This window comes from Veillonella intestinalis (assembly GCF_943192895.1).
Taxonomy (GTDB): Bacteria; Bacillota; Negativicutes; order Veillonellales; family Veillonellaceae; genus Veillonella_A; species Veillonella_A intestinalis.
Genome location: NZ_CALPCB010000003.1, coordinates 1 through 57,671 on the forward strand (window position 1 = coordinate 1; position 57,671 = coordinate 57,671).

Annotated in this window: 44 protein-coding genes and 1 tRNA gene (1 of these 45 running past the window's edge); 2 read left to right on the forward strand and 43 right to left on the reverse strand. The window is 37.3% G+C overall.

What is annotated here, in order from left to right; all coding sequences use genetic code 11:
* Positions 1 to 338 precede the first annotated feature (338 nt).
* From NFR27_RS02790 to NFR27_RS02970, 37 genes are all read right to left on the reverse strand, one after another.
* The gene (locus NFR27_RS02790; RefSeq protein WP_251440252.1) at positions 339 to 992 is read right to left on the reverse strand and encodes a potassium channel family protein; all 654 of its coding nucleotides are present in this window, start codon (positions 990 to 992) and stop codon (positions 339 to 341) included.
* Positions 993 to 1,010: 18 nt separating this feature from the next.
* Entirely contained in the window at positions 1,011 to 2,318 is a 1,308-nt protein-coding gene (locus tag NFR27_RS02795; protein WP_251440249.1) for a TrkH family potassium uptake protein, read from the reverse strand.
* A 241-nt stretch (positions 2,319 to 2,559) separates the two neighbouring features.
* The gene (locus tag NFR27_RS02800; RefSeq protein ID WP_251440246.1) at positions 2,560 to 3,159 is read right to left on the reverse strand and encodes an NAD(P)/FAD-dependent oxidoreductase; all 600 of its coding nucleotides are present in this window, start codon (positions 3,157 to 3,159) and stop codon (positions 2,560 to 2,562) included.
* A 138-nt stretch (positions 3,160 to 3,297) separates the two neighbouring features.
* Positions 3,298 to 3,822 carry a hypothetical protein gene (locus NFR27_RS02805; protein ID WP_251440245.1) on the reverse strand — a complete coding sequence of 175 codons (525 nt, stop codon included), beginning with the start codon at positions 3,820 to 3,822 and terminating at the stop codon, positions 3,298 to 3,300.
* Positions 3,823 to 3,952: 130 nt separating this feature from the next.
* Positions 3,953 to 4,177, reverse strand: a complete 225-nt coding sequence (gene relB / locus NFR27_RS02810) for a type II toxin-antitoxin system RelB family antitoxin (RefSeq protein WP_251440242.1) — start codon at positions 4,175 to 4,177, stop codon at positions 3,953 to 3,955.
* 234 nt (positions 4,178 to 4,411) lie between these two features.
* Positions 4,412 to 4,993 (reverse strand): hypothetical protein, encoded by a 582-nt coding sequence (locus NFR27_RS02815; protein WP_251440239.1) that lies wholly within the window; start codon positions 4,991 to 4,993, stop codon positions 4,412 to 4,414.
* A gap of 252 nt (positions 4,994 to 5,245) precedes the next feature.
* Positions 5,246 to 5,321 (reverse strand) — tRNA-Ala (locus tag NFR27_RS02820).
* 158 nt (positions 5,322 to 5,479) lie between these two features.
* A complete protein-coding gene (hemW, locus tag NFR27_RS02825) occupies positions 5,480 to 6,664 on the reverse strand; it encodes a radical SAM family heme chaperone HemW (protein WP_251440237.1) in 1,185 nt (394 codons plus the stop codon).
* Positions 6,665 to 6,723: 59 nt separating this feature from the next.
* Positions 6,724 to 8,526 (reverse strand): translation elongation factor 4, encoded by a 1,803-nt coding sequence (lepA, locus tag NFR27_RS02830; protein WP_251440235.1) that lies wholly within the window; start codon positions 8,524 to 8,526, stop codon positions 6,724 to 6,726.
* A gap of 14 nt (positions 8,527 to 8,540) precedes the next feature.
* On the reverse strand, positions 8,541 to 9,602 hold the full coding sequence (gene mnmA / locus NFR27_RS02835) for a tRNA 2-thiouridine(34) synthase MnmA (RefSeq protein ID WP_251440233.1): 1,062 nt from the start codon (positions 9,600 to 9,602) through the stop codon (positions 8,541 to 8,543).
* A gap of 196 nt (positions 9,603 to 9,798) precedes the next feature.
* On the reverse strand, positions 9,799 to 11,040 hold the full coding sequence (locus tag NFR27_RS02840; RefSeq protein WP_251453945.1) for a methionine gamma-lyase family protein: 1,242 nt from the start codon (positions 11,038 to 11,040) through the stop codon (positions 9,799 to 9,801).
* A gap of 114 nt (positions 11,041 to 11,154) precedes the next feature.
* Positions 11,155 to 12,084 (reverse strand): tRNA (adenosine(37)-N6)-dimethylallyltransferase MiaA, encoded by a 930-nt coding sequence (miaA, locus tag NFR27_RS02845; protein ID WP_251453947.1) that lies wholly within the window; start codon positions 12,082 to 12,084, stop codon positions 11,155 to 11,157.
* 15 nt (positions 12,085 to 12,099) lie between these two features.
* The gene (locus NFR27_RS02850; RefSeq protein WP_251453949.1) at positions 12,100 to 12,879 is read right to left on the reverse strand and encodes a class I SAM-dependent methyltransferase; all 780 of its coding nucleotides are present in this window, start codon (positions 12,877 to 12,879) and stop codon (positions 12,100 to 12,102) included.
* A gap of 2 nt (positions 12,880 to 12,881) precedes the next feature.
* Positions 12,882 to 14,891, reverse strand: a complete 2,010-nt coding sequence (gene mutL / locus NFR27_RS02855; RefSeq protein ID WP_251453951.1) for a DNA mismatch repair endonuclease MutL — start codon at positions 14,889 to 14,891, stop codon at positions 12,882 to 12,884.
* Positions 14,891 to 17,554 (reverse strand): DNA mismatch repair protein MutS, encoded by a 2,664-nt coding sequence (gene mutS, locus NFR27_RS02860; RefSeq protein WP_251453953.1) that lies wholly within the window; start codon positions 17,552 to 17,554, stop codon positions 14,891 to 14,893. The genes mutL and mutS overlap by 1 nt, the downstream gene beginning before the upstream one ends.
* A gap of 25 nt (positions 17,555 to 17,579) precedes the next feature.
* Positions 17,580 to 18,890: a tRNA (N6-isopentenyl adenosine(37)-C2)-methylthiotransferase MiaB gene (gene miaB, locus NFR27_RS02865; RefSeq protein WP_251453956.1), complete on the reverse strand. Its 1,311-nt coding sequence runs from the start codon at positions 18,888 to 18,890 to the stop codon at positions 17,580 to 17,582.
* Between the two features lie 19 nt (positions 18,891 to 18,909).
* On the reverse strand, positions 18,910 to 19,755 hold the full coding sequence (locus NFR27_RS02870) for an Asp23/Gls24 family envelope stress response protein (protein ID WP_251453959.1): 846 nt from the start codon (positions 19,753 to 19,755) through the stop codon (positions 18,910 to 18,912).
* Between the two features lie 61 nt (positions 19,756 to 19,816).
* On the reverse strand, positions 19,817 to 20,635 hold the full coding sequence (locus NFR27_RS02875) for a PHP domain-containing protein (protein ID WP_251453962.1): 819 nt from the start codon (positions 20,633 to 20,635) through the stop codon (positions 19,817 to 19,819).
* Between the two features lie 202 nt (positions 20,636 to 20,837).
* Positions 20,838 to 22,556 carry a proline--tRNA ligase gene (locus tag NFR27_RS02880; RefSeq protein WP_251453965.1) on the reverse strand — a complete coding sequence of 573 codons (1,719 nt, stop codon included), beginning with the start codon at positions 22,554 to 22,556 and terminating at the stop codon, positions 20,838 to 20,840.
* Between the two features lie 8 nt (positions 22,557 to 22,564).
* Positions 22,565 to 23,641, reverse strand: coding sequence for a flavodoxin-dependent (E)-4-hydroxy-3-methylbut-2-enyl-diphosphate synthase (gene ispG, locus NFR27_RS02885; RefSeq protein WP_251453967.1), 1,077 nt, complete (start codon positions 23,639 to 23,641; stop codon positions 22,565 to 22,567).
* A gap of 14 nt (positions 23,642 to 23,655) precedes the next feature.
* Positions 23,656 to 24,675 (reverse strand): RIP metalloprotease RseP, encoded by a 1,020-nt coding sequence (gene rseP / locus NFR27_RS02890; protein ID WP_251440786.1) that lies wholly within the window; start codon positions 24,673 to 24,675, stop codon positions 23,656 to 23,658.
* An 11-nt stretch (positions 24,676 to 24,686) separates the two neighbouring features.
* Complete coding sequence (locus NFR27_RS02895) at positions 24,687 to 25,832, reverse strand: 1-deoxy-D-xylulose-5-phosphate reductoisomerase (protein ID WP_251453970.1); 1,146 nt, start codon at positions 25,830 to 25,832, stop codon at positions 24,687 to 24,689.
* A gap of 180 nt (positions 25,833 to 26,012) precedes the next feature.
* Positions 26,013 to 26,825, reverse strand: coding sequence for a phosphatidate cytidylyltransferase (locus NFR27_RS02900; protein ID WP_251453973.1), 813 nt, complete (start codon positions 26,823 to 26,825; stop codon positions 26,013 to 26,015).
* A 1-nt stretch (position 26,826) separates the two neighbouring features.
* Positions 26,827 to 27,603 carry an isoprenyl transferase gene (locus tag NFR27_RS02905; protein ID WP_251453976.1) on the reverse strand — a complete coding sequence of 259 codons (777 nt, stop codon included), beginning with the start codon at positions 27,601 to 27,603 and terminating at the stop codon, positions 26,827 to 26,829.
* Positions 27,581 to 27,841, reverse strand: coding sequence for a hypothetical protein (locus tag NFR27_RS02910; protein WP_251453979.1), 261 nt, complete (start codon positions 27,839 to 27,841; stop codon positions 27,581 to 27,583). Before NFR27_RS02910 ends, NFR27_RS02905 begins: the two co-directional genes overlap by 23 nt.
* Positions 27,841 to 28,401, reverse strand: a complete 561-nt coding sequence (frr, locus tag NFR27_RS02915) for a ribosome recycling factor (RefSeq protein WP_251440212.1) — start codon at positions 28,399 to 28,401, stop codon at positions 27,841 to 27,843. The genes NFR27_RS02910 and frr overlap by 1 nt, the downstream gene beginning before the upstream one ends.
* Complete coding sequence (pyrH, locus tag NFR27_RS02920; RefSeq protein WP_251440211.1) at positions 28,401 to 29,129, reverse strand: UMP kinase; 729 nt, start codon at positions 29,127 to 29,129, stop codon at positions 28,401 to 28,403. Before pyrH ends, frr begins: the two co-directional genes overlap by 1 nt.
* Before the next feature lie 65 nt (positions 29,130 to 29,194).
* Complete coding sequence (gene tsf / locus NFR27_RS02925; protein ID WP_251440209.1) at positions 29,195 to 29,875, reverse strand: translation elongation factor Ts; 681 nt, start codon at positions 29,873 to 29,875, stop codon at positions 29,195 to 29,197.
* Between the two features lie 138 nt (positions 29,876 to 30,013).
* Complete coding sequence (gene rpsB, locus NFR27_RS02930) at positions 30,014 to 30,796, reverse strand: 30S ribosomal protein S2 (RefSeq protein WP_251440207.1); 783 nt, start codon at positions 30,794 to 30,796, stop codon at positions 30,014 to 30,016.
* A 334-nt stretch (positions 30,797 to 31,130) separates the two neighbouring features.
* On the reverse strand, positions 31,131 to 33,743 hold the full coding sequence (locus tag NFR27_RS02935; RefSeq protein WP_251440205.1) for an S-layer homology domain-containing protein: 2,613 nt from the start codon (positions 33,741 to 33,743) through the stop codon (positions 31,131 to 31,133).
* A 565-nt stretch (positions 33,744 to 34,308) separates the two neighbouring features.
* A complete protein-coding gene (locus tag NFR27_RS02940) occupies positions 34,309 to 35,628 on the reverse strand; it encodes a gluconate:H+ symporter (protein ID WP_251440203.1) in 1,320 nt (439 codons plus the stop codon).
* Positions 35,629 to 35,780: 152 nt separating this feature from the next.
* Entirely contained in the window at positions 35,781 to 37,337 is a 1,557-nt protein-coding gene (locus NFR27_RS02945) for a gluconokinase (RefSeq protein ID WP_251453982.1), read from the reverse strand.
* Between the two features lie 101 nt (positions 37,338 to 37,438).
* Complete coding sequence (locus tag NFR27_RS02950; protein WP_251453985.1) at positions 37,439 to 41,182, reverse strand: PolC-type DNA polymerase III; 3,744 nt, start codon at positions 41,180 to 41,182, stop codon at positions 37,439 to 37,441.
* A gap of 26 nt (positions 41,183 to 41,208) precedes the next feature.
* On the reverse strand, positions 41,209 to 42,645 hold the full coding sequence (locus tag NFR27_RS02955; RefSeq protein ID WP_251440197.1) for a VanW family protein: 1,437 nt from the start codon (positions 42,643 to 42,645) through the stop codon (positions 41,209 to 41,211).
* Positions 42,646 to 42,660: 15 nt separating this feature from the next.
* Complete coding sequence (gene holA / locus NFR27_RS02960; protein ID WP_251440194.1) at positions 42,661 to 43,632, reverse strand: DNA polymerase III subunit delta; 972 nt, start codon at positions 43,630 to 43,632, stop codon at positions 42,661 to 42,663.
* 8 nt (positions 43,633 to 43,640) lie between these two features.
* The gene (locus tag NFR27_RS02965) at positions 43,641 to 46,031 is read right to left on the reverse strand and encodes a ComEC/Rec2 family competence protein (RefSeq protein WP_251440191.1); all 2,391 of its coding nucleotides are present in this window, start codon (positions 46,029 to 46,031) and stop codon (positions 43,641 to 43,643) included.
* A 128-nt stretch (positions 46,032 to 46,159) separates the two neighbouring features.
* Positions 46,160 to 46,747: a ComEA family DNA-binding protein gene (locus tag NFR27_RS02970; RefSeq protein WP_251440188.1), complete on the reverse strand. Its 588-nt coding sequence runs from the start codon at positions 46,745 to 46,747 to the stop codon at positions 46,160 to 46,162.
* Between the two features lie 169 nt (positions 46,748 to 46,916).
* Between NFR27_RS02970 and NFR27_RS02975 the strand changes: the two genes are divergently transcribed.
* Positions 46,917 to 48,146 carry an aminopeptidase gene (locus NFR27_RS02975; RefSeq protein WP_251453988.1) on the forward strand — a complete coding sequence of 410 codons (1,230 nt, stop codon included), beginning with the start codon at positions 46,917 to 46,919 and terminating at the stop codon, positions 48,144 to 48,146.
* A 262-nt stretch (positions 48,147 to 48,408) separates the two neighbouring features.
* Here NFR27_RS02975 and NFR27_RS02980 read toward each other — a convergent pair whose 3' ends face one another.
* From NFR27_RS02980 to pheA, 4 genes are all read right to left on the reverse strand, one after another.
* The gene (locus NFR27_RS02980; protein WP_251440183.1) at positions 48,409 to 48,888 is read right to left on the reverse strand and encodes a deoxycytidylate deaminase; all 480 of its coding nucleotides are present in this window, start codon (positions 48,886 to 48,888) and stop codon (positions 48,409 to 48,411) included.
* 171 nt (positions 48,889 to 49,059) lie between these two features.
* Positions 49,060 to 51,528, reverse strand: coding sequence for a leucine--tRNA ligase (gene leuS, locus NFR27_RS02985; protein WP_251453991.1), 2,469 nt, complete (start codon positions 51,526 to 51,528; stop codon positions 49,060 to 49,062).
* Between the two features lie 147 nt (positions 51,529 to 51,675).
* Positions 51,676 to 53,436, reverse strand: coding sequence for a glycosyl hydrolase family 18 protein (locus NFR27_RS02990; protein ID WP_251453993.1), 1,761 nt, complete (start codon positions 53,434 to 53,436; stop codon positions 51,676 to 51,678).
* A gap of 74 nt (positions 53,437 to 53,510) precedes the next feature.
* Positions 53,511 to 54,368: a prephenate dehydratase gene (gene pheA, locus NFR27_RS02995; RefSeq protein ID WP_251453996.1), complete on the reverse strand. Its 858-nt coding sequence runs from the start codon at positions 54,366 to 54,368 to the stop codon at positions 53,511 to 53,513.
* Positions 54,369 to 54,504: 136 nt separating this feature from the next.
* Between pheA and lgt the strand changes: the two genes are divergently transcribed.
* Positions 54,505 to 55,431, forward strand: coding sequence for a prolipoprotein diacylglyceryl transferase (gene lgt / locus NFR27_RS03000; RefSeq protein ID WP_251453998.1), 927 nt, complete (start codon positions 54,505 to 54,507; stop codon positions 55,429 to 55,431).
* 318 nt (positions 55,432 to 55,749) lie between these two features.
* On the opposite strand, the gene NFR27_RS03005 is transcribed toward lgt, so the two are convergent.
* Together NFR27_RS03005 and hslU are read right to left on the reverse strand one after the other, a co-directional pair.
* Positions 55,750 to 56,307 (reverse strand): ferric reductase-like transmembrane domain-containing protein, encoded by a 558-nt coding sequence (locus tag NFR27_RS03005; protein WP_251454000.1) that lies wholly within the window; start codon positions 56,305 to 56,307, stop codon positions 55,750 to 55,752.
* Between the two features lie 304 nt (positions 56,308 to 56,611).
* Positions 56,612 to 57,671: the 3' portion of an ATP-dependent protease ATPase subunit HslU gene (hslU, locus tag NFR27_RS03010; RefSeq protein WP_251454002.1), read on the reverse strand. The gene runs 344 nt beyond the window's last position; only the last 1,060 of its 1,404 coding nucleotides appear in the window; its start codon lies off the right edge, out of view — the gene reads right to left on this strand; it ends in the stop codon at positions 56,612 to 56,614.

Consider the following 57,671-nt stretch of genomic DNA (forward strand, 5'->3'; position numbering starts at 1 on the left):
TAACAGTTTGTAGGGGAGTTCTGATACTCCCCTATAAAAATGGCTATTTATCAACTGTTTGTTGTGACATAGCCAAATATAAAAAATAATACCAGAAAAACATACTTCCTAATGTTCACTGCTCCGCTTGCACCATTAATACCGCTACATTTTTATCAACAACTTCCTCCTCTCAAAGAAATATTGACAATGTACAAAAATCCCGCTAACACGCACAAAAGAGAGGGTTTTCATGCTGCCATGAATAGCCCTCTCTTTTATCTAACTTGATTATATGTTGTATTATTATTAATGTCAATTACTAGTGTACAGTTGATAACTAATCGGCATATTGCCCCTTAAAGTCGACTCATTTTTGTGATATCTTCATTGCGACCAATGAGAATTAATAAATCATCCTTTTTTAACGGTTCCTTTGGTTCTGGTGGTGCTAAGACTTCTTTATCCCTTTTTATAGCTACCACGTTTATTCCATATCGGCTTCGTAGTGAAAGCTCAACCAAAGATTGGCCTACCATAAATTCAGGTGTATTCATTTCGACAAGACCAATATCTTGCGATAGTTGAAAATAATCAACAATATATTCACGAGTCAACATCTGTGCCAAACGATCTGCCATATTCATTTCAGGAAAAATGACTAAGTCTACGCCTACTCGTTCCAATAACTTGCTTTCCATATCACTCGAAGCTTTGGCTACTACATAGGGTGCTTTCAATTCTTTTAAAACCATAGCGCTCAATAATTTGGCCTTTAAATCATCGCCAATAGCAATTACTACTACATCAAACTCTTGTAAATGCAAACTACGAATAGTCTCTTCATCACTAAAATCAGCTACCATGCTATGTGTAAGAAAAGGTGCCACTTTCTGAACTACTTTTTCATCAATATCAATACCACATACTTCATGACCTAAGGCTGCTACCTGCTTTGCTAAGGTGCCACCAAAACGCCCTAACCCAATTATACCTATTGTTTTACGCTTCATATAAAACTCCTAAAATTACTATAACAATACATTGTCTTCTGGATAATACGCTGTTGTTGTACGTCGCCGTTTCAAGAAAAAGGCTCCAATTAATGTAAGCACCCCTATACGACCTGTATACATAACCACAATAAGGGTTAATTTGCTCACGGTCGATAATTCAGGTGTAATACCAATCGTAAGACCGACAGTAGCAAATGCTGAGGTTACTTCAAATAGCAAATCAAGAAATGGAAATTCTTCAATACCCGCCAGTATAAATGTTGCTAGCACTACAAGAATGGACGAAAAAAATACAATGCCACAGGCCTTATAAATAACAGCTTGACTTAAACTACGTTCAAATAACTCAACACGTCGTTTATTGCTAAATAAAGACCATGAGGTAGCCCATAAAACGGCCATTGTACTAATTTTAATACCACCGCCCGTAGAGTTTGGGCCAGCGCCAATAAACATAAAAACAACGGTAATAAAAACCGTAATAGGATGTAAATCCCCATAATTTAATGTCGGAATACCGGCTGTTCTAGGTGTTACAGCTTGAAACAATGCACCTTGTAACTTCGTAAGTGCAGGTAAGGGCTGCAACGTATTATTCCACTCAAGTCCTAAAATGGCAAGCGTACCAACAATCACTAAGATAGCTTCGCCAACAAGCATAACTTTAGTATGTAAAGCAAAACTACGAAAACCTCGTTTATAATTCTTAAAAATATCAAAGGTCGCCATATAGCCAAAGCCACCAATAAGAATTAAACTACAAGTCGTTATGGTGAATCCCCAATTTCCTACTAAATCATAGGGCAGATTGTTATCAAAGAATACAAAACCAGCATTACAAAATGTGGAAATAGCTTGATAGAAACCATAGTAAATAGCACTACTACCTAAGTAAGGCCATAAATCGATGGTATAAGCAATGCCACCTATGAATTCAACACCAAAAGTCAACAACGCAATCTTTTTAAGCACTGTATGTACAGAAATATTGTCTTCCCCAATATCTTCTTGTAATAATAATTTATTTTCTAACCCTACTTTTCTGCGAAGAATTAAAAATATAAAAGTAGTAAACGTCATAGTGCCTAAACCACCAATTTGTATCAAGAAAATCATGATCGTTTGTCCCAATACATTCCAGTGGTGAAATGTATCAACCGTGGTTAAGCCTGTTACAGATACACAAGATACAGCTACAAATAAGGCATCTACCCAATGAGTACTAGTACCATCAATCGTAACCATTGGCAAGGTCAGCAAAGCCCCTCCCAATAACATTAAAATCGCAAAACTAAGTGCTAACATGCGCTGTGGATTATTCATAAGTGATTCGCGCCATATTCGTCGCCACGACTTTGGCTGATTGTGTAAATTAGGTTTTAAAAGCATAGTGAAACCTCTATTTATTATGATAGTAATATATTTGTATTATACCTCTTTTTAAAATTTTGCCAATAAAAAACTATTGATACTAAAAAAGGATATGCGACGTAATTATCGCATACCCTTTCTAAACATATCTATCATTTCAGCACTCTTAACCACTCGTCAAAAGTTGCTATGATTATTCAGTTACTGCAAAAGGGTTTCCTAAACGACTTAAGCAATGATCAAACTTTTCCTTTGGCATAGCATTATCTTTATACCATTGTAATAAAAACTCAATTTTTGCTTGTGCTTCTTCTGCCGTTAAACCTTTTGCTAGTGTTTCACCACCTTTAGGGCGATTGCCACTTTTACCTCCAGCAACTAATACAAAGCCATCAGGCATACCATAGACACCAATATCTTTAATCATTGATTCTGCACAACAACGGGGACAACCACTAATACCAATTCGTACTTTATTTGGCATTGTTTCACCAAAATAGGTTTCATCAATATATTTAGCTACGGGAATAGTCTGCATAAAAGCATGAGAGCAACCATCCGTACCTCGACACGCAACCACTGAGTTGACAGCCGCATGTTTTACTGGTTGCACACCTTCTGGTAATCGTTCTAGAATCGCCGCTTTAGCTTCTTTGGTAATGTCATAAATCTGAATCCCAGTTACTACCACTCGAAAATTGCCGTTAAATTCATCGGCTAAGTCCATAATAGCATGTAATTGTTCACGGGAAAATTCACTAAATAAAGAATGTAGAATAATAGATGTTTTCATGAAAGCTCCTTAGTTAACTGATTAATGAGATTACTTATATCTGTAAATAAATCTTAACTATATGTATTTGTATCACATTACTATTCTACAAAACTGTGACAAATATCACCAAATAACTAAAAGTTATGACTAAAAAGGCTATAGCATCGTAGAAATTGTTTCATCATCAAGACTTTCTAACTTATGTTGTAAATATTTACGCCATACATATTCTGCACTAGCCGTTGCATACAGAAGAAAATAAAAATAAGCGGCACTCGATAGAGCCATGAAGATTAATGAAAATCTTGAAATAACTTCATTATCACTAATTTGTCCCGCTTGTAATTCAGTCATAAAAAGGGCTACACAAGCTATATATAGTAAAGCTAACACAATAGCTAATATAAGGGCAATAGCATATAAAATAAATAAAAAAGCACTGCGGGAAATATGCGTATCAGGAAAACGCTTTTTAAGCCCTTTCACATAAAAAGGCCTACATAATAGGGCAAATGCTGTAATAACTACAAATAAAATAATGCCTGCCGCTATGTGAAACTTGTCGCCAGGCAATATATGATATAACCACTTATAAGAAAAAAAGACCACAGCTAAACTTACTAAATCAAAACCAATGCTAGCAAAACACGCGCGCCAGCCAAACATTACATAATCTCTCATCTTGCAAACTTCCTTACTTCTTTTTGTAAATCTCTCGACGATGTGCGACTTCAAATAAAAAAATTTTCAAAACTTCATCGTTAATTTCAGCAAACAAACGATAATCAAATTCCACCCTATACATTTTATATTATATACCTAGCATTTTCCAAACTTCTTCATGTGAATATGTCTTTTCATGATTTGACAATTTTTTAGCTTTCAAAATTCTCTTTTCATCAAGTTTTAAATCTTCTTCAATTTTATCTAACACAATATCTCTAATAAAAGAAGATACGTTCAAATTATTCATTTCTACATACGATCTAATGAGCTTATTTTCATCTTCTGATAGACGTAAAGAAATAGTACTCATAATAAGCCTCCTTTTCTCCTTAATATGATACTGCTTATTTTACAAAAAAGCAAAATGTAATACAAGAATTACATGTTTGTATTACAAGTATCACTCTATTCTACAATATTTTCAATCCTTTCAGCTCTAATAAAAAGACCTATTGGATGTATTACACAAACTATACATCCAATAGGTCTTTTAGTAAGTAACAATCTATTGCACATTTAAGCGCAATAATTTGATTTATAAATCTTATCGTTTAGTTTCTTTAATTAAGTTACCTTGTGCATCAAATCTTAAATCATATTTTTCACGAGCACCCTCTACAGTAATCATAGCTGTAAATACACCATCATTAACAGAGAACGAGTAAAATACACCACTCTTTACTTCGCCACCTTCTATACTTTTAGCCTTCTCTTGAGCTACTTTGTACATATCAGAAACTTTATTAAAGTCAATTGTACTAATAGAACCTACATTATCAGCTAACACACCATCACCTGTTAATTGAACTGGTTGTGGACCATTCCATTTGCCATTTTCATATTTATAGCCATCAACCTTATCAGTAGTTCCTGGTTTTTGGACTTGAATCATTACTATAGTACCTAACTCTTTATAGTAATTAAACATAATACCATCCATTGCTTTTAAATCATGGCCTTTTAATTCGTCTCTGTTTTTTAGTTCATCAATAATCTTATTGGCTAAACCTGGCTCGGTAAGCACATTACTTTTACTGCCGCCGGTCAAACTACTGACAGTATCCCCGCACCCTACTAAAAATACCATTGAAAATACAACTAGTAACATTACCCAAAGCTTTCTCATTGTCATGTCTCCCTATTAATTACAATACCAATGAAACACTCTCTATATTCATTTATATTTCATATTATACCTTGTTCTTGAATTTTTTAATAATACCTATCTTGAAACAAACACGCTTTAATCGAAAAGAACACCCTACTATAACTCTTCATTAATTCTAGTAAATTCTGAAATGTACTACTGCATGTACTATAAAATACATTTAAACTACATTACATATAATAAAAAAACCGCACTTCTGTGCGGTTTATATGGTGGAGATAAGCGGGATCGAACCGCTGACCTCTTGAATGCCATTCAAGCGCTCTCCCAGCTGAGCTATACCCCCATGCATTACTCCTATATATTACTAAATACATATGGACTATGTCAATATAATCTAACTTTTAAACATATAATATATCACATTACCAATAATGACTGATAAAAATAAAGGCCGAGTACATAACCTCGACCTTTACAGTTTTATCCTATAAGTCACATTTTTTATCGTATAAACTGACTAAACACATAATTTCCATGTTTAGCCCCTTCTCTTGTTAAGCGCCAAGAATCATCAATTTGTTGTAATAACTTTTGCTTAGTTAACTGTTCTAATTCATTGCCAAAAATAGCTAACAACGATTGATTAAAGCGGTTTTCAAAATTAATTTTTGACAATCCCCATTTAGTACGCAAAGCCAAAAAACAAAAATCTTCAACAGCTCTCGTTTCATTAATCACTTCTTCAAAAACTACAGGTAATAAGCCTTGACGCAATCGATTGATATACGGCACTACATAAGGTTCATTATTACGCCGTACATCTCTATAAAAGGAATATGCACCAGCACCAAACGCCAAGTATTCTTTATATTGCCAATAGCGTAAATTATGATAGCTATAGGCCTTCCGATTTGTAAAATTAGAAATTTCATACCGCTCAAAGCCATAAGTAGCTAATTGATCAAGCATACAATCATACATAGCTTCATTTTCATCATCACTAGGCAATGTTAACTGTCCTTGCTCCACTTGTTTATGAAGATTTGTTCCTTCCTCTAATTGCAGCCCATAGATGGAAACATGGCTCACTCCTAAATCAACCAAGGTTTTAACATTAGTTTCAATATCCTTAAGATGTTGACCCGGTAATGCATAAATTAAATCACCACTGACAGAATGAAAGCCAACATCTAAGGCATCTGAAATAGCTTGTTTTGCCATTTTAGACGTATGGCCTCGACGTAAAAGATTCAATAGGACATCATCAAAAGTCTGTACACCATAACTCAAACGTGTAACACCTAGGGATTTTAAATCATTCAAATAGGACTTGTCTATTTCTCCTGGATTCGCTTCCATAGATATTTCAACTACATTATTACACTGATAGTGTTTGTATAGCACGTTTAATATTTGTTCAATTTGTGCAATGGACAGTTGAGTCGGTGTTCCCCCACCAAAATATATAGTTTGTACAGGCACCAATGTACTCTCTGGATATTGCTTCGCCCATACTTCAATTTCAGTACAAAGGGCAGCCACATAATCATCATAATAAGCCTCTAACCCTTCATAAGAGGCAAAATCACAATAAGAGCATTTTTTACGACAAAACGGGATATGAAGGTATACCCCCATATCCCGTGTATGCGACGTCGTAAAAGAAGACATGCGTTTGTTATTCATACACAAACTCCTTTTTATATCGTCATAAATATTGACGCCTCTTATCAATAAATGCTGATTTATTTGTCGTCAACTTTAAGAATTGCCATGAATGCTTCTTGAGGGATTTCAACACTTCCTACCGCTTTCATGCGCTTCTTACCTTCTTTTTGTTTTTCTAATAATTTACGTTTACGACTAATGTCACCACCGTAACATTTTGCTAATACGTCTTTACGCCATGCTTTTACTGTTTCACGGGCAACAATTTTATTTCCCACCGCTGCCTGAATTGGAATTTCAAACATTTGACGAGGAATTAACTCTTTTAATTTTTCAGCCAAAGCACGACCACGCATAGCAGCACGATCTTTATGGACAATAATACTAAGAGCATCCACAGGCTCACCATTAAGCAGAATATCCATTTTAACCATTGGTGAAGTTTGATAGCCAATTAATTCATAATCGAGCGACGCATATCCTTTTGTAGCTGATTTTAGCTTATCAAAGTAATCATAAATGATTTCACCTAATGGCAAATGATATACGATAGATACACGAGTTTCATCTAAATATTCCATAGATTGATATTCCCCTCGTTTATCCTGAGATAACTCCATAATAGCTCCTACAAAATCTTTAGGTACGATAGTAGTCGCTTTTACATAAGGCTCTTCAATAAAATCAATCTCAGTTGGTGGTGGTAACTTTGCTGGATTATCAATTTCAAGCACTTCACCATTTGTTTTATGGACTTTATAGTTAACACTTGGAGCTGTAGTAATAAGCGTTAAATTATACTCACGTTCTAAGCGTTCTTGAATAACATCCATGTGCAATAAACCAAGGAAACCACAACGGAAACCAAAACCTAAAGCAATCGATGTTTCTGGTTCATATTCAAGAGCTGCGTCATTTAAGTTTAATTTTTCTAAGGCATCTCGTAAATTATCATAATCCTTACTATCTGTTGGATATAAGCCACAATATACCATAGAGACTGCTTTGCGGTAACCTGGCAATGGCTCTGCAGCTGGTGCATCTGCTTTCGTAATGGTATCGCCTACATGACAATCCCCTACATTTTTAATACTAGCAGCTACACAACCTACAGTACCACAAGTCAATTCTTCAACAGGTAGTAAATTAGGCGTAAATACACCAAGTTCAGTTACTTCAAAATCTTTATTATCATGCATCATACGAATGATGTCACGTTTTTTAAGTGATCCTTCTTTAACACGAACGTAAGCAATAGCGCCTTTATAGGAATCAAAACGAGAATCAAAAATTAAAGCACGAGTAGGTTCATCCGATTTATCTGGGGGTGCTGGAATGCGCTCTACAATAGCTTCCAAAATATCTTGAATCCCAATTCCTGATTTTGCACTGGCAAGAATAGCATCTGATGCATCAAGACCGATAATATCCTCAATTTCTTTCTTTACCCGTTCCACATCAGCACTTGGTAAGTCAATTTTATTAATGACAGGAATGATTTCCAAGTCATGTTCTAATGCTAAATATACATTAGCCAAGGTCTGGGCTTCCACACCTTGTGCAGCATCAACGACCAACAAAGCGCCTTCACAAGCAGCTAAGGAGCGAGACACTTCATAACTAAAGTCAACGTGACCTGGCGTATCAATTAAATTTAGCGTGTATTGTTTACCATCTTTAGCCGTATGTAATAGACGAACCGATTGGGCTTTAATGGTAATACCTCGTTCACGTTCTAAATCCATAGAATCCAATACTTGGGCTTCCATTTCACGTTTAGTGAGGGTCCCCGTTGTTTCAATCAAACGGTCAGCCAAAGTAGATTTGCCATGGTCTATATGGGCAATAATACAAAAATTGCGGATATGCTCAGTGGACATCAAATTACCTCTCTCTAACAAACAGTTTCGATAACGCCTCCTCCAAGGACTTGTGTGCCGTCATAGAATACGACCGATTGACCTGGCGTGATGGCCCGCTGTGGCGTTTCAAATACAACTTCCATCGTTTCATCATCAAGAATACGAGCTACACATGGTGATGGGTTCGCTGCATAACGAATCTTACCAGATGCATGTAACTCTTTAGGAATAGTACCTGATAAGAAGTTATAATGCTTACAAATCATGCGATTAGTAAATAAACTTTCATCAGGACCAACAATTACTTCATTTTTCTCACCATCAAGACGCACTACGTAAAGCGGATATTTATAAGCAATACCAAGGCCTTTACGTTGACCGATAGTGTAATTAAATAAACCATTATGTTGACCTAAAATTTCACCATTTTCATGAACAATATTGCCTGACTTAGGCGCTGTTGTCAACTGTTTTTTAATAAACCCTTGATAGTTATGATTTGGCAAGAAGCAAATATCTTCACTATCTGGTTTATTAGCTACTGGTAAATCACGATCGTTCGCCATTTCACGAGTTAATGTTTTCTTTTGAGATCCTAGAGGGAACATCAAATGGCTTAAAATATGCTGATTCAAAGTATATAATACATAGCTTTGATCCTTAGAAGGGTCATCCCCTTTATGAAGTTCGTATAATTTTGTTGCTTCATTATAACGAACTTGTGCATAATGACCTGTTACCATATGCGTAGCACCTAGTTCTAACGCTCTGTTTAATAATAAATCAAATTTTATATTTTTATTACAGAATACACAGGGATTCGGCGTGCGGCCAGCGGCATATTCATTAACAAAATAATCTACCACATTATCATAAAAAATATCCCGAGCATCGACTACATGATGCTCAATACCAAGAAAATCACACATTTTCTTAGCATCAGTTACGGCTAATGGCACATCATCAGGATCTGTGTCACTTACCCATAAACGCAAGGTAATACCAAATACCTTATACCCTTGTTCTAACAGCATCGACGCTGTTAAGGAGCTATCTACGCCCCCACTCATTGCAACTGCTACAACGTTTTCCATGCTTTCTCCTTCTGTTGGTCGCTTGACCTGTACAGTAACTCAATATACATGATACAGAGTGAAAGTCCGAATATGTATATACTGACTCAAAAATAAAAATGTAGATACAGAGCGCTTTAAAACTAAAGCAACAGATAGTATAACATAAAATAGGTGTAATATATATAGATATTTAGAAATATCATCAAAAAAGCTTTTATTTTCTATGCGATAAAATTTCTTCAGCAGCCCCTAAAATCCCCAGCATAGAATGTTCAAATACGAGACCACCTTGCATAAAGATGGTATATGGTGGTCGTACTGGACCATCAGCACTTAATTCAATTGATGAACCTTGTACAAAGGTACCACCAGCCATAATAATTTGATCTGTATACCCAGGCATGTCCCCTGGTACAGGTCGTACATGGGCATCTACAGGTGAATAAGCCTGCATACCACGACAGAATTGTTCCATTTCATCAGCATTATGAAGATTAATAGCTTGTATCAAATCGTATCGTGAAGAGTCTACTTTAGGAAATACTTCATAGCCTAATAAAGTGCCGACAGCCGCTGTATATACGGCGCCTTTTAGAGCCTGTAAAACCACATGAGGAGCTAAGAATAACCCCTGAAAGAATAAGCGATAGCCTGGTGAATACGAACCCATATGGTCCCCTAAGCCTGGTGCCGTCAACTCATAGGCCACATCTTCTACCAGCTCTGCTTTCCCCGCTACATAGCCACCAGTTGGTGCGATGCCACCACCAGCGTTCTTAATCAATGAACCAGCCATAATATCAGCGCCATGTTCTAGCGGTTCAGTCATTTCAGTAAATTCACCATAGCAATTGTCTACAAAGCAAATCGTTTTGCCATTTTTTTCTTTTACTGCTTTACAGATAATTTCAATATCCTTTACTGATAGAGGCTCTCGTGTACTATAACCACGGGATCTTTGAATGACAACAACGCGTGTTTCTTCCGTTACAGCAGCTACAATAGCCTCTAAATCGTAAGTATTATTCTTTAACGGAACTTCTTTATAAATAAATCCTCGTTCTACTAAGGAATTACGAACTGTATGCGGTACACCAATTACGGATTGCATCGTATCATAAGGAGCACCTACTGCATAAACAAACTCCTTGCCTTCTTTACCACTACCTAATAAAGCAACTAAAGTAGTTGCTAAGGCATGAGTACCAGATACAAAGTGAGCTCTCACCAACGCTTTTTCAGCTTTAAATACATGGGCAAATACTTCATCAAGTTTTTCACGCCCACTGTCATTATAGCCATATCCACTGGATCCATTAAAGTGATAATCACTTAACTGACATTCTTTAAAAGCTTCTAATACTTTTTTGGTATTATGCAATGCAATAGGTTCAAACTTCTTAAATTGAGGCTCTGCTATGCGCAAAGCTTCATCACGGATACTTTCTAAATTCATTCTATATAAACATCCTAACTTAAAATAATAAATAGATTAATCTGGTTCTACTAATAGCCTATAAAAACTTTAGTCCAACATATATAGTGTTGCGCTCTAATTGTAATCACTTCACTAACCTATCCATAGCTGTGATTGAATAAGCGCCATAGCCTCCTCATAAACAGACTCACTTGTTCTATTGTCGCAATCTAACCAAGTAATATAAGGCATACGCTTATACCAAGTGATTTGTCGCTTAGCAAAACGACGTGTATTTTGTTGAATAGCCTCTATGGCCTCTGCTTTTGTACATTGCCCAGCAAAATAAGCTACCACTTCTTTATAACCAATCCCTTTAAAAGCCTGGCAATGAGGAGATACACCGTTAGCCAATAACTCTTCTACTTCTTCAAATAAACCTTGATCTACCATAATTTGCACACGTAAATTAATACGATTATACAATTCTTCACGATTACGTCGCAAACCAATAACAGGTCCTTCGTAAGATAAACCTGCCTTTGTTTGATGTATGAGGGCCTCATAATTGCCTTGTTCCATCAATTCAATAGCACGAAATAATCGATGTTTATCAGTAAAGCGTAGCGTAATATTGCCTTTTTCAGCTAATTCGTTGCCATAGGCTAATACAGCTGATTCACCATCTGCTTGCCACATATGTTCTAAGCGCTCACGAATACCTGTATCTGGCCCGTCTACAGAGAAATCAAAGCCTTCCAACAAGGATTGTACATAAAAACCTGTTCCCCCTGATAGTATTGGCATCTGCCCTTCATTATGAGCAACTGTAATCGCTCGACTAGCTTCATTTTGAAAGTCAGCCACACTATAGCTATCGTCAGCATCACGAATATCAATCAGACGATGTGGCACCATAGCTAGTTCTTTAGCCGTAGGTTTAGCTGTACCAATATTCAAACCTTTATAAATTTGATAGGCATCCCCTGAAATCACTACGCCATTCATAGCCTGAGCTAAACGCAAGGTTAAATCAGTTTTTCCTACTGCTGTAGGGCCTAGAATAGTAATTAATTCTTCCATGGGCTACCTCCTTTTTTAAACTTCATAAACACCATAGGCTACATTGCTATAGGTACCTCCTTCTATATACGTAGGTACCCATGTCTTAAAAATAGAACTAAAAGGTCGTTCTTTAATAATTACCCGGTTCCGCGCTACCCGTTTAGCTTCCACTAACATAGCTTCTGTCATGGGCGTTGCCAACACATGACCTCGCAAACTTAAAAACTGAGGGCTGTCATTAACGGGTACTTCAAACATAGGATCAAAATACACTATGTCAAAGCTATTCGTTCTGGCTTGCTTTAAAAAAGTTTCATACCGCGTAGCACACACATGAATCCGCCGCAATGCTTTTGTTACTAGCTCAGACTTATGAGTAAAATGACGGCAGCCATAATTTGTCACATACGCCAGTAATGGATTTCCCTCTAAGGCCACTAAATGATTAATTTCTGGCCTCGCATAAGCCACTAACAAACTATCACTACCTAGTCCAACTGTACAGTCTAAAAAAGAATGTATAGGCTTCGAACCTAAGGCAGCTATTAAGTGATCTCGTTGTCCTCGATCATACGCAATAATACGCAATTGTGCCATGGATAAATGAAATTCATGAGCTTTCCCTTCACCAGTATAAAGCTTAGGGCCCTGTTTACTGAGGATTAAAATATCTTCTCCTTCAAATTGCTCTTGTAACCGTGGCAAAGATAACCCATTACGGGGCACATAAGGGAGTTGCAATAAACGAGCTACCTCTTTTGCCTTTATCGCTTCCGTTTCTTTTCCTTTTTGCGAAATCGTAACAATGGCCATATTTAGCTCCGCAAAAATAATTTACCCAATTCTTCAGGAGTAAATTTAATAATAGTAGGACGACCATGAGGACATACATAAGGCTTGTCAGTGTAAAATAAATCTTCAATGAGCACAGCCATTTGGTAGGTATTCAAATTATGCCCCGCTTTAATCGCCCCACGACAAGAAGCATAGGCTAACATTTCATGACGCAACTGTGCTTTTGTAGGCTCTTGAAAATCTTTTAACAGAGAAAATACATAGCGAAGTATTTCTTCCCCTTTACTTTCTACTAAATCTATAGGTAGCCCTTCAATTTTTAACTGTGTAGGCCCTCCTTGAACTACTTGAAAACCAAGGTTTAACAAGGTATCCGCCTGTTCTTCCACTATAATTAATTCTTCTTCATTAGCCTCTAAATATTGAGGGATTAATAGATCTTGCATAGGAATGGCTTCTGCCGATTTGCACAATGTATCATACCGAACTCGTTCATGCGCAGCATGTTGATCGATTATATATAAATTATCCCCTTTTTTAGCTAAAATATAGCAAGAAGCGACTTGACCTAAGGGTAATAAACCAGTTGTATTTACAGGCAAAGGTGACTGCACAGTGGAAGAATCTACGGCACTTTGTTGATTTCGTAAATTTTCGGCCAACTGTCTGAACTTTTCTTTATCCTCTGCGGTATAGCTCTTTGGTACTACCCCATCAGTAAAATCACCAGACTCAACCCAAGAGCTTTGCTCATAGGTTGTGCGTTTTGGTGCTTCATAGCCTTCAGAGCGCAGCTTCTGCACGAAATCTTCTGTTTTTTCACGAGCTATAGCTGATACTTTTGGTCGCTCATATTCAAAATCAACAGGGGCAGTCGCCGTATTTAAAATATCAATGTCATTTAACTTTTCTAAGCCCTGCTTAGTAAAAGATTTGTCATAACTTACAGCTGTTGTAATACTATCTGGTGTAACAGGTTGTGTGCCCTCAAACGTTGTATATCCACTATCCTGCCTTAATAATTGATCCTGCCCCTGCTGCAAAGGATTTTGTAACGCCTGCAATACAGCATGATATACAGCTTTAAAAACAGGCTTATCATCTTCAAATTTCACTTCACTTTTTCGAGGATGTACATTTATATCTACCGTACCTGGTGGTACTGTAATCATCAATAAAACTAAAGGATAGCCCCCCTTAGGTAATAAAGCGTGGTAGGCATTATCGATTGCTTTCGTAATCGCTTTGTCAGAAATTACCCGATTATTAACTACCACAGTTTGCCAAATACGACTACTTTTTAATAAAGTAGGTTTGCTCACAACACCTTGAATTGTAATTCCTTCCGACTCATAGGCAATAGGAAAAATATCATCACTTACTTTATAGCCGTATAAAGCTGACACTGTATCAATTAAATTACCATTGCCTGGCACTACAATGCTAACTGTATCATTACTAATAAGCTTAAATGCTACATGAGGATTACTTAACGCTAGTTTACCTACTATATCTTGAATTTTAGCCCCTTCAGTGCGCTCTGTTTTTAAAAATTTACGACGCGCCGGCGTATTAAAAAATAAGTCGCGCACTTCAATTGTCGTACCAGGCTGTGCACCAAAAGGCAAACAATCAGTAAATTTACCGCCATCAATTAAAATTCGAGTTCCCAACTCTTGGTCTACTTTTCGAGTAGTTAAACTAAAATGAGATACGGAAGCAATACTGGCTAATGCTTCACCACGAAAGCCTAAAGATGCGATATCAAATAAATCATCGACAGAACGAATTTTACTCGTAGCGTGGCGTAATACAGCTAATCGAGCATCTTCTTCTGTCATACCCGATCCATTATCCGTAACACGCATATACGTAGTCCCGCCATCAGCAATCTCTACTTCAATGGAAGTAGCACCTGCATCTAAGGAGTTCTCTAATAGCTCTTTAATTACTGACGCAGGGCGTTCAACTACTTCACCAGCGGCTATTTTATTAATCGTTACTTCGTCAAGAACGTGAATTAGTGCCATTACTGGCCACCTCCCTTACGGGCCTCTTCTTGTAATTTATATAAAACATTCAATGCTTCTATCGGGGTTAAACTCATTACATCAACAGCCAATAAATCATCTAATACAGACGTAGTAAATAAATTAGAACTTGCTGCATTAGCTGATGAAGTACCTAGTACAGTAGCTTTTGCTTCAACAACATTATCAGCGCCTTCATAGCTATCTGTTGTTAAACCACTAATACGAGCTAATGCATCAGCCTCTTTCGCTTCAGCACTACCTTCTAAGGCGCTCAAAATTACTTCAGCCCGCTTTAATACAGAACTAGGTAAACCGGCTAACTTAGCTACATGAATCCCATAACTACGGTCTGCGCCACCACGAATGATGCGACGTAAAAATACAACATCTTTCCCTTTTTCTTTCACTGCCACAGTATAATTTTTTAGTTTCTCATACTGTTCTTCTAATGGAATTAATTCGTGATAGTGAGTCGCAAATAAGGTCTTCCCGTGGATATGTTTACAAATATATTCCACCACAGCTTGGGCAATGCTTAAGCCGTCAAAAGTACTTGTTCCACGACCTATTTCATCAAGAATTAATAAGCTATTCGATGTGGCATTGTTTAAAATATATGCCACTTCTTTCATTTCTACCATAAAGGTACTTTGCCCCGTAGAAATATCATCACTAGCACCTACACGAGTAAAGATACGGTCAACTGGCGAAATAACCGCTTCTCTAGCAGGAATAAATGACCCAATTTGAGCCATAATCATAAGCACCGCTACTTGGCGCATGTATGTAGATTTCCCCGCCATATTAGGCCCTGTAATAAGCAAAAACTCTTCTCCATTATGATTTAACGTTACATCATTAGGGACAAAGACTTCTCGTTTTAGGAATTTTTCAATAACCGGATGACGCCCATCGCGAATTGTAATTTGCCCATTCATCGTCATAGTGGGACAAATATATTGCTCCTCATACGCCACTTGTGCTAAGCCCGAAAGTACATCCAATTTAGCTAAGGCACGAGCTGTGGCTTGAATAGGCTTTACCGCCTCTTTTACAGCTTGGCGTAATTCTTGATATAACTTCTGTTCTAAAGTAACAATTTTATCTTTAGCACTTAAAATATTAACCTCAAACTCTTTTAATTCAGGTGTAATATATCGCTCTGCATTTGCTAATGTCTGTTTACGAATGAAATAATCTGGCACATCAGCCGCATTGGCATGAGAAACTTCAAAGTAGTAGCCAAAGACTTTATTATATCCAGTTTTAAGGCGAATGCCTGTCTTGGCCCTTGCTTCTTCCTCTAATCGATGTAACCATTCTTGACTATTAGACGCCAAGGAGCGTAAATCATCTAGCTCTTGACTATAGCCATCACGAATAACACGACCATCTTTTAAAGTCAAAGCAGGCTGTTCAGCAATCGCTCGATTAATTAAATCATACATATCTGCATGACAATCAATTTGCGTCACCACTTCTTGCAATAAAGTGCCTTCAAAAGTGCTGGCAATGTTTTTTAATTCAGGCAGAATCCGCAAAGACTCTCTTAAGGAGGTAAAATCTCGTGGTGAAACAGAACCTGTTTCTACGCGAGCAAGAATACGTTCAAAATCAAAAATCAGTTTTAATAGTTCACGCAATTTACCTTGTTCAGTTGGTTTTGCAATCAATTCGGTCAAGGCCATTTGACGGCGTTGAATATGGTGAATATCCATAAGCGGACTTTCAACCCACTGTTTTAAAAGACGAGCGCCCATAGGTGTTAAAGTCTTATCCAACACCTGAAGCAATGTCCCTTTTACACCGCCATCACGAAGATTATGAGTCACTTCCAAATGTCGCAAACTCGATGTATCAAGCACCATTCGATCGCCAATGTGCAAAGGATGTATATAATTAATATGAGAAATATCAGTTTTAATAACGGTTGCTAAATACGTTAATAAATACCCCAGTCCTTCTAATACATCTTCCTCTAAAAGACCGGCTTCTGTAAAATGAATTCGACCCTGATTTCGTACATCTTCCAATGTCAACTCAGGCGTAAAAGGCGATAAAGCCACTTTATCTAGCTGTACATCAATAAAATCTTGCAACTCTTTGCCTAAAGGCATAGCTCCAACAGTTACTAACTCAGAAGGACGATACATAGCAAGTGCATCATACACGCCCGTTTGACGCTCACCATGGCTAATACGATCCCAAATAACTTCTCCAGTAGATACATCACAGAAAATAAGTATTAACGCTTCATCAGTACGATAAAATAGAGCCAAAAAGTTATTCTCTCTCGCTTCAGTACCATTTTCAGTTAACACAGTACCAGGCGTAATTACGCGAATTACATCCCGTTTTACAATTCCTTTAGCTGTTTTCGGGTCTTCGACTTGCTCACAAATGGCTACCTTGTAACCTTTCTTAATGAGCTTTTCGATATAGCCTTCGGCCGCATGATAAGGTACCCCACACATGGGGGCTTTTTCTTCTTCACCAGAATTTCGACCTGTTAGGGTAATATTTAGCTCTCTTGAGGCTGTTAAGGCATCATCATAAAAGAGCTCATAAAAATCGCCTAAACGAAAAAATAAAAGCTCTTCTTTATATTTATCTTTTATGGAAAAATATTGATCCATCATGGGCGTTTGTTTTTTGCTCATGTACGCCTCCATTTTCTAATTTCAACTAAATGATTGTACCATATAAAATCCAAGTTTGCGCTTTATCTACACATGCTTGTACAGTTTGGCCAATGGCAAGATTTTCATCTTTAGGGAATAAAATCATCTTATTACCTGATGTGCGACCAAACCAAACATTTTCATCATTACGACTTGGCCCTTCTACAATAATCTCGTATACTTCGCCTTCCATAGCTTTATTTAACTCTAAGGAGATTTCGTTTTGCACATCCATTAACGCTTGCAAACGAACTCGTTTAACCTCTTCAGGGACTTGATCTTCCATAGTAGCAGCTGGTGTGCCAGACCGTTTTGAAAAAATAAACGTATACGCCATGTCATAGCGAACATCTTTTAATAATTGCAAGGTTGCTTGGAAATCTTCTTCTGTTTCACCAGGAAAGCCTACAATTAAGTCAGTAGTCAAGGTTAAGCCTTTAATTTTTTCACGACAGTATTCAATGAGTTCTTTATAATGTTCTACCGTATAACGGCGATTCATTTTTTGTAAAATACGGTTGGACCCTGATTGAATAGGTAAATGTAATTGTGTAACTACATTAGAAGAACGACCTAAAGCATCAATCATCTCTTTATTCATATCTTGTGGATGACTCGTCATATAGCGGATTCGCTCAATGCCAGGAATACCATCTAAGGCATCAATTAAATCACCAAAGTGAGTGCCATCTTTAAAGTCTAAGCCATAGGAGTTTACATTCTGCCCTAAAAGAGTAATTTCTTTGTGTCCACTGGCGCCCAATTTCTTCACATCTTCTACAATAGCTGAAATTGGTCGGCTAATTTCACGCCCACGAACATGAGGTACAATACAATAGGTACAGAATTTATTACAGCCATTCATAATAGGAACCCAAGCTGAAAAAGTCCCTGTTGGCTTTGCTTCTAACTCATGCAACACTGAATTATCCATTTCAATATTAATTTGATGTTTATGAGTGCGTTGTACTTCCTCTACCATCTCATTAATATGACGTAAATTATGAGTCCCTAATACGATATCAATATGAGGCGCACGTTTAAACATATCCGCTTGATTTTTCTGCGCCATACAACCAGTAATAGCGATAATCAAGTTCTTATTTTTAGCTTTTAAATGCTTTAATTCACCAATACGTCCATAAATTTTATGTTCCGCTGTTTCACGAACACAGCATGTATTTAAAATAATTAAATCAGCTTCTTCAAAATTATCAGTACTTGTATAGCCAGCTAACTCTAGCTGATGAGCTAAGCGTTCAGAATCACTTTCATTCATCTGACAGCCATAAGTAAATATATAATACTGCTTCATAGGGTCTCCTTAATTACTATTATCCTAATTTAGGTTTTACTACATTATCTACCACAATAGAAAGACGCTCTACCGACATGCCTGTAATATACTCAATTTCATTAGATATGGCTTTGTGCATATCATGCATAATATCTTTAACAGGCCGACCTTTATACACAGACCCCCCCATATCTAGGAGTAGTGCATTAGTTCCTTTAGAGGTTTTTTTTATTTTAATATCATCACATTCTGCCATACCAGGCACTTTTGACAAACTATTTTTAATGAGTGCTTCAATCACTTGGTCAGAAAACGTTAAACGACCATAATAACTAAATACAGGACGTACTACAGATTTTTCAAAATCTTCAGGCGCACCGGTAGATTTTGTGGATCGAGTACGGCGCAATATAGATTTAATTGGATCTATCAAATAACCTTTAAAATGAGGTTTCAACTCCATCGTTGGCACAGGAATAATGTGCTTACCTTCTTTTAGGCGAGCACTTTGTGCTTTTTCAATTTCTTTTGAAGACGCAATATCTTCAATATGGATATAGCGTGCTGGTTTACCAATGCCTAAAGCTGTTGATATTTTACCCACCATATTTTCAGATGTACCTAAAATTAAAATACGTTTAGGCTTAATAATATCTAGTTGTTCTTTAACAGACCGAACCTGTTCTGGATCTTGAAATATTGCACGACGTACAGCTTTAAGACGGCTTTCTTCTTTTTTTGCAGAAAAGCCTGCTACAATGCGATTATTATGGATTAAAATCCCATCATCAATAATACATTCTGCACTATTTTCATGAGCCACTACTAAGGCACGATGACTTTTACCAGTGCCACTAGGGCCAACAAAAGCAATAACTTCCATAGTTTTCTCTCCCTATCTTATGATGTATAGCATTTGCTAATTATTATTTAGACTATAACACTTAAGACTGTAACACTCGCAAAAATTCTGCTACATCCTTACTTTCAATTAAATAGTCCCCTACAGCTAATGGCTCTTTATCTTTAATGCCATGAAAATCGGAGCCTCCCGTAATAAGTAATTTATGCTTATTAGCTAATTTACGAAACGCTGTGGAATCTTCTTTACTATGTTTCACATGGTATACTTCTATACCATCAAAAGGCAATTCCAATAATTCATGTACATCTTCTGCTGTACGAATTAAAATTGGATGCGCCATGACAGCTAAACCATTAGCACGATGTATTAAATCAATAACATCACTCGGCTCTGCTTTAAACTTAGGTACATAGCAAGGACTTGTGCGATGTAAAATTGTTTTAAATGCCTCACTCACTGTAGTAACATATCCCTTTTTGATTAATAATTGTGATAAATGAGGACGTCCTAAGGAGTTAGCATGAGGAAACATTTCTTTTAATTCTTCCACTGACACGTCATACCCATTGGCTGCACATAAATCAATCATTTTAAAAATACGAGATTGTCTCGACTCTTTAAAAAAAGCCATATAATCTAATAATTCTTTATTCGTATAATCAAAAGCATAGCCTAAAATATGTACATCACCATTATGATATGTTGAACTGAATTCACAACCAGGTATAACTGTAATATCTGGATCTAATTGATTCAATAATTCTAAGGAGCCTTCTATAGTATCATGATCAGTTAAAGCCATAATTTTTATTTTAGCTGCTTTATTAGCTTCACGTAAGTCTAAAGGTCGCATAACGCCATCAGAAGCGGTACTGTGCATATGAAAATCAACTAACATATAATCTTACCTCCTAAGCTTACTATATCTAGATAAAAGTTGTATTAACTCATGTATTGAAAACAATCTATCTTTTTATTATGACCTAAAATAGTGATTTATACAAGTATCAATCCTATAACCAATCATGAATAGCACTCCTATAAGCACAACTAAATAAATGGCAAAAGCAGTCGATAGAAACTCCATCGACTGCCATAGCTTATAAAGTATTTAACGTGTCTGCTACAACTGTAGTTACTTCGTCAATTGGCACTTCAACGGCTTCACCATTTTTGCGAAGCTTCATTTCTACAGCACCAGATTCTAACGTATTTTTACTTACTGTAATGCGCAATGGATAGCCAATTAAATCAGCATCTTTAAATTTAACACCAGCACGCTCTTTACGATCATCTAATAACACATCAACGCCAGCTGCTTTTAATGCTTCATATACACGGGTACTAACATCCATAAGAGCTTCGTCTTTTGCATTAATTGGCACTACCACTACTTCAAATGGCGCAATAGCTCGTGGCCAAATAATACCATTTTCATCATTAAATTGCTCAATCGCTGCTGCTAATGTACGCGATACACCAATACCATAGCATCCCATCACAAATGGATTAGGGCGACCATCCTGATTAAGGAAGGTAGCACTCATAGCTTCACTATACTTAGTGCCTAATTTAAAGACTTGCCCTACTTCAATCCCTTTAGCAATACTTAATTCGCCACCACAATTTGGACAGACATCATCAGCTGTAATTAAACGAATTGGCGCTACAATAATATCCTCAACATTGAAATCACGTTTTGGATTGATATTAATGTAATGCGCATCTTTTTTATTAGCACCACCACAAACGTTATAGGCTTCCATAACGCTTTCGTCTACAACAATTTTAAAAGTCTCAGTCTGTTTTAAACCAACCGGACTAATAAAACCAGCTGTTAAACCAGCACCTTGAAGTTCTTCTTCTGTTGCCATTTCTGGTTCAATTGTGCTGCCTACCGCATGTTGTACAGCAATTTCATTAACTTCGTGATCACCGCGAACAATCGCTAATACGACAACACCATCAGTGGCTAATACTACAGCCTTAATTGTTTTAGCTAATGGTAAGCTTAATTGTTCTGCTACAGCTTCAATTGTTTTCGCATCAGGTGTTGGTACTTCTGTAAGCTCTAATGCGTCTTCCACCTCGGCTTTAATGACACCAGGTTTACCAATTTCAATATTAGCAGCATAGTCACAACTACTGCAATGAATAACATCAGCTTCACCAGATTCCGCCAAAGCCATAAATTCATGGCTATTGCTACCACCAATAGCACCTGAATCAGCTTCTACTGGTTTAAAATATAAACCACAACGGCTGAAAACACGTTCATACGCATGATACATATTCCAGTATGATACATCTAAACCAGCTTCATCCATATCAAAAGAATAAGCATCCTTCATGATAAATTCTCTACTACGCATCAACCCATAACGAGGACGTCGTTCATCACGATATTTATTTTGAATTTGATATAAAGTCAATGGCAATTGGCGATACGAATTAACTTCCCCTTTTACCAATGTAGTAATCATTTCTTCATGAGTTGGTCCAAGACAGTATTGACGATCATGACGGTCTTTTAGACGAATCATTTCAGCGCCATATACTTTCCAACGACCAGACTCTTGCCAAATTTCAGCGGGCTGAATAATAGGCATCATAATTTCTTGTGCCCCAGCATTTGTCATTTCTTCATGAACGATAGCTTCAATTTTACGAATACTTTTCCAAGCCAATGGCAAATAGGAGTAAATACCGCCAGTCATTTTACGAATCATACCAGCACGTAACATATACTGTTGACTAATTACGTCTGCATCAGCAGGTGTTTCCCTTAACGTTGGGGCATATAATTTACTAGCTAACATTTAATTCATTACTCCTTTGCTTCTGTCTCTAAATACGTTTCTATCTCATGGAATAAAGCATCCACTAATTCACTTTCATCTACAGTCTTAATAACTTCGCCTTTGCGGAAGACAATGCCGCGACCATCACCACCAGCGATACCAAAATCGGCTTCTCTAGCCTCACCGGGGCCATTCACAACACAGCCCATAACAGCCACACGAATAGGTGCTTTTATGCTCTTTAAACGAGCTTCTACCGTTTCAGCCATACTAAAGAGGTTGACACGACAACGACCACATGTTGGACAAGAAATCATAGTAGCACCGTAATTGCGAAGTCCTAAGGAACTTAAAATTGTTTTTCCTACTTCTACTTCATGAATAGGATCACCTGTTAAAGATACGCGCAAAGTATCACCAATCCCTTGTGCCAATAAAGCACCAATCCCAATAGAAGATTTTACAGTGCCTTGTGAAATAGTACCTGCTTCGGTAACCCCTAAATGAAGAGGATACGGTACTTTAGCTGATAATTTCTGATACGCTTCAATCATAAGTGGCACATCGGTTGCTTTAATTGATAATTTCATTTCTTTATAGTCTAAGGACTCTAAAATACGAACATGCTCTAAAGCAGCTTCTACCATCCCATCAGCACAAGGATGACCACCATATTCTTTCAAAATATGAGCAGGCAAAGAACCAGCATTTACCCCAATACGAATTGGTATATGCTTTGGTTTTGCTTTTTCAATGACAGCAACTACATTATCAATACCACCAATATTACCAGGATTAATGCGCAAGCCATCGACACCACTATCTATAGCCGCCAAAGCTAAGGTGTAATCAAAATGAATATCTGCAATCAAAGGAATTTGAGCTTTCTCTTTTACTGCTTTAATTGCCTTAGCCGCTGCCATATCTGGCACTGCTAAGCGAACTAAATCACAGCCAGCCTCAGCTAAACGATTGATTTCAGCAATCGCTTTTTCAGTTTCCACTGGGTTAGTAGTAATCATAGATTGCACGCTAATAGGTGCAAAATGACCAATTGGCACATTCCCTACTTTAATACGCGTTGTTTCTTTTCTGTTAATCATAGGTAACTCCTATATTACAGACGGCTAATATCATGAGTCGTAGCATAGACAAATAAGAGTATTAAAATAATGACCCCTGTCATCTGAATATACTGCAATGCCTTCACTGGCAAACGTCGTCTCGTAATTCCTTCAATTAATAATACAATTAAATGACCACCATCTAAAGCAGGAATAGGCAATAAATTAATTACGCCTAAATTTAAGCTTAGTAAAGCAGTAAATTGTAATAAATACATAAAACCATTTTCAGCCATTTGACCAGCCATTTGAGCGACCCCAATAGGGCCTGCTAATTCAGCATTAGTAGTTCCTGTAATCATAGACCACAAGCCCTCTACCATACTTACTAAAACATAACCAGTCGTATTAACTGCCTGAACAGCTGATTGACCAATTGTATATTCTTGCACAATAGATACAGGGTTAATGCCTATCACTGCACGCCCTTCATTACCCGTCTGTGTTGGAATAACAGATAATTCTTGCTCTTGTCCATCACGACTGATTACGATAGGAACAACGGTATTAGCAGTTCCTTGTAACTGCTTAGAAATATCTGTCCATTCTGCTACCGGTTTGCCTTTAATTGATATAATCCGGTCATTCACCTGCATATGTGCCATAGCCGCTGGTGAATTACTCAACATATTCCCAATAATTGGCTCTTTTGAAGGCGTTTGCACGCCATAAGTAGCATATACTATAAAGAATATAACAATAGCCAATAAAAAGTTAAAAATCGCGCCCGCCGCAATAACGATAAAACGTTTCCACACCGGTTTATTTAAAAACGAACGATTATCTAATGGTTCTTCTGGATCCATACCAGCAATTTTATTATAGCCACCTAAAGGAATAGCTCGAATGGAGTATAAAGTTTCTCCTTTTTGAACCTTAACAAGGGCTGGACCAAAACCTATAGCAAATTCGTCAACCCGCATGCCACTTGCTTTAGCGGTAATAAAATGCCCGAATTCATGAATAAACACAATGATGCCAAATACAAAGATTGTGGCAACGATAGTTAACAACATAATCTCTCCTATTTAATCAAGGTTCTCGCTGTTTCACGAGCCCATAAATCAATCTCGCGTAAATGAGCCAAGGTAAAGGTTGGCTCTGATTCCATACGCTCTAATACAGTGACAACAGTTTTATATATATCACCAAATTGAATTTTTCCAGCTAAAAAAGCATATACAGCTTCTTCATTTGCTGCATTAAAAACTGCTGGTTTAAACCCACCGGCACGGCCCACTTCAAAAGCTAATTTTAAAGCAGGAAAATCATCATACCGTGGTGGAAAAAATTCTAATTGCAAGGCTTCCTCAAAGGTTAAGGTATCCATTTTTAACGGTTTACGTTCAGGATATGTTAAAGCATATTGAATTGGCTCGCGCATATCGGGATTGCCTAATTGAGCAAGAATTGCCCCATCTTTCATCATAATCATAGAATGAACTATACTCTGAGGATGAACTGTCACCTTAATATGGTCAAAATCAAAACCAAATAGCCAGTGTGCCTCTATAACTTCCAATCCTTTATTAAATAAGGTCGCTGAATCTATAGTAATCTTGTTTCCCATATTCCAGGTCGGATGCCGTAAACAATCTGCTGCCGTAGCCGTAGCAATTTTTTCTGACGGCCATGTCCGTAAAGGACCGCCTGACGCCGTAATCAATAGTGAATCAACATTCTCTCGTTGCTGTCCTTCTAAACATTGAAAAATAGCACTATGTTCACTATCAATCGGCAATAATTGCACATCATATTCTTTACAAAGGGATGTAATTAAAGAACCACCAGCTACTAATGTTTCTTTGTTCGCTAAACCAATTGTTTTTTTAGCGCGAATAGCTTCTACAGTTGGCTCAATACCAGCGGCTCCAACTACTGCAGTAACAACAAGTTCAGCCGTAGACCAAGTAGCGGCAGCTAATAAAGCCTCTTTGCCCCCTAGCAATTTGGTTGGCCCATTATATCGCTTCTTTAATTCTAAAAACGCTGTTTCATCAACTAAGCCAGCCATTTCAGGTTGAAATTCTTTAATTTGAGCTTCTAAGACATCTACATTATGATTAGCCACCAGTGCTTTTACAGAAAATAAATCAGGATGCTGTCGCACCACATCTAATGTTTGTGTGCCGATAGAACCGGTACTCCCAAGAATACTCAGTGTTTTCATAGAAACTCCAATCCAATACAGTTTGCACTGTACTTTTATATATTACGTAACTTATACCTCAATCATATTAATAGCAATAGTATACATACAAACGCCTTCATACAGACGTCTTCATACAATTCTCTTTATACAATCGTACTTATAATATATCAAAGCCCTTATAATAGATTGAGATCCTTATTATAATAAATAAACTAATACCATAGGTGCTGAAAAAAGCAAGCTATCAAAGCGATCTAAAACACCACCATGGCCAGGTAATAATACACCCGAGTCTTTTACACCACAATAACGCTTTAATTTAGATTCAAATAAATCACCTAATGGTGCTACGATACCAGTTAATAGACCAGCGCCTAAACCAAGCATAAGTGGCATGCCAACAATCACAGCATAAATTATGCCCGTAAATAAGCAACCTATAAAGCCACCAACATAGCCTTCTAAGGTTTTATTAGGGCTAATATTAGGGACAATCTTACGTTTTCCCCATTGACGGCCTGCAAAATAAGCAAAAGTATCACTAGCCCAAGTTGTAAATAGTAATAACCAGATTACTAATTCCCCCATGTTGGCACTCACTACAGGAACAGACAATAATTCATAAATGGAAGTTTCACGAAGCATCAACAAAGCAGCAAAACCACCGTTAATGTAGAAAAAACCAAAAGTGGCACAACTTACAACAGATATATTTAAACGTGCTGACCCAAAAATATAAAGCAAGCCCATGGTCATAGCAGCAGCTGCGGCCACCATAATCGCCCATTTATAAAAACCAAAGGTCAGCATTATCATTAATAGTGTGGAATATACATAGCCCCAACGTTCAGGAACTACAATATCAATTTTACGCAGCATACTTGCATATTCCCGCCAACCTAATAAAGCTAACAGCAATATAATCGCATTAAAAAGATAACCACCTACAGTGATTGCTAGCACAGCAATAATAAACCCAATTAAAGCTGTAATGACACGAGTCTTGAGCATATTATTCCTCCGTCTTTAAACCACCAAAGCGACGTTCTCGCTGCTGGTAAGCATATACAGCATCTAATAATGTTTGTGCTGTAAAATCAGGCCAATGCGTTTCTGTAAACCAAAATTCCGCATAGGCGAGTTGCCATAATAAGAAATTACTAATGCGATAATCATTACTTGGTCGGATTAATAAATCTACATTACTAAATTCTTGCGTAAACAAACGATTACCAAAAGACTCTTCTGTAATATCTTCTATAGCCAAAGTCCCAGCAGCCACGTCTTCAGCAGTGGCACGCACAGCTCGTACTATTTCATCGCGTCCCCCATAGTTAATGGCTAACTGTAAGGTAAGACCCGTATTATTCTGTGTTAAGGATTCAGCGTCAGCAATAATTTTTTGCAATTCTTCAGAAAGTCCCCCTATATAGCCAACAAAGCGAATACGCACATTTTTCTCATGCATATCACGCACATTGCCTAACAGGTATTCACGAATCAAACTCATAAGTAAGGATACTTCCTGTTCTGGACGCTTCCAGTTTTCCGTAGAAAAACCGTATACTGTTAATGCTTTTATGCCAATTTCATCAGCAGCAATAACTATTTTTTTTAATACATCAGCCCCAGCACGATGTCCCATCGTACGAGGCAAACCACGGCGTTTAGCCCAACGACCATTGCCATCCATAATAATAGCTACATGGTGAGGTATATTGTGAGGATCCAGTATAACATCAGTTAATGTTTTAGTATCCTCATTCTTACGTAGTAATTTCTTTAGCATATTGTACCTCATTGCAGTTTTCAAAACCACTTGCTACCATCGGACGATATAACAATATTTGCCATATCCCCATTTCCTCTACGTACGCTACTCGGCCTACGTAAAAATCATTGTCTGCAACAGTGAAAAATCGATTATAATTTTCACCGATAGTTACTGCAAAAGGGATATTGGCAGCTTGCAACATCTGCTGCGCAAGCTGCCAAGGTAATCCAACCATTAAGTTTGGCGTATTCATTATACTTCCAATACGTCCTTTTCTTTCTTATCTTTCAAATCATCAATGGCTTTAATCTTTTTATCCGTTAATTTTTGAATTTGGTCTTGACCTTGTTTAGCATCATCTTCTGTAATTGTTTTAGCTTTTTCTTCTTTTTTGATAGCATCATTAGCATCACGACGAATATTGCGTACTGCCACTTTTGCTTCTTCTGCTTTTTTACTTACTACTTTAACAAGTTCTTTACGACGTTCTTCAGTAAGTTGAGGAATTGCTAAACGAATTGTATCGCCATCATTACTTGGATTTAAACCTAAATCCGATTGTAAAACTGCTTTTTCAATAAGGCCAATCATAGATTTTTCCCAAGGTTTTACTAAAATTAAGCGAGGTTCAGGTGCTGTTACATTAGCTACCTGATTAATTGGAGATGGTGTACCATAATAATCAACCATAACCTTGTCTAATAGGGCAGTGCTAGCACGGCCGGTGCGGATGGAAGCAAATTCTTGCTTTAAAGCTTCGATGGTTTTGTCCATGCGGCTTTCTTCACGGGTTAATAACTCTTGAATGTCCATTATTCTTCACCTCTTACGATAGTACCAACAACTTCCCCTTTCGCAGCGCGTGTAATATTACCAGGAATATCCATGCTAAATACTACGATTGGGATATTATTATCCTTACACAAGGTCGTAGATGTAGAGTCCATTACTTTAAGTTCTCGACTAATTACGTCCATGTAAGTAAGTTCATCAAACTTTTTAGCTTCTGGATTAGTACGTGGGTCACTATCATACACACCATCAGCAAATTTTTTCGCCATTAAAATAGCGTCAGCTTCAATTTCAGCAGCACGGAGCGCAGCTGTTGTATCAGTAGAGAAATATGGATTCCCTGTACCAGCTGCAAAAATAACAATACGACCTTTTTCTAAGTGACGAATAGCACGACGACGAATGTATGGCTCTGCTACTTCCTGCATAGCAATGGCTGTTTGCACGCGGGTCGCTGCACCAGCATGTTCAAGTGCATCCTGCAAGGCTAGTGAATTCATTACAGTTGCAATCATACCCATATAGTCAGCTGACGCACGATCCATGCCTTTAGCACTGCCAGCTAAACCACGCCAAATATTACCGCCACCTACTACGATAGCAATTTGTAAATCTGTTGTTCTAGCAATTTCTGCAATTTCTTTGGCAATTTCTTCTACTACAACTGGGTTAATACCGAAGCCTTGATCACCTGCTAAAGCTTCACCACTTAATTTCAAGACGATACGTTTAAAATTTCTATTACTCATTGCGATACTCCTCTGCTATTACAAAATAAGAGAACACATGACGGTGTTCTCTTATCTCTTAAATCTTATTGACCAGCGGCTGCACGAACTTCAGCTTCGAAGTCGTCCTGACGCTTTTCAATTCCTTCGCCTAAAGCGTAGCGAACGAAACGACGTACGTTAATGTTTTCACCGATTTTAGCGATTTTTTCAGTAATAACATCAGTAATAGTTTTGTCACCATCTTTAATGAAAACCTGTTCCAATAGGCAGTTTTCTTTATAGAATTTTTCAACGCGGCCATTAACCATTTTTTCAAGAACTGCTTCTGGTTTTGGTTTGCGACCAGCTTTTACATCTTCTTCTGCTTCTGCTTTAGCTTGTTCTAAAAGAACTGCTTTTTCATGTTCAATAACTTCAGCAGGTACTTCTTCACGATTTAAGTACGTAGGATTTGCTGCTGCAATCTGCATAGCAATATCTTTTACAAGGTCTTGGAAGTCTTCAGTTTTAGCAACGAAGTCTGTTTCACAGTTAACTTCTACAAGAACACCAATACGACCGCCACCATGAATATAGGAAGCAACCACACCTTCAGCCGCTACACGACCAGCTTTTTTAGCTGCCGCAGCTAACCCTTTTTCACGAAGTAAGTCGATTGCTTTTTGGATATCGCCTTCAGCTTCTGTTAACACTTTTTTGCAATCCATCATGCCTGCGCCTGTAATTTCGCGCAATTCTTTTACTAATGCAGCAGTAATCGCCATATAATATATACCTCCTACACATTAATTAAGGTAAGGTCTATTTAGCCTTACCTTAATTTTATATCGTTCTACATATTTTATCAAATAATATTTAACATATTATTAAATAAATTTTAAGTTTTAAGGCAATGTCAGCTATTAGCCCTGACCGTCTTGTACCATTTCAGCGGAATCAGCTTCCATTTGTTTCATAGCTTGATCAGCTGCTTCTTGGTGTTCACCTTGATCATCTAAAGATTCGCCTTGACGACCTTCTAATACAGCGTCAGCCATTTTACCAGTTAATAATTTAACAGCACGGATAGCGTCATCATTAGCTGGGATTGGGAAGTCGATTTCATCAGGATCACAGTTAGTGTCTACAGTTGCTACTACTGGGATACCTAATTTTTTAGCTTCTGCAATAGCGATACGTTCTTTTTTAGGGTCAATTACGAATAATGCACCTGGCATTTTAGGCATATCTTTGATACCGCCAAGGTATTTTTCTAATTTTTCCATTTCATGACGTAAGCCGATAACTTCTTTTTTAGGAAGAAGTTCGAATGTGCCATCTTCAGCCATTTTTTCAAGCTGTTTTAAACGTTTAACACGTAATTCGATAGTTTTGTAATTAGTTAACATACCACCTAACCAACGTTCGTTAACGTAGAACATGTTAGCGCGGATAGCTTCTTCTTTAACGGATTCTTGAGCTTGTTTTTTAGTGCCCACGAAAAGAATTACTTCACCGTTTTGAGCTACTTCACGAAGGAAATCATAAGCTTCTTCTACTTTTTTTACTGTTTTCTGAAGGTCGATGATATAAATACCATTACGTTCAGTGAAGATGAACTTAGCCATCTTAGGGTTCCATCTTCTAGTCTGGTGACCGAAATGTACGCCGGCCTCCAATAATTGTTTCATTGATACTACTGCCATGTTGGCACCTCCTGTTAATAAACCTCCGCAGCATCATATTCAATATAAATCAGGACAATTCCTGACACAGACATTGAATCAGACTGCGTGCGTAATTTTTCATACCTGAAAATTATAGCACATGAGGCACTAGTGTGACAAGAGGGTTTCATTAAAAATATTATGCATGAAATGTGCAATATAAGGTACAAAAATATGCCCCTTCTCTTACACACGAATTAATAAGGAACAAAGGTCCCTTCGAAATGTGTCACGATTTCTAAAAAAACTCCCACCCATTAACAATAGGTAGGAGGATTTTAGTATGGCTAAATTTTAATTAGAATATGCTTTTCTACATTTTTGTATGACCACCATACACATCGCGACTCTCTTTATCTTCGCTATTTACACGAATACGTTCTACTTTGTAACGATCACTTGGTTTACCATGAACTAAGTCCACACGGAATCTATCTGCTTTTTCAACAGCCACCATTTCTTGACCGAATTCTTCAGTAGCACGAGCCATATTACCATCAACAATAGCTCCATTTTGTAAAGCACGGTAAATAACAGCCGCAAATTCGTAGCGCGTCATAGATTGATTACCTTTAAATTCTCCATCTGGATAACCAACAAGCAGACCTTTAGACGCTAACTCTTTTACATATGCGTAGGCCCAATGATTTTCAGGCACATCTGGGAAGTTCACATTCATATTAACTGCATTAGATGAAATGTTAGCCTTATTACCTCGTTGCTGCGCTTCTAATTGATCAATACGAGCTTTTAATACTTCTATCTCTTTTGCCATAGCTACACGGGAACGTGAAACACCACTACTTTGACCAATATTAAAGTTAAGGCCAGCAGAAATCATATTTTCACCATTGCCCGTAGAAGACGCTACATTTACCATCACATCTTCATTAGGACGATAAAAAGCACCTACTGCCATTGCATTAGCATTACCATAATTGCCGTAACCTACAGAGAAACTCCATTTATCATCAGGATTAAAATCAAGTGGATGTAAGCCTGCTAAGGCCGCTGCACCAGCGCCCACTTTGTCCATGCGGTTATCTAAGCTATTAATACGACCATTTACGCCATTTACACGATTATTTAGATCGCTAATTTGCTCTGTATGAGTATTGATAGTTTGCGTATTATTAGCAACCTGCGATTTTAAATTCGTAATATCGCCTATATTAATTTGTACTTGACTATTTAGATTTGTAATAGTATCGCCAAGCTTACTAATATTATTCGTATTATTGGTAATGGAATTCTTAATGTCATCAGCTAATGCAACAGTAAAGGTATGTTTAGTCTCATTGCCCTCTGCATCTGTACCAGCTGGCGTTTCTGTTACGATAATGCCATTGCCTTGTTTTACATCGACTGCATTAGCATTTACATATTCTCGAACTGAAGTTTCTACCGATTTTAATTGCGCCACATTCACTGCATCACTATCATCAGAACCAGCTGCTACATTCGTAATTTGTCGAGTAGCTCCGTCATTACCTACAGATACTGCACCTAGTTTCCCTTTTACTGTAGCTGCAATAGCCGCTTTAGCAGTGTCAGTACTATTCGCTGCCCCATAAACTTGATTATTAGCGGAGCTTGCGGTGTTCGTCACCGTTACATCACTTAAAGCACCACGAGTAGATACCGACGCACTACCTAGCGCCACCCCACCAGCTACAGAGCTCTTAGCATTATGACCTACAGCTACACTATCAGCTTCTGTACTTGTAGCATTACGACCTACTGCAATAGTATCGGTATTATTTGCTAGCGCGTCAGTGCCCACAGCTACAGAATAATCACCTGATGCATTCCATTGTCCCAATTCAGTAGCATATGTACTGGTTTCACCACCTTTAGTATTCCAGGTTTTTACACTTTTAGTGGAAGATCCAAGAGCAATAGCATTTTTACCACTCGCACCAGCGCCCCAGCCAGCCGCTAAGGATTGTGCACCAGTAGCAGCTGCCCCAGAGCCTAAGGCAGCAGACTGCATACCTAATGCTTCAGCACCATTCCCTAAGGCAGTAGCCTGTATACCAGAGGCATAACTATGGGTACCCACAGCACTAGCTGCATAGTTCATTGCCTTAGCATCATCTCCCAAAGCTGTAGTTTGACTGTGCAAAGCATAAGCTTTATAGCCTAATGCCGAAGCACCCCAGCCAGATGCTTTTGTATCGCCCCCAATAGCTACAGCATTATTACCTTGATTTTCTAATTCACCTAAGCCAGTCAAATACTGCTGATTGTCAATTCGCAAATTATCAATTTTAGCTTTTAATTCCTTGGCATCCTCGTCAATGCTCGCATTGTACACCTTAGCATTTTGCCCATATACAGTACTTTTTACGCCATGGCCCCAAGCCCCATCGCCAATAACAGTAGAACTATCCCCAGTAGCACTTACATTATTGCCAATAGCTACTGAATTATAGCCCTCTGCCTTAGCCGTAGTCCCTACAGCAATCGCTTGGCTCCCTGATGTATAGGCATTAGTTCCAATAGCAATGGCATTTTGACCACTAGTCTTAGCTTTACCACCATTTGAAAGGTTATCTCTGTAATCTGAATCTCTAACTACGTTAGCATTATAGCCAATAGCAATAGCATTAGCTGCAATTTCATCAATCTGTGCAGATGTCCCTGTAGCAATACTGCGAATTGCTTGCCCTTTGGCTTCATAACCTGTGGCAATACTGCTAGCCCCTTTAGCTATAGCTCCATTGCCAGTAGCCAAAGAGTTTTCACCAGCAGATTCTGCATTAGGTCCTATAGCTACACTATTATAGCCTGTATCTTTTGGAAGTGCTTCCGTAGAATAAACACTAATATAATCTGTTGCCCCTTGTACTTCATAACCATTCCACAAAGAACCAACTGCACTTAATACCAATAGCGCAAGTATTTGCTTACTTTTTCGTTTCATTCTATCACCTAAATTACTACACACAAAATATCACTTATTATTTTATTTTCATATTATAATTTATACTAATTTGTTTTTCAAGTAATCATTCATTATTTTATAACAATTCATAAATTCCTAAAATGCAAAATTAATCTAGCCTATATTTATCAGGAGTTATTAAGCACCATAAAATTCAGTTAGCATATAGGAATTTATCAACAAACTATAATTAAATATACTCTACAAGATATAAACTCTTAAGTCTTCATATTTTATAATATACATTATTTTTATATGTATTTAATATTTTTGTTTATGCATATAAACCCGATTAAGATCTAGATATCCTATATCGAACTAATACATGCTACTCAAGCAGTATTTAATCTTTAAACTACAGCCTCAAATATCTTTTCTAAAAAAATAAAAAGGTGATTTCCTAATAAGAAAGCGCTTTGTAAAAGCTAATCTAAAGGAAATCACCTTATTAAATTATTAATCTATTAAATTCTAGAAATTGTTAAACTTCTTATAAGCCTAATTTACTCATCATGCAATGTAGTAAACAATGTCAGCTTATATATTACATAAATAAATTTAAGATTTCTACACCAATTAAACCACATACGGCAATGGCAGTTTCTACAGCACACCAAGTGCGAACTGTTTGTTTTACTGTTAAACCAAAGAATTCTTTAAACAGCCAGAAGCCTGGATCATTTGGTGGGCTGAAAATTACACTACCGGCACCTACAGCCAATACCATAAGTTCAGGACTTACACCAGTCATAGGAATTAATGGTGCCACAATACCACCAGCTGTTAAAGCAGCCACTGTAGCAGAGCCAACAGCAATACGAATAACGGCAGCAATAATCCATGCTAAGAGTAATGGCGATAAATTAGCCCCCATCACAAGGGATCCAATATAATTACCTACACCACTATCAATAAGCACTTGTTTTAAAGCACCACCAGCACCAACAATAAACAAAATCATAGCTACTGTTAAAATTGCTTTTTCAGAAGTTTCCATGATTTCTTTAGTTGTTTTGCCACGAGCATAACCAAAAGTATAAAAAGCTACCATAATAGAAATTGTTAATGCTACACTTGGATCGCCAATAAAGTTAAAGATATGCATAATTGGCGCATCTTTAGGAATACCCATCATTTTACCAACAGCACTAATAGCCATTAAAATAACCGGTGTTAACGCTGTTAAAATACTGCTCATAAAAGAAGGCATTTCTTCATCAGTGAAGTTTTTATCATTATGAAGCCCTTCTGGGATTTCAGTTTTAATATCTTTAACCGTATTATACAATAAAGGTCCCGAAATAATAACAGTTGGAATGCCGATAATTAATCCATAAATTAAAGTTTTACCAATATCAGCATTAAAAATAACGGAAATCGCCGTAGGACCTGGATGCGGTGGCAAAAATCCATGAGTTACTGACAATGCCGCTGCCATAGGAATACCCACTTCTAACAAAGGAATATCTGCAGCTACGGCAATCGTAAATACCAAAGGAATTAAAAGCACAAAACCAATTTCATAAAATAAGGCAATACCTACAATAAATCCAGTCAAACAAACTGCCCATTTTACATTTTTACGGCCAAACATATTGATAAGGGTAGTAGCAATTCGTTGAGCCCCACCACTATCAGCCATCAATTTACCAAGAATGGCACCAAAACCAACAACGATAGTTAAACCACCTAATGTTGACCCTAAGCCTTTTTGAATGGTAGGGAAAATTTTATCGATTGGTAACCCTTCTCCAAAGGCCAATAAAATACACACTAAAATAAGAGATAAAAAGCTATTTAACTTCACTTTTACAATCAGGAAGAATAATAGCACGATGCCTAATGCCAAAATAACCAGTGGCATAAGAGCGCCTCCTTTCAAACTACACATTTCACAAACGACGAGGCCCCATAGTAAAACACCCTAACAAAACTGAGATAACAAATATACTCTCTCTCTAAAAACTCAGTATTACAATCCTGTAAGCTATTCAATCTCAAATAATAAGTACTAAACTATAAACGATTAAATGGATGTTCTTGCTGGAAGTTAACAAGACGAGCTAAATCATCCTTCATATTAGTATATAAAGATTCATAAATTCTAAATAATTCATCATAAATTTCACGATTAGCCGTTTTTGGTGTATATACTTCTTGAGCTGTAACTAACGTGGCCGTATCTTTAATATCTTTTAAGGTACCATCAGAGATAAAGCCTAAAACAGCAGCCCCAAACGAAGCGCCTTCACTATTAGTTGGTAATGTAATAGACTCATTAAATACATCAGCCATGATTTGTAACCATAATTCTGATTTTGTAAAACTACCGCTAACACGAATGTCTTTTACTTCTTCAAAATCACGCAAAGCTTGTAACACGCAAAGCAAGCTATAGCAAATTCCTTCCATAGTTGCTCGAATCATATAAGAACGACTATGATTTAACGATAAACCAATAAAAGCACCTCGCAAATCAGAATTCCAGTACGGCGCCCGTTCACCAGTAAAGAATGGCATCAAAAGTAGTCCGCCCGAACCAGCAGGCACATGACGAGCTTTCATCGTCATCAAATCATAAGGATCCACATCCAGTTGCTCCATTTGAGACCCATGCAAGTGAAGAATTCGGTCACGCATCCAACGCATAATAATGCCACCATTATTAATCGCACCACCAGCAACCCACATATTGTCAGTTAGATTGTAACACCAAGTTCTTTGGTTCTTATCCATGCGAGCTTTTTCAGTTAACATACGAATAGCGCCACTAGTGCCAATTGTACAACTTAATTGCCCGGCTGACACTGCACCAATTCCCACATTAACTAATACACCATCAGTAGCGCCAATTACTACTGGCAAGCCAGCAGGTAAACCTAAGCGTTTTGCAACGTCTGGAACTAATTCATTGCTATGAGTTGTAGATACAACCTCTGGTAAACGGTCTTTAGTAATTCCTAGGAAATCAAGAATTGTTTCATCCCAACATTCTTTATGCGCATTATATAAGCCACTACTACTTGCTACTGACTTATCAGTTACCCATTCCCCTGTCAAGTTGCGGAAAATAAAATCTTTAATCGAACCAATATGTGCCATTCTATCAAAAATAGAAGGTTGGTTTTCCTTTACCCACAAAATTTTTGCCAAAGGATAACATGCATGAAGTGGACAGCCTGTATTAAAATAAAATTCTTTACATTTAGGATCTAATTCTAAACGGCGTACAATGGCAGCACTACGACTATCTGCCCAAGTCATCATATTTCCTAGAAGTTGAAAATTTTCATCTTGAGGAATAAAACTATGCATAACTGAACTCAAAGCCAATCCCGAAATGGTCACTAATTTATACTGTAGTTCAGCGACTGTCCCCTTTACCACTTCCTCTACAGCATCATAAATTTGTTGCGGATTTTGCTCTGCCCAGTCATACTGGGGTGTTTCTAAACTATAAAAAGCCTCCGTAGTGGCTACGGCTTTGCCAGTTGAAGTATAAGCAGTAGCACGCACACCAGTAGTACCAACGTCTACACCTATCCAAACGGGTTCTTTTACTTTTAAGGTCATTATAACCGCCTCTTTTCATTTGCTTATTAGTGATTATTTACTGTTGTAGTATAAAGATTATACTGTTATACTACAACGATTATCACTGCCAGCTCTTAATCTTAACCAAATAAACTCATTTGCTCATCTTCAGGCAAGTCGCCAAAACAGCCTAAATCACGCATAGTTGCCAAAATACTTTCTGAAATCTTACAACGACGCTGCAAATCTTTCACCGATGTAAATGGGCTCTTTTCACGTTCAGCCACAATAGCATCAGCTACTTTTTCACCCAAACTATCTACGGCTACAAATGGTGGCAACAACGCCCCGTCATGAATTTTGAAACGATGTGCATCCGAATGATTTAAGTCCGCTACTAAGAAATTAAAACCACGCTGTTTCATTTCCATAGACACTTCTAAAGCGCTCATCATATCCTTATCTTTATTAGACGCTTTTCTATCTAAAGCTTTTAAACGTTCAAACTCAGCCCGTTGTACTTCTAAGGAGCTAGCCATAATTTTCATATCATACGCCTTAGCTCGAATAGAATAATAGGCTGCATAAAAAGCTAATGGATAATTAATCTTGAACCAAGCGATACGGAACGCCATCATAACATACGCTACGGCGTGAGCACGTGGGAATAGATAGGAGATTTTCTTACAAGAATCAATAAACCAATCAGGAATACCACCGGCCCGCATTTGGTCCTCATAATCTGTTTCCTTTTCCCCTACCTTATTGAGTTTATCTATGCCCTTACCTTTACGCACATTTTCCATAACTTTAAAGCAAGTCAATGGCTCAATGTCTCGATGCATTAAAAAGTTCATAATGTCATCACGAGTAGAAATTGCTTCATTCAATTTGCAAGTGCCATTTTTAATCAGCGTTTGTGCATTGTCTAGCCACACATTCGTTCCATGTGAAAAACCAGAAATTCGAACTATATCAGAAAAATGTTGTGGTTTTGAATCTTCCAGCATGCGCCGCACAAAGCCCGTACCACACTCAGGTACTGCTAATGAAGCTACTTTATCCCCCATTAACTGCTCTGGTGTTAAACCAATGGCTTTAGTCGAGGAAAATAAACTCAAGGTTTCAGGATCATCAAATGGTATTGTCTGAACATCTACGCCTGTAATATCTTCTAACATACGAATAATAGTAGGATCATCATGGCCCAGAATATCAAGTTTAGTCATACAACCTTCAAAAGAGTGATAATCAAAATGAGTCGTTATAATGCCGCTATCTTTTTTATTCGCTGGATATTGTACTGGCGTAAACTGATGCACATCCATATCACGTGGACAAACCATAATACCGCCTGGATGCTGACCTGTTGTATTTTTAACGCCCGTAACACCTTTAGCTAGTGCTTCAAGGAAGCCTTGACGCGCTTGAATATCCTGAGCTTCAGCATATTTCTTTACATAACCAATAGCTGTTTTTTCAGCAATCGTACCAATCGTACCTGCCCGGAATACATTATCACGACCAAATAATTCTTCTGTATACTTATGAGCGCGAGGCTGATAATCACCAGAGAAGTTAAGGTCAATATCAGGTACTTTATCACCATTAAAACCCATAAAAATCGCAAATGGAATATCGTGACCATTCGTATTAAGGGGCGTACCACATTCCGGACAATTCTTGCGTGGCAAATCAAAGCCCCCTGCATATTCGCCTTTTTCAAAAAACTCACTATGCTTACAATTTGGACAAATATAATGCGGTGGCAATGGATTTACTTCTGTAATATCTGCCATAGTAGCTACAAAAGAGGACCCTACCGAACCACGGGACCCTACCAAATAACCATCATCCAAGGATTTACGTACTAATTTATGAGCAATGAAGTATAACACGCCATAGCCATTACCAATAATACGAGTCAACTCATAATCCAAACGATCAGCCACAACTTTTGGTAAAGGATCTCCATAAATATCTTTTGCCTTTTTATAACACATCTCTGTGAGTTCATCATCGGCCCCTTCGATTTTAGGTGAATAAGTCTTACCTTGTGGAACTGGCTGTAAGGTATCAATGCTATCATTAATCATACGAGAATTCGTAACAACAACTTCATAGGCTTTTTCTTCACCTAAATATTTGAATTCTTCTAACATTTCATCCGTTGTGCACAAATATAAAGATGGTGTACGCTCAATATCTTTAAACCCAGATACAGTAAGCATAATCTGCCGATAAATTTTCTCATCATCATTCAAATGATGGACGTCACATGTAGCCACAACTGGCTTATTTAATATTTCACCGATTTCTACTACTTTTTTATTTATATCAACTAAAAAAGATTCTTCGCGAATCTGCTCCCCAGTTCGTCTATCATATAGTAAGAATCGGTTATTTTCTAATGGCTGGATTTCTAAATAATCATAGAAAGAGGCAATTTCTAATAAACGCTCCTGTGATTCCCCTTTTACAATAGCGCGAATTAATTCACCCGCTTCACAGGCAGAGCCAATAATAATACCTTCTCTATGATCTTCAATCACCGCTCTTGGCAAGCGTGGACGGCGTTTATAATACTGTAAGTGGGAAATGGTAATCATCTTATACAAATTACGAAGCCCTACTGTATTCTTCGCTAATAAGATAATATGTGAACGAGTATCATTTTCTTCATCTTCAATGAGATAGCCTTCCACACCATAGATAACTTTAACCCCTAATTTACCAGCAATATCTTGCGCTTCTGGAAAAGCTTGAATAACACCATGGTCAGTAATAGCTACTGCTGGATGACCCCAATCTTTGACTGTTTGAAGTAACTCTTTGACATTAACTAAGGCATCACGATCACTCATTTTAGTATGCAAGTGTAATTCTACACGAGAATCAGCTCTATTTTCTGTGCGCTTTCTTTCCTTTTTTAACTCTTGAATACTGCGCAAACTAAAGATGTAATCTTTTTCAAATTTATCATCATAGTTTACATCCCCTTGCACACGCACACCCTTAACTTTTTCCATTGTTTTTAAGAGTGTTTCAGCATCTTCATAATTATCTACAAATTTTACAAACTGAATACTATTCGTGCCATCTACAATACTACCTTTAATAAGGCCTTTTTCTGTCTTTGTCTTAATTAATACTAAGCCAACAAAAATCCCCTCAAAGATTGCATTATTCATTTCTTCATTCACTGAAGCAATAGGTAGGGAATCGCCTTCAATAGTTGGTCCTAATAACATACCAGGATCCGTCACATCCCGCTTAAAACTGCGACGTCGTTTGCCCTTATAGGCAAAACCGCTTTCACCGCTACTACCACTAATGGGCACTGTCGATTTTGCCGGCACATAATCACAATACACGGGATCTTCATACATAGGAATTGGTTCATCAGCGGCTGTAGCAAAGGGAAAAAACTCATCCTCAAAACTAGCATCCATTGCCTCAAGCCTATCTATAGCTATCATTTCATCTGGCATAGTACTGTCATAATAAATTTGAGTTGCTAGCGCTTGTTCCTCTGCAATTTCTGCATCAGTAAGCTTGAGTTCTAGCTCTTCTCTATGTTGCTCTTCTAATTCAGCAATTAACTCAGCAATATCACAACCTCCAGCAAAACAATATTCCTCAGCCGTATGATCATGAATTGGTTCACTGTCCCAGTCATACACAAAGACAGTAGATTCATAGGCTTCAACTTGTTTAGCTTGAATTTGTTTTTCCTTATACCAATGATCTAACTTACTATGTAATAATTTAAATGCTTCCTCTGAGGACAGCACATTTTTAACTTTTATAGACTTATCATCGCTCTCAATAAGCATCGCTGTTTCTTGCTTAGCTTTGGGAACTATATGATAGCGTACTTTCATGACTATCCTTCTTTCTTACTACGTAATTACTCTGCCGTTTCGCTTTTCACCGGTTCAGACTTTCTGGTATCACTACTCGTATCCGTGCTCTCTTGTTTAGCCGAATCAGTGTCTGCTTTCTTAGGTTCTACCTCTTTCTTAGCATCTACCGCTTTATTAGGACGAACTATAATCGTTGTTTCAGGGTCATAGGTAGAATTAAAGCTATCTGTTGTAGTCCGCCCATCCTTATACGTCAATTGAACCGTTGTATTTACACTTAAGCCATCATGTCCAGCCTGTTTAACTTCTTCTTTAGTTACGGCTGGATCAATAGTTACTTGAGTCTCATGAGGAATAGCCGTTTCACCACCTACTACAACTGAAGCATTTGTTGGTTCATCAGCCGCAAAGCCCAAAATACTAATTGTCAAAGTGTCACCTATCGTATGGGCTAATACATAAATCGGATGTTCATACGGATTACTAAATACAAAGTCAATGTATCCATAAGCTACTGTTGCATCACGTCCAGCCGAAATATAACCAACTGGTGCATAATGAGGCACCCTTTCTTCAATCGTCATCCCTGATAATAAAGCAGAATTAAATAAAGTAGAGCTAACTTGACAAATTCCCCCGCCAATGCCAGGCACTAATTTACCGTCCATAAATACTGGAGCATCATCATATCCCGCTTCAGCAGTACGCTCACCAACAATTACATTAAAGGAAAACTTTTGGTGTGGCTGTATTACTACATTATTAATTTTATCAGTAGCTAATTGAATATTATGTGTACGACTTGTATCCCCAGAGTTAAAAGTAGTGCTATACGTTCCTAAAACAGTATTAATGCCCTTTAAATCTTCCGCCGTTATTTTAGGATTAGCTTGCTCATCAATTACTAAAGCTAAGGTTGTTACTTCGCCTTTAGCTAATTGTTCTTGCAAATTGGCTACCGTTTTAGCAATGTCTAAACGCTGTCCAGCAATTTCTTTATGCAGTACAACTTTGCCATCTTCTACTGTCAAATAGGCATCATGTCCACTTTTAGCAATCTCTTTATTATAGGTCTGTAGCAACGCTTCTAGGGCCGGAACATTTACATCATACACAATAGATTTAGAAACAGGCTTCACTAATGCTTGCCAACGATTAACAATATATTCTTCCATAGAAGGTTCATAGCCATAAGACATAATGCTTTCAATGGTTTTATTTACATTTGGTTTTACCCCAATATCAGCTAAGGCCACTTTCGTTTCTTTACCATTTTTCCATTTTACAGTCATATGAGTTGGTGCTTTAGAAGCTTCCGACTCTATAATAGCTACTAATTCTTCTTTATCCACTCTAGATACATCTTGTCCAGCTAGTTGCATACCTTGAATCACATTGCCTGTTGGATATAAAAAAGCGCCTGCACTAATCGATACAAGACCTAATACAGCACCTGCTATAATACCAATTTTACGTTTCATATAAACCCCCACAGCCTATTCAGCACAATAGGCTAAACATAAATCTTTAAAATACGACACTGACCCTTCACCACGACGACTATCACGCATTACTTCGTATAAACCACGTAATAATTTCGCCAAGGCACGAATTGAAATTTGTTGACTTTGACGATAAGCAAGTGTAATGGGATATGCTTTTACGTTTGACCCAGCTTCTTTAAACAATTCTTGTACCGCCCGCTCACTTAAGCCACTACTTCTACACTCACTTACCATAAGCTGTAAACGTAATTGACCTTCAATATATGACATAGCCCGTTCTACTTCTTTATTTTGTAGCATATAAGGAAATAGAGCTAATAAAGTGTTTACATCTTTTCTAAAGAGAGCTTCTTTAAATAAAAAAATATTTTTCGCTCCATAGTCACTACCATTAGCAATTAAAAAGTCCTGCGTAATTTGACCTTTTGGTGGTAATAATAAAAAATAACGATCAAATTCAGTCCGTAAAAAGCTAACTGGTACATCTTGCCAAAGTTCTAATAAATGATGAATATATTCCATCCCATCAGCACTCATAGTAAAGCCATGAGATTTACAATATGTTTGTAACCATGTAACAATTTCAGGCCCTTTTAATCGTTCACAGGCCTCATTAGGAACAGCTTTTAAGAAATCCTTATTCGCCTTTAACCGTTTATCTATTGTCTCATGATATAACAATAAAACGGGATGATTCCCATCGTAAGTTAACAACATATCATAAACTTGCTGCCACTCATCACTCACTTTTTTATTCGCTTTAGCAAAAATAGGTATATTGACCAGACAATATAAGGTTGGTTCCCCGAATAAAGAGTCTTCACTTAGTTTTTCACATATACGCCTTGCGCCCACTTCATCATTTAACATTTGAACTGTTAAATCCGAATGGACCTTTAAAAAGGCTTGCTTTTTTTCTTCTATGAGCTGTGACTCATCACCATATAGTAACTGTATCGCCATAGCTTCTCCTACAATAAAAAATCCGGGATCACAGTTGTGCCCGTAATATATCGATTTTCATCGGCTGGATCTACGTCTACTTCACTCCGTTTATTTCCATTCGACCAATACACAAGGACAGGGAAACTATTCGCTTCATCTCGATTATGAGACGTGGCTAAAACGGCATTTGTAGTTCCAACAATATATGATTTCATCTCTTTTAATTTTAGATGTTTTTTACTGTTTTGTCCATTACTGAATAGGAATCCTCCATGCGCGCCCCTTGCAATTACGGCATTAGGTTGCTCCTCAAAAATGCCATTAAAATCTCCAGTCCATTGCCCAATATAAATGTCTTCATTGATTTGACTTTTATGTAAATCCTGAAATGACCAATGCAGTGAAGTCATTAAAGGTTCTAAATTAGTGTCTTCAGTTTGCTTTACTCCCCCTAAAGAAATTTGCTGCGGTTTAGTAATCCCATAATAATGTACAGCATTAACAATGGCGCCCTGTGATACACGAGATAAGGTTTTTCCTTCCGTCGCTACATGAAGCCAACCGACTCGCCCTTTAAAAGGTTCTTCCTTTACCACCAAAAAAGCGGCGCCTTGCGATAGTGGAATTATATGAACATATACAGACCTTTGAAATATACTATGTATTGGTAATAACAATAAGGCCATAAGCCCCATGACAATCATTGCTTCGCGCCACCAATAGAGCATTCTTGATTCTGAAAAATAATAATATAAAAATCGACAACCTAATATATAAAGAGAACCTGCCATAATAGTTAAAGCGCCCCAATAATTAACAAAGCCAGGTATATTAGCAATAGAAAAATTTAAGAATAAGGCTCCTTTTAAAAGCCATGCTAGAACATTCCAACCTAATGATATATCCACTATTAAATTCATTAAAAGTAATATAGCTGCCCCTAAAATAGCTAAATCTAAAATAGGACCTACTAAAATAGCCGCTATAAAAGCGCCTAAGCCCATTAAGTGAAAATAATATAATTGCAATGGATATATCAATAATTGCGCACTTATACATAAACTTAGTGGCCCCATTACATAGGGCCACCCCTTTGGTAACCGCTGGTAGATACTACGACCAAATAACAAAATTCCATAAGTAGCACCAAAAGATAATTGAAAACTAACATCCATCAATAATAATGGCTCCATACATAATAGTACTGCAGCACTTATATGTAAGGCTTGTCGACTTTGATATAATCGCCCTTCAATAATCCCAAGCCCCATAATAATTCCCATGAGAGCAGACCTTACCACTGGTGGATTATACCCAACTATTGAGCAATATAAAATTACGAATATAATAGCGCCATAAGTCGCTCGTCTTTTACTAATACCGAGCCATGAAGCTACTACGAATAAAAAGCCAAATAAAAGTGCTACATGGGAGCCAGATACGGATAAAATATGAATTAACCCTGTTTTTGCAAATGAATCCATAATCGTTTCATCCAATGAATTATAGCCACCACCGAGTAATAAACTTTGACTCATCTCTCCAAGCGCTCCTGGCAAATGAGCCTTCAATACATCACCACATTCATAACGAAGAAACCCTAACATGCCCATTATTGAATTACTTATTTTCGTACCCCAAGGTAACTCTTTCATCGGGACAAGGCCTACCATATCACCTTCATACAAAGTCCCCATTCTATGATCAGTAATATAACGAGCTCGTAAATCAATACGCCCTTCCTCGGGCGCAAACTTTGTTTTGCTAATACTACCTTTAACCGCTATATATTGACCTGGCAAAATTTTGTTAAACAGCACTGTTTTAGACGGCACAATATAAGCAACAATAGTCCCTTCAGCTGGTAATTGACAGTTTCCAATTGTTTCTTTTTGCGGATCCATGGCAACTAATTCACCGGTTAAATGCCAATAAGAATTTCCATTTACAGTAGCTATTTCTGGTAAGTTTGTTACTCGCAAGGTATAAATTCCTGTAGCCCCCACATAATAAGGGTTAATCCCCCTATAATTATCTATTGTTTGTTGAGTTCGATACATGCCAAAGCCTAATAAACTAATTATTATTAAAATGACAACTACTAAACTATGCCATGATGTAGCGCCTGTCCTAACTAACTGATAAGAATTACTAAATTGGAACAAATTAACATAAATATACTTACTCTTGCCATTCTTTTTATATCGCTGTAATAGTAGCCAAATAAAATACCAAGAACTGTTTAATAGAACGATCATAGGATTAGTAAACTCATAAGACATTCCATAAGCTATTACAATCCCCCAGGCTGGTGCTAACCACAACAAAGCACCCCATTCTGTAATAGTAAAAAAATAGAGTCCGGCCTGAATGGCTTGTTTTAAATAGTTATATAGTATGTTAACTTTAGCCTGCACGTCATACTGCCTCCTCTATACTGTCCAATGTAGTTTAAAATTTACAACCAATCATTAAAATACTAAGCTATTAAAATAATACGTAACTCTAAATTAGTTAAATAAATCCAGTTACTACCTTACCTGTTTTAAACCGTTATATGAGGTGCTAATTTTTTAAAGGTAGCTTCACCAATTCCTTTAACCTTCTTTATGTCTTCTATAGACTTAAATAAACCACTTTGTTCTCGATAGGCAATAATTTTCTTTGCCGTTCCAGGTCCAACGCCCGATAGTTTAACTAACTCTTGTTCATTAGCTGTATTGATATTAATTTTCTGCTTCCGTAATAATTCTTCAGGATTACCCATGAAGTTAAATGCTACATGAATATGACTACCACTACTTGCCTTTTCAGCTAAATTAATAGTATCTACAGATGCATAAGGTAATAAACCGCCACAAGCTTGAATCATATCCCCTACAGTTTGGCCTTCCTGCAATTTATATAAACCTGGTGTTTCCACCGCACCAGTAATATACACATATTCATTATCACCACTTGATGTTTCAACCTGTTGCGATCTATTTTGTGTTTGTGTTGCTACAGCAGTGGCTTCAGTGCTATTCATTTGCGTCTCTGAATCTGTTATAATAGGCCGTAGTACCAAAAGGTACACTAAGCAAACCAGCCCAAGACAAAGGCAAAATTTTTTATGTGCTTTTATTAATTCCATATTACATTCCTCCTACCTATGGTGATGACTACTAAGAGTTTCTTTTTTATTAAAGAAACTCCTGCTAATTCACACCATTGGTATGAATTCACTCTAGGAATGTGAGTAATATAGAAGCCAGTTTATAAATTTACTTTATACTCATTTATATATATGAAAGGAAACTATCATGGAAACAATTCGTTTACAAAAATATGCCCAAGCCCTCTTAACAACAGGTGTAAATTTACAAAAAAATCAAACCTTAGTAATCAATGTAGATGTAGAAAATCAAGATTTTGCACTCATCGTGACCCAAGAAGCATATGCCTTAGGAGCTAAAGAAGTAGTCCTCAATTGGCGTTCTACAACTATTGGCAAAGAGCGTCTACTTCATGCAGCCGATGAAGTATTAGCTAACCCAGCTCCTTGGATTCCAGAATACTACAAAACCTATGTAGAGGCAGGTGCTGCCTTTTTATCTTTAATCAGCGCCAATCCGAAAGCCCTTGCAGGCGTACCATCTGAGCGCATTGCCAGTCAGTCACGCAATCTTAATAAGGTGCTCCATTTTTATCATGAAGCGATTATGGATTCTACGCTTACTTGGTGTGTAGCTTCTGTAGCCACCTTGCGTTGGGCTGAACTTCTTGGCTTCACTGGTACTAATGAAGAAAAAATTGATGCTCTTTGGAGTGAAATTTTCACCTTATGCCGAATTGAAAATGTAAGTAAGGAAGAAGAATTAACCCCTCATTTAAACCGCTTAGAAACACGCACCAAATCCATGAATCAGCATCATTTTCAATCACTACACTACACTTGCTCCAACGGAACAGACTTGACGATCACCTTACCTAAAAATCATCTGTGGCAAGGTGGTGCGGAAGCCTCCAAAAGCGGTATCATATTTGATGCTAACATCCCTACTGAAGAAGTCTTTACAGCCCCTCAATACGATGGTGTAAATGGTATTGTCTATAGTACTAAACCACTCATCTATCAAGGCAATGAAATCAATGAATTCCACTTTACTTTTGAAAATGGTAAAATCGTCGATTATGATGCCAAAGTTGGTCGAGAACATCTTAAACATCTCATTGAAACCGATGAAGGTTCTGCTTATTTAGGTGAAATCGCCTTAGTTGATCACTATTCACCAATTAGCCAATCTAATCGCATCTATTATGAAACGCTCTTTGATGAAAACGCCTCCTGCCACTTAGCCATTGGCGCGGCTTATCCTACTTGCTTAGCCAATAGTGATGGTCTTAGCAAAGAAGAATTAAAAAAAGAAGGCCTTAACTACTCCTTGACTCATGTAGACTTTATGATTGGACATGAGGATATGGATATAGAAGGAATTACGGCTACTGGTGAAGCCGTAACAATTATGAAAAAAGGTCAGCTTCTCATATAATAGTTAAATAAATGCAGTAAGCAAAGCTTCGTTCCGAGTTCTTTCGAACAGTCGCTTAGCTTTTGTTGTCCTGTTTCTTTTTTACCTCCACACACCGCTGTCTTTAACGCTATACTTGCTTTGCTACAGTTGTTTTCTCTAAAGTAAGTAGAAAGAAGCCGAACAGCGAAATCCGTACGACTTTGTTCGTGAGAACTCGGAGTGAGGATTTGCTGTTCGGCTTCCTTTATCATCTTATTTAGAGTACAACTACAGCCACAAATTATAGGTTAATATTCAAGGTGCGCCCTGTAGGTATATATTCACTAATCTGTACACCTGCGGTTCGTAACATACGTTTTGAGGCGATTACTTCTGGTGTATCTTTATATTTATCTTGCCAATAAATCACTTCGCGAATACCGCTTTGTATAATAGCCTTAGCACATTCATTACAAGGGAATAAGGTAACATAGATTTTACTGCCTTCCAAAGAACCACCACGGTAATTTAATATGGCATTCAATTCACTATGAACGATATAAAAATACTTATTATCTTTGTCAGCATCACGGCCCCAAGCAAATTCATCATCACTACAACCGCAAGGCATACCATTATACCCAATGGACAAAATTTTATTATCCTCGCTAACTATGCAAGCCCCTACTTGTGTATTTGGATCTTTAGAGCGCTGCGCCGCCAAAATAGCCACGCCCATAAAATATTCATCCCATGTTATATAATCACTGCGTTTTGGCATGTGACACCTCCTATATTAATTCACAACTTCTAACTTTTAGAATTTAACTCACTACTTCTAACTTCTAACTTTTAAATTTAACTCATTAATTCTATTCTTATCTAACTACTTATTTATTATTGTATAAAAAAGCTCACAAAGTCAATATATTAACTTTGTGAGCTTTTCGTTTTATTTTACAACAATATTTACAATTTTATTTGGAATAATAATTACTTTAGCCACTGTTTTATCAGTAGTAAATTCTTTTACTCGATCCAAATCTAAAGCTAATGCTTCTAGTTCTGCTTTAGGCATGTCTACAGGAATTGTAATCTTATCACGAACTTTACCATTAACTTGAATAGCAATTTCAATTTCATCAATTACCAGAGCAGCCTCTTCATAAACAGGCCAATCTTGTTGGTGAATACTACCTTCAAAACCAACTTCATGCCACAACTCTTCTGTAATATGTGGCGTAAATGGAGCTAAAAGTAATAATAATTTTTGTACTAATTCATTAGCTAACTCAGCTTGTACTGTTTCATGAGAGTCTTTGAACTGGTACATTGCATTAACTAATTCCATAATACTTGAAATAGCCGTGTTAAAGTTGAATTTACCGTCTAAATCTTCAGTAACTTTTTTAATTACACGGTGTAATTCACGACGTAAAGCAAATTCTTCTTTCGATAATTTTTCACTGTGTCCTGTTTTAACCATTTGCTGATAAGCATCAACAATACGCCATACACGATTTAAGAAACGATAGGAGCCTTCTACCCCTTCATCGCTCCAATCAAGATCACGTTCTACTGGAGCCGCAAATAAAATGAATAAACGAGCTGTATCAGCGCCATATTTAGCTACAATTTCTTCTGGCGAAACAACATTGCCCTTTGATTTAGACATCTTGCTACCTTCTTTAAGAACCATGCCTTGAGTCAACAAACCTCTAAATGGTTCATCATAGCTAACAAGACCTAAATCATGAACTACTTTTACAAAGAAGCGAGAATATAACAAATGCAAAATAGCATGTTCAATACCGCCAATATACTGGTCAACATTCATCCAGTAATCAGCCAATTTTTTACTAAACGCTTCTTTATCATTACGAGCATCTGCATAACGCAAGAAATACCAAGAGGAATCAATAAACGTATCCATTGTATCAATTTCACGATGTGCTTCGCCACCACAGCAAGGACAAGTAGCTTTTACAAAGTTTTCAGATGTAGCCAATGGAGATATAGCACCACCGTCAAATACTACATCTTCTGGCAAACGCACTGGCAATTCTTCTTCAGGTACCAATTGTTCGCCGCACTTATCGCAGTATACTACTGGAATTGGCACACCCCAATAACGCTGACGTGAAATCAACCAATCACGCAAGCGATAGTTCACCATTTTGCGTCCAATACCACGTTCTTCAAAATGCTTAATAATGGCTTCTCGAGCATCAGCAGATGTCATGCCATCATATTCACCAGAATTAATGAGCACACCATCTTCATGAACATCACTCGTCCATTCATCAAAAGTCCAAGTGTGCTCTTTGTTTTGAACAACAGGAAGAATTGGCAAATTATATTTACGAGCGAACTTATTATCTCGTTCATCGTGAGCTGGCGAACCCATAACAGCACCAGTACCATAATCAACTAATACATAGTTTGCAATCCAAATTGGAATATCTTTGCCTGTCATTGGATGTTTTGCATACGCTCCTGTGAAAAGACCTTCTTTTTCCACATCAGTAGAAGTACGATCAATTTCATTTAAATTACGCACTTTATGAATGAACGCATCTAATTCGGCCTTATTGGTTTTATTAGCAATTAATTCTTCCACATATGGATGTTCTGGTGCTAGCACAATATAGGATACACCATAAATAGTATCTACACGGGTAGTATACACTTCAATATTTTTATTGATTTCAGGAATTTCAAAGGCAAATTGAGCCCCTTCACTGCGGCCAATCCAGTTTTTCTGCATTGTTTTAACTCGTTCTGGCCAATGATCAAGGGTATCTAAATCAGCTAATAAACGATCAGCATATTCAGTAATCTTCAAGAACCACTGTTTAAGGTCTTTCTTCTCAACCTTATTGTCACAACGCCAGCAAAGACCATCGATAACCTGTTCGTTAGCCAATACTGTATGACAATGATCACACCAGTTAACTTTAGCTTCTTTTTTGTATGCTAAGCCCTTTTTATAGAACTGTTGGAATAACCATTGTGTCCAACGGTAGTAATCTTCTTTACAAGTAGCAACTTCACGGTCCCAATCATAAGAAAGACCTAGTTCTTGTTGCTGACGCTTCATATTCTCAATATTTTCAAGCGTCCATTTACTTGGAGCAATGCCATGTTTAATAGCTGCATTTTCAGCAGGCATACCAAAAGCATCCCATCCCATTGGATGAAGTACATTAAAGCCCTTCATTTTTTTGAAACGGGCCACCACATCACCAATGGAGTAGTTACGCACATGCCCCATATGTAAGTTCCCTGATGGGTATGGGAACATTTCTAATACATAATATTTTTCCTTATTTTCATCATACTCTGTCTTAAAAGACTTATGTTCAAGCCAATAGGCTTGCCATTTTTTTTCAATATCCTGGGCTACATATTTTTCGTTCATGCCACAGCCTCCTACACTCAAATTCCTCTAAAACCTGCTCCGTATCGTTAAACTACAAGTCTTAAATTTAATTATATTACTAATTGTCAACTACCGTCAATATGAGAATATAGTCACTCTGCCTTATCCTATTTCTTTCCCTTAGGTTTATCTATTTTTTTTCACTTTCGTTGCCGTAAACTCTTTTGCCATATACTGACGGAACTCTGGTGTTTCAAACCCTTTACGCCACGCGGCAAAGCCTGCTAGTTTAAGTTCAGGGATTAAATTTAATTTATACTGCATAGACATTTCATCTTCAAACCAAACTTCAGAAATTATCGCTTTTTTATTACGTAAACCGCCAGCTATCCGTGGCTCACGACCAGTTTCGGCATACGCAATTAACATCTCACCTAAATTATCATTACCGAAACGAAGATAATTTGCCTTTAACTCATCGTCCCAAGTAACACGATCATTATATTTTGTTTTAAGAGCTTCTGCTTCAGCCATCGGCAGCGTACGACTCTTTGCTGGCCCATAATGAACCTTACCATTAGCATCTACAGAGATTGTTTTCTCCCAAATACGCATATAATATGGAATCCCCAGTACCAATTTTTCAGGAGATATTTCACGAGTTATAGCCGTTGCATTTTCTTTAACCCAAGGATACGACGCAACTGGACCTGCTATTTTACTCCCTGCCGGAGTCTCATCATAAGCCATAAGAACAACATAATCTAGTAATTCACCTAAATGCTTACGATCATATACAAGCGACCAATTCTCACTATCTGAATACCCTGTTACATCCATGGAAACGAAAAGATTAGCCTCATGTAAACGTTTCACTAAATAAGCCACAAAACTTGTCAATTTAGTTTTATCTTTATAATGAATATTTTCAAAATCTAAATTATAACCATCATAGCCATAGGTTAATGCATAGAGAACTAAATCATCACCAATGAGCGACCAAGATTTTTCATTATTCAGTATTCGGCTTGTAAAATCAGGATTGAACGTATTTGTCACTAAAGGCCATACACGATATTTTTGATCCTTGTATTGGTTTACATACGCTAATTGAATATTAGGCTTTACTGTTAATCCTTTTTCACTAATGTCAAACCAAGTTGGAGATATTATGGACGTACTCTTTTTAGCCAATGGCCCTTCATATGCAGTAGTAACAAAAGGATCAAAGACCCAAGCCACAGGACCTTGAATTTCTTTCCGCTCTCCTAAAGGTATAGAACCTAACGGCGCCGATAGTTCAATCCCCTGTTTCGTCTTAGTCGCCATCACACCAATCGCCGGTGAAATACTATTCATATCAACATATAACTGCCCGTCTAGCGTAGTGGTTGCTAACTGAATCTTGCGCTGTCCTTGCCGTGTATCACCAGCATATAACATATCTCCAGCTCGCCGTGGTACAGGTAATTGTACATATGGTTGCCCTTTTTCAGAATTTATTGGATTTAGATTTACTTGCTTATAAATCGCTAATGGCACATAAAGATGCTTACCATCCTGTATAGCCACTTCCTCTGTTGGTGATACTTGCCCATATAATGTGCGCAATAAAATAGGTTTCGTATTTACTGCACTGAAAGTACCACTATTAGCAGTCGTGCTATCTTTCGTCACAACTACCTTTGTTTTATCTTTTAATGTAACCGCAGGGGTGGCTTCCTTTGTAACAACTGCATTACGACCTTCTTTTGTAGAAACTACATCAGTGCTTTTTTTAGTTACAACCACATTAGTATCTTCTTTAATAGTAACTACATCAGTGCCCTCTTTAGTGGCGACCACATTAGAACCTTCTTTAGTTACAACCACATCAGCGGCGTCTACCGTAGTAACTCCAATAGCTAATGAAGCAATGACTAAAGCACGTAACATCTTATATTTCATAGTACATCCTTTCATTCTATCTACCATTATCTAACTTACTTTATAGTTAAAAACAACTTTAAAATAATGGTAGTTTACTCCACATGATATGTATCATAGGTCCCCAATAATTGTAAAGAAGTTGCTAAAGACCTTAGTTCTTCTAGCGCTTCCTCAATTTGAGACCCATTGTGGGCAATTTGTAAATCTAAGAAAAATTTATAATCTCCTAAACGCCCTTTTGTAGGACGAGATTCTATTTTAACTAAATTAATTTGTCGTTTAGCAAAAATACCAAGGCATTCCCACAGAGAACCTGGGCGAAGACCATCTAGTTCACATTGTAACGATACTTTACCTGAAACTTTAGTACTGTCAAAGCCTATTTCATAACTTGACTTCACTAAAATAAAACGCGTTAAATTAAACGCATTATCTTGTACTTCATCGGTCAATTTAAGGAGCTTATATTGCGCGCCCATAGCTTCACCGCCAATAGCTCCTAATGAAATATCTCCTGTAGACGCCACTATATGTGCGCCCTCTGCCGTAGAGGTAGTCACATGCTGAGCCACTGGCAGTATTTCTTTTAAAAAGTGCTTACACTGTCGTAATGCTTGTGGATGCGAATAAACAGCCTTTAAATTTTGTAAATTCGCCTTAGGAAGCCCCCATACATAATGACGAATCGGCATACTAATTTCTGCTACAATTTCTACATGTTCATGGTCTGCCAAGTAATCCATCGTCGTCAAGACCGTACCACCTAATGAATTCTCTACTGGAACAAAGGCATAATCAACCTTGTTCCCCATAGCTTCTTCAATGGCTTCCTCGATAGTATGAGCTGCCTCAGTTTGCACAGTCCAACCTTGCCATTGACAAAGACGATGTAGCGCTTCTTCAGTAAAGGTCCCTCTAGGCCCTAAAAAAGATATAGTTTTCACATTCATCGTCTCCTCCCAATTTGCCTCGCTAATGCCATAGCCCCACTCATACAATAATTTTTATTATAACATATGCCCTTTTTATTGTCATAAGAATAGACCTCCGTTATAATGAAAGAGATATTAATTACAGGAGGTTCCTATGCATCAGTATTTATTCTATATCGGTGACTTTCCAGTCCGAGCTTACGGACTACTTTTATCGCTAGGCATTTTTTGTGCCGCTGCCGTTGGTTATTTCTTGTTGAAAAAGGATGGCCGTGGCTGGCATGTCCACATGGTGGATTTTGCCATTTATACAGGCATTGCTGGCATTATAGGGGCCCGTTTATGGGATGTCTTTTTCTTTGACTGGCACTATTATCAACATCATCTACTAGAAATTCCCTTCGTTTGGCAAGGTGGCATGGCTATTCAAGGTGGTGTTATTTTAGGCACCTTAGTCGGCATTTGGTATGTAAAACGACAAGGTATCGATCCTTGGGCATTTGCTGATATCTTTGTACCAGCCCTCATTCTAGGTCAATCCGTAGGGCGCATGGCCAATCTTATGAATGGCGATGCCTTTGGTCACCCTACAGGCGGAAATTTTGGGATTCTCTATCCTGAAACAACCCTAGCCTTTAAAACGTATGGCGCTCAGCCCCTCTGGCCTGCCGAAATCTGGGAAGGCCAAATTGATATCTTAATTTTTGTTATACTTTTACTATTCAATACAACTAAACATAAAAAAGGCCAAACTTTTGTATTATATGCTGTACTTTACTCAGCTGCTCGCTTCTTCCTAGAATTCTTGCGCGGTGACTATGTTAATCTCACTATGGGCCTAAAATCAGCACAAATGACAAGCTTAGCTGTAATAATTGTAGGCATTATCGTCTTTATTATTTTACAAATTAAAGGTAAATATGATGAGCATGTATTATTAGCCCATGAAGCTGCTGACCAAGCAGCTACTTCTAGTAATAAAGGCAAACAAACTACCAATAATCATAAAAATAATGCTTCAGCGACTAATAATCATAAAAATGATACTACAACAGCTAAGAAACATACTAAACGAAAATAACTACAGCTTCCCAAATTGCATATTATAGTAATTACCTTACAAGCACATAAAGATTTCTTTATAAAATGCCCCTACTATTAGATTTATTTAGCTAATAGTAGGGGCTAATTCATACTACTTTTTAAAATGTGAGAATATAGACTCAAAATATATGTATACGACAAATTCCTTGTATTTATCACTCATCAATACTATCCTTTCAGTAAGTATATCTTTTTTTACAAGAACGCACAATTTTGTAAGGTACTACCTAAAATAAAAGTATTCATCTGATTACTAATCTTAAGTTACTATGGACTCTTATATATTATTTTATATTTATTTCTTATAGTACTTCCATATATAAACGGTTAAAGCAATGAGTGTATAAGCATCGAAGGCCAGAATAAAAGATGTCACATTAGCCACACGCACAATTAAATGAACATGTAGCCAAATAAGGAAAATACCAAGCACAATGGTCCTATGTAACCATCGACGTAACTTAGAAGGACGTAACGTCATCATACTTACCATCGCACCTACTACAATGATACCGCCACTTATGCCTGTATATACAACCTCCTCATGCATAGAGAAGCTCATATAATAGTGTATCAAACCAAGCAATACACTCAATGGCCCCAATAGTCGATGTAAATGCAAATTAAAACCTGGCCAAATTTTCGAAGTCATTCGATTTATATAGCTAAGACCACTCATTAATACAAGCGCTATTAACCAGGCTACATAAGCTAAAATCGCTATATTATAACTGATTAAATTATAAGGCGTTTCCACCAAACCTTGACTTAAAAATAGCATTAATGGTAAGGCTAACCCAACAGTAAGTAAAATAGCTACCACTAAAGTTTGTCCATAACGAGCTAAATTCATTTGTAACTCCCCCTATTTCTTCTTTTTCTTCATAACAAAACAACAATAGATCCTCCAACGTTAACGCAATACATACTGAACCTTTGTAGAAACTACTATTAGCCTACCGCTTGAAGTTAACTCAAAGTCAAGCCTATTTTGAATCAACATTAATAATAAAAAAAGCAATCAATATTATCCTTTAGCCTTCAAAAGACTTTAGGTATACTGATTGCTTTTTATTTTGATTTTTAAAACTGGTAATAACCGACAATTAATGACTAGTTACTACTGTACTATGAATAAAACTCTTATTCCTACCCAATTATAAAATGTAATTAGATAAATCTACATCCTGTACAATTGTACCCAAACGCTCTTCCACCATTTCAGCCGTAATAGTAACATCCACTTCTTCAGCTGGTGGTGCATTAAAGGAAATATCTTGTAGTAATTTTTCTAAAATCGTATGCAAACGACGAGCCCCAATATCTTCTGTTTCATTATTGACGCGATATGCCAATTCAGCAATTTTATCAATGGCTTCTTCTTTAAAGTGGATTGTTACTTTATCCGCTTTCAACAACATATGATATTGTTTTAACAAGGCTTGTTGTGGTGTTGTTAAGATTTCTTTAAAATCTTCTTGTGTAAGACTGTTTAATTCTACCCGAATTGGGAAACGCCCCTGTAGTTCAGGAATTAAATCAGATGGTTTAGACACATGGAAAGCACCTGCTGCAATAAACAAAATATGCTCCGTTTTAATAGGTCCATATTTAGTATTGACGGTAGCCCCTTCTACGATAGGCAAAATATCTCGTTGTACCCCTTCACGCGATACATCAGGGCCTGATTGACCATTACGAGCTGCTATTTTATCAAATTCGTCAATGAAGACTATACCTTCTTGTTCCGTTAATTGAACCGCACGGTCATTTACAGCATCCATATCTAATAATTTTTGTGCTTCTTCTTGGATGAAGATTTTACGGGCTTGCCCTACCGTAGTATGACGTTTTTTCTTTTTCTTAGGCAATAAATTACCAAACATTTCTGAAATATCTGTCCCCATACTATCAGGAGCTCCGTTTAAGGGCATAGCAAAAGCTTTCGCTTGCTCTTCTACTTCAATTTCAATCTCACGGCTATCCATAAGACCGTTTTTTAATTGTTCGTAGAACTGAGTCCGCTTCTCAGACATTTCTGGCGTTTCTGGCTCTTTCTTTTCTTCTTCTTTTGTTTCATCAGGATTAGCAAATAGCACTTCTAAAGGATTTGTCATCTTTTTAGAAGATTCATTTTCCTTTTTAGGCCAAAGAATTTGTAATAAACGCTTATTAGCTAATTCTTCTGCTTTTTCTTGCTGGCCTTCCATCATTTCT

What these genes read in the sequence shown, in the direction of transcription:
- NFR27_RS02790 (WP_251440252.1), bottom strand. Translation starts at nt 992, where the DNA reads ATGAAGCGTAAAACAATAGGTATAATTGGGTTAGGGCGTTTTGGTGGC.
- NFR27_RS02795 (WP_251440249.1), bottom strand. Translation starts at nt 2,318, where the DNA reads ATGAATAATCCACAGCGCATGTTAGCACTTAGTTTTGCGATTTTAATG.
- NFR27_RS02800 (WP_251440246.1), bottom strand. Translation starts at nt 3,159, where the DNA reads ATGAAAACATCTATTATTCTACATTCTTTATTTAGTGAATTTTCCCGT.
- NFR27_RS02805 (WP_251440245.1), bottom strand. Translation starts at nt 3,822, where the DNA reads ATGAGAGATTATGTAATGTTTGGCTGGCGCGCGTGTTTTGCTAGCATT.
- relB (WP_251440242.1), bottom strand. Translation starts at nt 4,177, where the DNA reads ATGAGTACTATTTCTTTACGTCTATCAGAAGATGAAAATAAGCTCATT.
- NFR27_RS02815 (WP_251440239.1), bottom strand. Translation starts at nt 4,993, where the DNA reads ATGAGAAAGCTTTGGGTAATGTTACTAGTTGTATTTTCAATGGTATTT.
- hemW (WP_251440237.1), bottom strand. Translation starts at nt 6,664, where the DNA reads ATGAATAACAAACGCATGTCTTCTTTTACGACGTCGCATACACGGGAT.
- lepA (WP_251440235.1), bottom strand. Translation starts at nt 8,526, where the DNA reads ATGTCCACTGAGCATATCCGCAATTTTTGTATTATTGCCCATATAGAC.
- mnmA (WP_251440233.1), bottom strand. Translation starts at nt 9,602, where the DNA reads ATGGAAAACGTTGTAGCAGTTGCAATGAGTGGGGGCGTAGATAGCTCC.
- NFR27_RS02840 (WP_251453945.1), bottom strand. Translation starts at nt 11,040, where the DNA reads ATGAATTTAGAAAGTATCCGTGATGAAGCTTTGCGCATAGCAGAGCCT.
- miaA (WP_251453947.1), bottom strand. Translation starts at nt 12,084, where the DNA reads ATGGAAGAATTAATTACTATTCTAGGCCCTACAGCAGTAGGAAAAACT.
- NFR27_RS02850 (WP_251453949.1), bottom strand. Translation starts at nt 12,879, where the DNA reads ATGGCCATTGTTACGATTTCGCAAAAAGGAAAAGAAACGGAAGCGATA.
- mutL (WP_251453951.1), bottom strand. Translation starts at nt 14,891, where the DNA reads ATGGCACTAATTCACGTTCTTGACGAAGTAACGATTAATAAAATAGCC.
- mutS (WP_251453953.1), bottom strand. Translation starts at nt 17,554, where the DNA reads ATGAGCAAAAAACAAACGCCCATGATGGATCAATATTTTTCCATAAAA.
- miaB (WP_251453956.1), bottom strand. Translation starts at nt 18,890, where the DNA reads ATGAAGCAGTATTATATATTTACTTATGGCTGTCAGATGAATGAAAGT.
- NFR27_RS02870 (WP_251453959.1), bottom strand. Translation starts at nt 19,755, where the DNA reads ATGGAAGTTATTGCTTTTGTTGGCCCTAGTGGCACTGGTAAAAGTCAT.
- NFR27_RS02875 (WP_251453962.1), bottom strand. Translation starts at nt 20,635, where the DNA reads ATGTTAGTTGATTTTCATATGCACAGTACCGCTTCTGATGGCGTTATG.
- NFR27_RS02880 (WP_251453965.1), bottom strand. Translation starts at nt 22,556, where the DNA reads ATGTTAGCTAGTAAATTATATGCCCCAACGTTAAGGGAAACACCTGCT.
- ispG (WP_251453967.1), bottom strand. Translation starts at nt 23,641, where the DNA reads ATGATTAACAGAAAAGAAACAACGCGTATTAAAGTAGGGAATGTGCCA.
- NFR27_RS02895 (WP_251453970.1), bottom strand. Translation starts at nt 25,832, where the DNA reads ATGAAAACACTGAGTATTCTTGGGAGTACCGGTTCTATCGGCACACAA.
- NFR27_RS02900 (WP_251453973.1), bottom strand. Translation starts at nt 26,825, where the DNA reads ATGCTCAAGACTCGTGTCATTACAGCTTTAATTGGGTTTATTATTGCT.
- NFR27_RS02905 (WP_251453976.1), bottom strand. Translation starts at nt 27,603, where the DNA reads ATGCTAAAGAAATTACTACGTAAGAATGAGGATACTAAAACATTAACT.
- NFR27_RS02910 (WP_251453979.1), bottom strand. Translation starts at nt 27,841, where the DNA reads ATGAATACGCCAAACTTAATGGTTGGATTACCTTGGCAGCTTGCGCAG.
- frr (WP_251440212.1), bottom strand. Translation starts at nt 28,401, where the DNA reads ATGGACATTCAAGAGTTATTAACCCGTGAAGAAAGCCGCATGGACAAA.
- pyrH (WP_251440211.1), bottom strand. Translation starts at nt 29,129, where the DNA reads ATGAGTAATAGAAATTTTAAACGTATCGTCTTGAAATTAAGTGGTGAA.
- tsf (WP_251440209.1), bottom strand. Translation starts at nt 29,875, where the DNA reads ATGGCGATTACTGCTGCATTAGTAAAAGAATTGCGCGAAATTACAGGC.
- rpsB (WP_251440207.1), bottom strand. Translation starts at nt 30,796, where the DNA reads ATGGCAGTAGTATCAATGAAACAATTATTGGAGGCCGGCGTACATTTC.
- NFR27_RS02935 (WP_251440205.1), bottom strand. Translation starts at nt 33,743, where the DNA reads ATGAAACGAAAAAGTAAGCAAATACTTGCGCTATTGGTATTAAGTGCA.
- NFR27_RS02940 (WP_251440203.1), bottom strand. Translation starts at nt 35,628, where the DNA reads ATGCCACTGGTTATTTTGGCATTAGGCATCGTGCTATTATTCTTCCTG.
- NFR27_RS02945 (WP_251453982.1), bottom strand. Translation starts at nt 37,337, where the DNA reads ATGACCTTAAAAGTAAAAGAACCCGTTTGGATAGGTGTAGACGTTGGT.
- NFR27_RS02950 (WP_251453985.1), bottom strand. Translation starts at nt 41,182, where the DNA reads ATGAAAGTACGCTATCATATAGTTCCCAAAGCTAAGCAAGAAACAGCG.
- NFR27_RS02955 (WP_251440197.1), bottom strand. Translation starts at nt 42,645, where the DNA reads ATGAAACGTAAAATTGGTATTATAGCAGGTGCTGTATTAGGTCTTGTA.
- holA (WP_251440194.1), bottom strand. Translation starts at nt 43,632, where the DNA reads ATGGCGATACAGTTACTATATGGTGATGAGTCACAGCTCATAGAAGAA.
- NFR27_RS02970 (WP_251440188.1), bottom strand. Translation starts at nt 46,747, where the DNA reads ATGGAATTAATAAAAGCACATAAAAAATTTTGCCTTTGTCTTGGGCTG.
- NFR27_RS02975 (WP_251453988.1), top strand. Translation starts at nt 46,917, where the DNA reads ATGGAAACAATTCGTTTACAAAAATATGCCCAAGCCCTCTTAACAACA.
- NFR27_RS02980 (WP_251440183.1), bottom strand. Translation starts at nt 48,888, where the DNA reads ATGCCAAAACGCAGTGATTATATAACATGGGATGAATATTTTATGGGC.
- leuS (WP_251453991.1), bottom strand. Translation starts at nt 51,528, where the DNA reads ATGAACGAAAAATATGTAGCCCAGGATATTGAAAAAAAATGGCAAGCC.
- NFR27_RS02990 (WP_251453993.1), bottom strand. Translation starts at nt 53,436, where the DNA reads ATGAAATATAAGATGTTACGTGCTTTAGTCATTGCTTCATTAGCTATT.
- pheA (WP_251453996.1), bottom strand. Translation starts at nt 54,368, where the DNA reads ATGAATGTGAAAACTATATCTTTTTTAGGGCCTAGAGGGACCTTTACT.
- lgt (WP_251453998.1), top strand. Translation starts at nt 54,505, where the DNA reads ATGCATCAGTATTTATTCTATATCGGTGACTTTCCAGTCCGAGCTTAC.
- NFR27_RS03005 (WP_251454000.1), bottom strand. Translation starts at nt 56,307, where the DNA reads ATGAATTTAGCTCGTTATGGACAAACTTTAGTGGTAGCTATTTTACTT.